49 protein-coding genes and 2 pseudogenes (2 of these 51 cut by a window edge) are annotated in these 57,671 nt (G+C 39.2%); 30 read left to right on the top strand and 21 right to left on the bottom strand.

What is annotated here, in order from left to right:
• Together DR017_RS04700 and gyrB are read right to left on the bottom strand one after the other, a co-directional pair.
• A protein-coding gene (locus DR017_RS04700; RefSeq protein ID WP_002681705.1) for a translocation/assembly module TamB domain-containing protein crosses the window boundary here: on the bottom strand, nt 1-3,657 show its 5' portion. It extends 681 nt beyond the left edge of the window; only the first 3,657 of its 4,338 coding nucleotides appear in the window; it begins with the start codon at nt 3,655-3,657; its stop codon lies beyond the left edge, outside the window.
• Nucleotides 3,658-3,774: 117 nt separating this feature from the next.
• A complete protein-coding gene (gene gyrB / locus DR017_RS04695; protein ID WP_002681726.1) occupies nt 3,775-5,751 on the bottom strand; it encodes a DNA topoisomerase (ATP-hydrolyzing) subunit B in 1,977 nt (658 codons plus the stop codon).
• Between the two features lie 165 nt (nt 5,752-5,916).
• Here gyrB and DR017_RS04690 point away from each other — a divergent pair, with 165 nt between their 5' ends.
• Together DR017_RS04690 and DR017_RS14540 are read left to right on the top strand one after the other, a co-directional pair.
• On the top strand, nt 5,917-6,285 hold the full coding sequence (locus DR017_RS04690) for a DUF1573 domain-containing protein (RefSeq protein WP_002681708.1): 369 nt from the start codon (nt 5,917-5,919) through the stop codon (nt 6,283-6,285).
• Nucleotides 6,286-6,855: 570 nt separating this feature from the next.
• Nucleotides 6,856-7,260 (top strand): annotated as a pseudogene (locus tag DR017_RS14540) (hypothetical protein); the annotation flags it as partial.
• A 66-nt stretch (nt 7,261-7,326) separates the two neighbouring features.
• On the opposite strand, the gene asnS reads toward DR017_RS14540, so the two are convergent.
• Both asnS and hemC read right to left on the bottom strand, forming a co-directional pair.
• Nucleotides 7,327-8,757, bottom strand: coding sequence for an asparagine--tRNA ligase (gene asnS, locus DR017_RS04680; RefSeq protein ID WP_002682083.1), 1,431 nt, complete (start codon nt 8,755-8,757; stop codon nt 7,327-7,329).
• A 13-nt stretch (nt 8,758-8,770) separates the two neighbouring features.
• Complete coding sequence (gene hemC, locus DR017_RS04675; protein ID WP_002682108.1) at nt 8,771-9,652, bottom strand: hydroxymethylbilane synthase; 882 nt, start codon at nt 9,650-9,652, stop codon at nt 8,771-8,773.
• A 291-nt stretch (nt 9,653-9,943) separates the two neighbouring features.
• On the opposite strand from hemC, the gene DR017_RS04670 reads away from it, so the two are divergent.
• The 15 genes from DR017_RS04670 (at nt 9,944) to DR017_RS04595 (ending at nt 23,285) form a co-directional block, all read left to right on the top strand.
• On the top strand, nt 9,944-11,275 hold the full coding sequence (locus DR017_RS04670) for a TolC family protein (RefSeq protein ID WP_002682096.1): 1,332 nt from the start codon (nt 9,944-9,946) through the stop codon (nt 11,273-11,275).
• Nucleotides 11,276-11,352: 77 nt separating this feature from the next.
• Nucleotides 11,353-12,582, top strand: coding sequence for an efflux RND transporter periplasmic adaptor subunit (locus DR017_RS04665; protein WP_002682101.1), 1,230 nt, complete (start codon nt 11,353-11,355; stop codon nt 12,580-12,582).
• On the top strand, nt 12,583-13,329 hold the full coding sequence (locus DR017_RS04660; protein WP_002682105.1) for an ABC transporter ATP-binding protein: 747 nt from the start codon (nt 12,583-12,585) through the stop codon (nt 13,327-13,329). It abuts the gene before it with no gap.
• A gap of 137 nt (nt 13,330-13,466) precedes the next feature.
• Nucleotides 13,467-13,991, top strand: coding sequence for a TetR/AcrR family transcriptional regulator (locus tag DR017_RS04655; protein ID WP_002682082.1), 525 nt, complete (start codon nt 13,467-13,469; stop codon nt 13,989-13,991).
• Between the two features lie 12 nt (nt 13,992-14,003).
• On the top strand, nt 14,004-14,843 hold the full coding sequence (locus tag DR017_RS04650; RefSeq protein WP_002682115.1) for a CPBP family glutamic-type intramembrane protease: 840 nt from the start codon (nt 14,004-14,006) through the stop codon (nt 14,841-14,843).
• Nucleotides 14,844-14,879: 36 nt separating this feature from the next.
• On the top strand, nt 14,880-15,863 hold the full coding sequence (locus tag DR017_RS04645) for an alpha/beta hydrolase (protein WP_002682114.1): 984 nt from the start codon (nt 14,880-14,882) through the stop codon (nt 15,861-15,863).
• A gap of 151 nt (nt 15,864-16,014) precedes the next feature.
• Entirely contained in the window at nt 16,015-16,878 is an 864-nt protein-coding gene (locus DR017_RS04640) for an SMI1/KNR4 family protein (RefSeq protein WP_002682088.1), read from the top strand.
• A gap of 91 nt (nt 16,879-16,969) precedes the next feature.
• Nucleotides 16,970-17,665: a hypothetical protein gene (locus DR017_RS04635; RefSeq protein WP_002682094.1), complete on the top strand. Its 696-nt coding sequence runs from the start codon at nt 16,970-16,972 to the stop codon at nt 17,663-17,665.
• Between the two features lie 294 nt (nt 17,666-17,959).
• Entirely contained in the window at nt 17,960-18,661 is a 702-nt protein-coding gene (locus DR017_RS04625) for a hypothetical protein (protein WP_002682104.1), read from the top strand.
• Between the two features lie 189 nt (nt 18,662-18,850).
• Nucleotides 18,851-19,114, top strand: a complete 264-nt coding sequence (locus DR017_RS04620; protein ID WP_002682110.1) for a hypothetical protein — start codon at nt 18,851-18,853, stop codon at nt 19,112-19,114.
• A 90-nt stretch (nt 19,115-19,204) separates the two neighbouring features.
• Nucleotides 19,205-19,900, top strand: a complete 696-nt coding sequence (locus DR017_RS04615; RefSeq protein ID WP_002682112.1) for an SH3 domain-containing protein — start codon at nt 19,205-19,207, stop codon at nt 19,898-19,900.
• A 155-nt stretch (nt 19,901-20,055) separates the two neighbouring features.
• Complete coding sequence (locus DR017_RS04610; RefSeq protein WP_002682093.1) at nt 20,056-20,775, top strand: SH3 domain-containing protein; 720 nt, start codon at nt 20,056-20,058, stop codon at nt 20,773-20,775.
• 32 nt (nt 20,776-20,807) lie between these two features.
• Entirely contained in the window at nt 20,808-22,028 is a 1,221-nt protein-coding gene (locus tag DR017_RS04605) for an ABC transporter permease (protein WP_002682085.1), read from the top strand.
• Nucleotides 22,029-22,065: 37 nt separating this feature from the next.
• Nucleotides 22,066-22,293, top strand: coding sequence for a hypothetical protein (locus tag DR017_RS04600; RefSeq protein WP_002682099.1), 228 nt, complete (start codon nt 22,066-22,068; stop codon nt 22,291-22,293).
• Nucleotides 22,290-23,285 carry a sensor histidine kinase gene (locus DR017_RS04595; protein ID WP_095909100.1) on the top strand — a complete coding sequence of 332 codons (996 nt, stop codon included), beginning with the start codon at nt 22,290-22,292 and terminating at the stop codon, nt 23,283-23,285. The genes DR017_RS04600 and DR017_RS04595 overlap by 4 nt, the downstream gene beginning before the upstream one ends.
• 64 nt (nt 23,286-23,349) lie before the next feature.
• Here DR017_RS04595 and DR017_RS04590 read toward each other — a convergent pair whose 3' ends face one another.
• The 8 genes from DR017_RS04590 to DR017_RS04555 all read right to left on the bottom strand — a co-directional run bounded on the left by DR017_RS04590 (nt 23,350) and on the right by DR017_RS04555 (nt 30,790).
• A complete protein-coding gene (locus DR017_RS04590) occupies nt 23,350-23,931 on the bottom strand; it encodes a hypothetical protein (RefSeq protein ID WP_002679881.1) in 582 nt (193 codons plus the stop codon).
• Nucleotides 23,932-23,933: 2 nt separating this feature from the next.
• A complete protein-coding gene (locus tag DR017_RS04585; RefSeq protein WP_002679840.1) occupies nt 23,934-24,557 on the bottom strand; it encodes a hypothetical protein in 624 nt (207 codons plus the stop codon).
• A gap of 79 nt (nt 24,558-24,636) precedes the next feature.
• Entirely contained in the window at nt 24,637-25,194 is a 558-nt protein-coding gene (locus tag DR017_RS04580) for a LemA family protein (RefSeq protein ID WP_002679893.1), read from the bottom strand.
• A 37-nt stretch (nt 25,195-25,231) separates the two neighbouring features.
• Complete coding sequence (locus DR017_RS04575) at nt 25,232-26,791, bottom strand: DUF3137 domain-containing protein (protein WP_002679916.1); 1,560 nt, start codon at nt 26,789-26,791, stop codon at nt 25,232-25,234.
• 5 nt (nt 26,792-26,796) lie between these two features.
• Complete coding sequence (locus tag DR017_RS04570) at nt 26,797-27,411, bottom strand: hypothetical protein (protein ID WP_002679922.1); 615 nt, start codon at nt 27,409-27,411, stop codon at nt 26,797-26,799.
• 19 nt (nt 27,412-27,430) lie between these two features.
• On the bottom strand, nt 27,431-27,898 hold the full coding sequence (locus DR017_RS04565) for a hypothetical protein (protein ID WP_002679891.1): 468 nt from the start codon (nt 27,896-27,898) through the stop codon (nt 27,431-27,433).
• A 289-nt stretch (nt 27,899-28,187) separates the two neighbouring features.
• The gene (locus DR017_RS04560; RefSeq protein WP_002679826.1) at nt 28,188-28,925 is read right to left on the bottom strand and encodes a LytR/AlgR family response regulator transcription factor; all 738 of its coding nucleotides are present in this window, start codon (nt 28,923-28,925) and stop codon (nt 28,188-28,190) included.
• 5 nt (nt 28,926-28,930) lie between these two features.
• Nucleotides 28,931-30,790, bottom strand: coding sequence for a sensor histidine kinase (locus tag DR017_RS04555; protein WP_002680005.1), 1,860 nt, complete (start codon nt 30,788-30,790; stop codon nt 28,931-28,933).
• Nucleotides 30,791-31,087: 297 nt separating this feature from the next.
• Here DR017_RS04555 and DR017_RS04550 point away from each other — a divergent pair, with 297 nt between their 5' ends.
• The gene (locus tag DR017_RS04550; protein ID WP_002679973.1) at nt 31,088-31,831 is read left to right on the top strand and encodes a murein L,D-transpeptidase catalytic domain family protein; all 744 of its coding nucleotides are present in this window, start codon (nt 31,088-31,090) and stop codon (nt 31,829-31,831) included.
• 110 nt (nt 31,832-31,941) lie between these two features.
• On the opposite strand, the gene hemA is transcribed toward DR017_RS04550, so the two are convergent.
• Nucleotides 31,942-33,192 (bottom strand): glutamyl-tRNA reductase, encoded by a 1,251-nt coding sequence (hemA, locus tag DR017_RS04545; protein ID WP_002679950.1) that lies wholly within the window; start codon nt 33,190-33,192, stop codon nt 31,942-31,944.
• A gap of 166 nt (nt 33,193-33,358) precedes the next feature.
• Complete coding sequence (locus DR017_RS04540) at nt 33,359-34,279, bottom strand: dimethylarginine dimethylaminohydrolase family protein (RefSeq protein ID WP_002679906.1); 921 nt, start codon at nt 34,277-34,279, stop codon at nt 33,359-33,361.
• 203 nt (nt 34,280-34,482) lie between these two features.
• On the opposite strand from DR017_RS04540, the gene DR017_RS04535 reads away from it, so the two are divergent.
• The 4 genes from DR017_RS04535 (at nt 34,483) to DR017_RS04520 (ending at nt 39,185) form a co-directional block, all read left to right on the top strand.
• Nucleotides 34,483-35,829: a cytochrome ubiquinol oxidase subunit I gene (locus tag DR017_RS04535; protein ID WP_040361346.1), complete on the top strand. Its 1,347-nt coding sequence runs from the start codon at nt 34,483-34,485 to the stop codon at nt 35,827-35,829.
• A 12-nt stretch (nt 35,830-35,841) separates the two neighbouring features.
• Nucleotides 35,842-36,876, top strand: a complete 1,035-nt coding sequence (gene cydB / locus DR017_RS04530) for a cytochrome d ubiquinol oxidase subunit II (protein ID WP_002679952.1) — start codon at nt 35,842-35,844, stop codon at nt 36,874-36,876.
• A gap of 116 nt (nt 36,877-36,992) precedes the next feature.
• Nucleotides 36,993-37,634 (top strand): outer membrane lipoprotein periplasmic chaperone LolA1, encoded by a 642-nt coding sequence (lolA1, locus tag DR017_RS04525; RefSeq protein ID WP_002680044.1) that lies wholly within the window; start codon nt 36,993-36,995, stop codon nt 37,632-37,634.
• Nucleotides 37,635-37,658: 24 nt separating this feature from the next.
• A complete protein-coding gene (locus DR017_RS04520) occupies nt 37,659-39,185 on the top strand; it encodes an LptF/LptG family permease (RefSeq protein WP_002679820.1) in 1,527 nt (508 codons plus the stop codon).
• A gap of 93 nt (nt 39,186-39,278) precedes the next feature.
• Here DR017_RS04520 and fmt read toward each other — a convergent pair whose 3' ends face one another.
• Entirely contained in the window at nt 39,279-40,199 is a 921-nt protein-coding gene (fmt, locus tag DR017_RS04515; protein ID WP_040361343.1) for a methionyl-tRNA formyltransferase, read from the bottom strand.
• 357 nt (nt 40,200-40,556) lie between these two features.
• On the opposite strand from fmt, the gene DR017_RS04510 reads away from it, so the two are divergent.
• The 6 genes and pseudogenes from DR017_RS04510 to xerD all read left to right on the top strand — a co-directional run bounded on the left by DR017_RS04510 (nt 40,557) and on the right by xerD (nt 43,968).
• Nucleotides 40,557-40,784 carry a hypothetical protein gene (locus DR017_RS04510; protein ID WP_002680003.1) on the top strand — a complete coding sequence of 76 codons (228 nt, stop codon included), beginning with the start codon at nt 40,557-40,559 and terminating at the stop codon, nt 40,782-40,784.
• Nucleotides 40,785-40,786: 2 nt separating this feature from the next.
• On the top strand, nt 40,787-41,071 hold the full coding sequence (locus DR017_RS04505) for a Txe/YoeB family addiction module toxin (RefSeq protein WP_002679918.1): 285 nt from the start codon (nt 40,787-40,789) through the stop codon (nt 41,069-41,071).
• A 157-nt stretch (nt 41,072-41,228) separates the two neighbouring features.
• Nucleotides 41,229-41,534: pseudogene (gene rplU / locus DR017_RS04500) on the top strand (50S ribosomal protein L21); the annotation flags it as partial.
• A gap of 34 nt (nt 41,535-41,568) precedes the next feature.
• On the top strand, nt 41,569-41,829 hold the full coding sequence (rpmA, locus tag DR017_RS04495; protein ID WP_002679833.1) for a 50S ribosomal protein L27: 261 nt from the start codon (nt 41,569-41,571) through the stop codon (nt 41,827-41,829).
• Between the two features lie 134 nt (nt 41,830-41,963).
• Nucleotides 41,964-43,046 carry a BT_3928 family protein gene (locus DR017_RS04490; protein ID WP_040361356.1) on the top strand — a complete coding sequence of 361 codons (1,083 nt, stop codon included), beginning with the start codon at nt 41,964-41,966 and terminating at the stop codon, nt 43,044-43,046.
• Between the two features lie 10 nt (nt 43,047-43,056).
• Nucleotides 43,057-43,968: a site-specific tyrosine recombinase XerD gene (gene xerD / locus DR017_RS04485; RefSeq protein WP_002680013.1), complete on the top strand. Its 912-nt coding sequence runs from the start codon at nt 43,057-43,059 to the stop codon at nt 43,966-43,968.
• Between the two features lie 63 nt (nt 43,969-44,031).
• Here xerD and DR017_RS04480 read toward each other — a convergent pair whose 3' ends face one another.
• Nucleotides 44,032-44,430 carry a PUR family DNA/RNA-binding protein gene (locus DR017_RS04480; protein WP_002679964.1) on the bottom strand — a complete coding sequence of 133 codons (399 nt, stop codon included), beginning with the start codon at nt 44,428-44,430 and terminating at the stop codon, nt 44,032-44,034.
• 348 nt (nt 44,431-44,778) lie between these two features.
• On the opposite strand from DR017_RS04480, the gene DR017_RS04475 reads away from it, so the two are divergent.
• Both DR017_RS04475 and DR017_RS04470 read left to right on the top strand, forming a co-directional pair.
• Entirely contained in the window at nt 44,779-46,530 is a 1,752-nt protein-coding gene (locus tag DR017_RS04475) for an ABC transporter ATP-binding protein (protein WP_002679848.1), read from the top strand.
• A 60-nt stretch (nt 46,531-46,590) separates the two neighbouring features.
• Nucleotides 46,591-49,608 carry a DUF2135 domain-containing protein gene (locus DR017_RS04470; protein WP_002679862.1) on the top strand — a complete coding sequence of 1,006 codons (3,018 nt, stop codon included), beginning with the start codon at nt 46,591-46,593 and terminating at the stop codon, nt 49,606-49,608.
• Between the two features lie 77 nt (nt 49,609-49,685).
• On the opposite strand, the gene DR017_RS04465 is transcribed toward DR017_RS04470, so the two are convergent.
• The 5 genes from DR017_RS04465 to DR017_RS04445 all read right to left on the bottom strand — a co-directional run.
• A complete protein-coding gene (locus tag DR017_RS04465) occupies nt 49,686-50,855 on the bottom strand; it encodes an OmpA family protein (RefSeq protein WP_040361355.1) in 1,170 nt (389 codons plus the stop codon).
• 180 nt (nt 50,856-51,035) lie between these two features.
• Complete coding sequence (locus DR017_RS04460) at nt 51,036-54,197, bottom strand: efflux RND transporter permease subunit (RefSeq protein ID WP_002679985.1); 3,162 nt, start codon at nt 54,195-54,197, stop codon at nt 51,036-51,038.
• A 53-nt stretch (nt 54,198-54,250) separates the two neighbouring features.
• Nucleotides 54,251-55,648 carry an efflux transporter outer membrane subunit gene (locus DR017_RS04455; RefSeq protein ID WP_002679923.1) on the bottom strand — a complete coding sequence of 466 codons (1,398 nt, stop codon included), beginning with the start codon at nt 55,646-55,648 and terminating at the stop codon, nt 54,251-54,253.
• Between the two features lie 146 nt (nt 55,649-55,794).
• Entirely contained in the window at nt 55,795-56,712 is a 918-nt protein-coding gene (locus DR017_RS04450; RefSeq protein ID WP_002679962.1) for a carboxypeptidase-like regulatory domain-containing protein, read from the bottom strand.
• 57 nt (nt 56,713-56,769) lie between these two features.
• Nucleotides 56,770-57,671, bottom strand: the 3' portion of a protein-coding gene (locus DR017_RS04445; RefSeq protein WP_002679954.1) for an efflux RND transporter periplasmic adaptor subunit. Its footprint extends 202 nt past the window's final position; only the last 902 of its 1,104 coding nucleotides appear in the window; its start codon lies off the right edge, out of view; the stop codon is at nt 56,770-56,772.

Here is a 57,671-nt window from a genome sequence, read left to right as displayed (position 1 = left end):
TAGTGTACTTGGGTTTGCACTGAGGGTATAAGCGGCTTTCAAGTCACGCAAGGTCGCTTTTAATGGGTCGCCACTCCAAGAAATAGAACCTCCTGGGAGTACTGTAAAGCGCTTATCGATAATGTTTTCGTATTTGAAATTGTAAAAGCCTGAATAGGTGATAAAGTCTCCCCACATATTGAACTTACCATTAGTATTGATTTCAATAAGGAGTGTACCAGCTCCACGCCCTACAAGGCTACTGCCAGTTTTCCTATCCATCACAATTTCTACTTCAGCAGTAGGGAGGATATCCAATTCAAAATTCAGTTCTAATCCTTTGATAGACTCTAAATCTCGGTTTACTTTCACCTTCTTATCTCCTTTTTCTATAAAGGTGATAAACGAGTCGTCGCCTACACTCTCACTATCGCTGAGCGGTATTTTGAAAGACGTACCTTCTTCGGTTTTTGCATTTACCTTAATGGCAATTTCATCTAAAGCTCCCTTAATCGTAGCAGTCCCTTTCATAAAGGCAGTTCCGTAGAAAAGCGCATCATCAGTATAAGGGGTATTGAGCACCATAAAACGCTTGCCAAGGGTTTGCAATTTCAGGTCTAAAAACCAATCTAACAAACGGTTATGACGAATTGAACCATTGAGGGTAGCTTGGGTTTTATAGGCTGTATCGGTGAGTAACCAATTGTCTATATCAAAAGTTTTGTTGTTCACCTTGATACGTGCCCCTTCTTGTATATCGGTATTGAGTTTGAGATAAGTAATCCCTACACCTGCCTTATGCAAGGTAAGCGTACCGTCCATCAGCGGGTCGATTACACTCCCATCTATTTTCACCTGCCCCGACATAGTACCGCGCAGGTCGTAGAAAATGCCTTCCAAAAAAGGATTGAAAGGAGAGAGTTCAAAATCTCTAAAGTAAGCTGTAAGGTCGAACAAGGTACCTTTTTTCTTGTCCAAATTGATTTTTCCGCGTGTAGCAAATCCTAAAGCCCTACCATTGGAGAAGAAAGCCCCTACATCAAATGATGACAAATCATTATTACCAAAGATGCCCACTTCTAAATCGCCATAGTCGTAGCCGTTCAGTTTGAAATACTGAATAAAGAGATCGGCTGAAGGGTAATACAAATTTCCTCGCTGGGTGAGTGACACATTGCCATTGAGCGTTCCCGTGAGGTTGAGTCCCTTCATTTCGGGAACAATCTTATCTAACGCCACATTATGCGCCACCAAGTGCAAATTCTTGTAATCTTTGGTTGTGATAAGTCCACTGAGGTTTATATACTGGTTTTGGTGTGCCATTTTGAAATTGCTCACCTTAATAGTATCGGCAGTACGATTGAGGACAATTTTATTGTACTCATTCATCGCATTCTCACGATTGATATACCACGCATTCCCTTTGAAATCTATGAGTGATTTAATACCAATGATAGACTCTTGTTTCTTATTAAGTGTATGATAGAAATTCAACTCGTAAGTATCTTTACCAGTATCCCCTCCTTTGAACTCGGTGCGGAAGAAAAGAGTATCCTTAATAGTAGTATTAATCAGGTTGAAATCCTGAATAGCATAGACACCAAAATCAGCTTTCTTCACTTCAAAATAAGTGTTGTAGAGCGGATTTTTATTGTCAATTTCAAGACTAAGACTATCAATTTGATTGTCGTAGGCATTGATGCTCGGCGATTTCATTTGGAATTTAAAACTTCCTTTATCAGCATCTATATTACCATTTACAAAAGTATTGCTGCCTATTTTCACTTTAGGCACGAACACTTCTACAATTTTGTTGTAGATATTGAAATGAAAATCTACATATTGGTTTTTCTCTATTTTATAAGGATTATAGTGGGTATAGATGCTTCCCACAGCATTTTGGAGTACTTTTTTGAGTTCAATTAATTTAAACTTCCCTTTTACATTCCCGCTGACAATATCAGGAGAATTAATTGTAATTTCTTTGATTCCATTGTTAAGAGTTGAAACTACTTCAAAATCTTTAAAAGAAAAATCGCCTGCTGAATTGATGTAGTTCGTATTTTTAAAGGCTATTTTACCTACAATATCATCTAATTGATTACCTGAAATATCTATTACCACCTTGCCACAGAACTGTGAAATGCTATCCATCTCCATAAAATGTAAAGCATGGAGGTCGGCTAAAGTGATATCGGCTTGGAAGTCGAATTTATTGTTTTTACCCGATAGGTCGGCAAGTCCGTTGAAACTCATTTTAAGATTGGGGTCGCGAGCATCTATTTTACCGCTAAACACCTGATTGCGAAACTCTCCATTGATACCTATGCGCTGATAGTTATAACCGTTATAGCCCACGGAATGAATGGTGCCATTGGCATAGAGTTTCATTGTAGCGAAATCTAATCCCTCACCACGCACCAACATATCGGTGCTGATAGCCCCTATACTAGGGTCGTCTAAAATTTTGCCTAAATGAAATTGATTGGTAGTGAGTGTTCCTTTGAAAGCAGTTTTATCGGTATGGGTAAGGTCGTCTAAAGAGCCATCGATATGTGCCTCTCCGTCATTAGTTTTCAGCAGTACATTTGTTTGCAAAGAAGTAGTTCGGTAAGCAAAATCACCTTCTAATGAAAACATTCCCAGCCTTTGTAGTTCCTCTGGGATATTTTTCCCTAGAACATCAGGCATTAAGTAAGCCAAATCGTTATAGACACTCTCGGCATACACTCCTTTGCCAATAACAACAATATTAGCATTTTCTGAAAGCAGATTTTGAAAAGCCAAATCACCTTCTATAAGTGTGTTTTGATAGGTTATTTTACCTTGAGGAATCACAAAATCGTTTAGTGTTCCCTTCATTGTTACCCCTTCTAACACTATATCTCTACCGTCATTAAAACCATTGTAGAAAGCGTTCAAATCGGTAGTATTTATCTTAGCTTTAGGCAGATTGACATCAAAAACTACTTTGTTTACAAAATCACCAAAACTACCATTGTGAGGCAGCATTGTTATCGTACCTTGAATGTCCGTTTGTGGGGTTTGCAGTCGCAAATCCTTAGCCTGCATCAAACTATCAGTATAACTAAAATAGGTGTTTAGGTGAGTAACCTCCAATTTATCATCGAAACGGAAGTTGCCTTCTTTCATATCAAAGAAAACTTTACTCCCCAAGACTTTAAAATCATTTATTTCGGTGTTTAGCTTAGTAACCTTTAGTATAGAAGGGTCAGGATTATTTTCATCGGAGATATAACAATAGCTATCTTTGAGCTCTATACCTTTGGCTTTCATCACAAACTTACCCGTACTGGGTTCACCCGAATCGAATTTGTTTACAAATACATCGAGATTTGAAAGGGTATCGCCTTTGTGTGTTTTCATATTGAAAACGAGGCTATCTCCTTTCACTTTGCCAAAGTACAGATTACCGTCAATGAGTTGTTTGAAGTCTAAAATAGAAGTAGTGAGTTTTTTAGCTGAAATGAGTGTATCCTGTTTATGGTCGCGAATAAGAATGCGTTTCACATCTACATCACCATTGATTTTCAAGTGAATACGCTCGATATTTAAGTCGATACCAAATTCCTTATTCAGATAAGCCACTGCTTTTTTAGCGATGAAGGTTTGAGTGGCAGGCAAGGTCAAAAGAAGAGCCGTAACCCCTAGTAACACAAGGGTTATAAGGAAGAAACGGACGAGTATTTTTCGTAATTTTTTGATAGAATGAGTGTTTTAGTTGCTGTTTATAAAGTAGGGGCGTTTTGCAAAACGCCCCTATAAATAATCATATTACGCGTCAATTTTAGCATATTTAGCGTTTTTCTCGATAAACTCACGGCGAGGAGGCACTTCGTCTCCCATTAGCATAGAGAAAACGCGGTCGGCTTCAGTAGCGTTATCAATAGTTACTTGGCGGAGGGTGCGGTGTTGAGGATTCATAGTTGTATCCCACAACTGGTGGTCATTCATCTCACCCAAACCTTTGTAACGCTGAATGGTTACATTGCCCATTTCGGCAGAAAGCGCATCGCGTTGTTTGTCGTTCCAAGCATATTCTTCGCGTTTGCTACTTTTACTTTTCACCAAATATAGTGGTGGTGTAGCGATATATACGTGACCATTCTCGATGAGTTCACGCATATAACGGAAGAAGAATGTGAGGATAAGAGTTGTAATGTGAGAACCATCGACATCGGCATCACACATAATAATCACTTTATGATAACGCAGTTTACTCAAGTTAAGTGCTTTAGCATCTTCTTCAGTACCTACGGTTACCCCTAAAGCAGTATAGATATTCTTAATTTCGTCGCTATCGAACACTTTGTGTTGCATTGCTTTTTCGACATTGAGGATTTTACCTCTGAGGGGTAATATCGCTTGGTTATCCTTGTTACGCCCTTGTTTGGCAGTACCTCCCGCTGAGTCCCCCTCTACGAGGAAGAGTTCGCATTTTGTTGGGTCTTCTTCAGAGCAATCAGCAAGTTTACCAGGGAGACCGCCACCGCTCATCACACTTTTGCGCTGCACCATTTCACGAGCTTTACGCGCTGCCTGACGCGCTTGAGCTGCCAAAATGACTTTCTCTACAATAGTTTTGGCATCATTAGGATTTTCTTCAAGATAATCTTCGAGCATTTGCCCAACGGCTTGAGATACAGCCGAAGTAACTTCGCGGTTACCAAGTTTGGTTTTTGTTTGCCCTTCGAACTGAGGTTCAGCCACTTTCACCGAAATAACGGCTGTGAGCCCCTCACGGAAGTCATCACCTTCAATCTCTACAGGATTCTTTTTATCCTTACTCATTTTCTCGAGTAAGCCCGATTTATCAGCATAGGCTTTAAGGGTACGAGTGAGCCCCATACGGAAGCCTTGTAAGTGAGTTCCCCCTTCGGAAGTGTTGATATTATTGACGTAAGAGTGTAGGTTCTCGTTGTAAGAGTCGTTGTAAATCATAGCAACCTCTACTGGAATACCATTCTTTTCACCTTCCATAGCAATCACTCCGCCAATGATAGGCATACGGTTGCCATCAAGGAATTTTACAAACTCTTTCAATCCATTTTCTGAATAGAATTTCTCGGTAATAAAGTTACCTTTTTCGTCCTTATTACGGAGGTCGGTAAGGGTGATGGTAATACCTTTATTTAAGTAAGCCAATTCGCGGATACGAGCGGCAAGAGTATCGTACTTATATTCAGTAGTTTGTTCAAAAATTAACTCATCGGGGTGGAAAGTAACTTTAGTACCGCGTTTATCGGTATCGCCCACCTGCTTTACAGGATATAGAGCAACCCCGCGCTGATATTCTTGTTCCCATATTTTGCCATCGCGGTATACGGTAGCCTTTAAATGGTCGGAAAGGGCATTCACGCAAGAAACCCCCACACCGTGCAAACCACCAGACACTTTGTAAGAACCTTTATCGAATTTACCACCTGCACCGATTTTGGTCATTACCACTTGGAGGGCAGAGACACCTTCCTTTTTGTGTATATCAACGGGGATACCACGACCATTATCTTCTACTGTAATGGAATTATCTTCGTTGATAGTTACCGAAATTGTATCGCAATAACCGGCAAGAGCTTCATCGATAGAGTTATCAAGCACCTCATAAACAAGGTGGTGCAAACCGCGAGGTCCTACATCACCGATGTACATAGAGGGGCGCATACGCACGTGTTCCATCCCTTCGAGGGATTGGATATTATCCGCTGAATAGTCAGCAGGATTTAATTGTTCGTTATCTAATTCTTCTGCCATAATTTTATTATCGAATCAAGGGCGCAAAGATACAAATTAATTTATTATTATGCAAATAAGGAAAATAGAGTTTCGTATTTAGAAGATAGGAGGACGAAGTTTTTGGCACGGTTATTGTAACTATTTTATTCGTAAAACAAACTTATTTATTTTAATTTTTATACTATGAAAAAGTTTTTAACATTTGTATTTTTAGCATTTTTTGGTGTAATGGCTTATGCCCAAGACGCTGAGATTTCTTTCAAATCTGAAGAAATTGACTACGGTAACATCAAACAAGGTGCCGATGGCGTGCGTGTGTTCGAATTTACTAACACTGGTAAAGCACCGCTCGTAATTACTAACGTAGCTTCATCTTGCGGTTGCACTGTTCCTTCTTGGACAAACCAACCTGTAGCACCAGGAGCTAAAGGGAAAATTGAAGTAAAATACGACACTAATCGTGTTGGTCCCATCAGCAAAACGATTACTGTAACTTCTAACGCTAAAAAAGAACCTGTAAAAGGTTTGCGTATCAGAGGGAATGTTCAATAATCCATAACTATTTATATTTTAATTACTCCCTAAGTCGCCTACGACTCCTCATTAGTAGGCGACTTTTTTTATGTTAAACTTTTGTAAAAAAAGCATTTGTAAATATTTTTTATTTACTTTTGCACCGTAAAAAACTAAATAATAACAAATATGAAATTACGTACAATCACTTTATTTGCTGGGCTTTTTGTAGCTCAGGTATCTTTAGCTCAAGTAGAAGAGGTAGGCTCTGTAATCGACACCACTATTACTGCACCAGTAATAACTACTGTTGAGCAAGCAACTTCTGAAGCAGAACTTAAAACTCAAAAAGAACAACTAAAAGCAGAACAAAAATTGCAAAAAGAGCAAGAAAAAGCTATAAAAGCTGAAGAAAAAGCTGCTAAAGAAAAAGCCAAAGCTGAAGAAAAGGCTAGAAAAGAAGCTGAAAAAGCTAAAAAAGCTGAAGAAAAAGCCGCTAAAGAAAAAGCTAAAGCTGAAGAAAAAGCTAGAAAAGAAGCTGAAAAAGCTAGAAAAGCTGAAGAAAAAGCCGCTAAAGAAAAAGCTAAAGCTGAAGAAAAAGCTAGAAAAGCCGAAGAAAAAGCCGCTAAAGAAAAAGCTAAAGCTGAAGAAAAAGCTAGAAAAGAAGCTGAAAAAGCTAGAAAAGCCGAAGAAAAAGCCGCTAAAGAAAAAGCTAAAGCTGAAGAAAAAGCTGCTAAAGAAAGAGCTAAAGCTGAAAAAGCTGCTCTAAAAAGAAAAGAACAATTAAGCAAAGCTAATAGTGAAGTAAGTAAAGTAGAAGCTAAAATAGCTAAAGCTAAAGGTGATTTAGCTAAAGAGCAATCTAAATTTGACATAAAGAAAGCTAAAGGTACTCTTTCTCCTCAAGACGAAGCTAAACTAAAAGGTAAATTGCTTGACAAACAGCAAAAAATCAACAGTCTTGGTCTTGATCTTATCAAAGCTAAAGAAAAAGTAAACAAATACTCTATGTAAAATATTTTTTACTTAAAAAAAGAGGGTTATCGCAACGATAACCCTCTTTTTTATTATAATCATTTCTTAAAACTCAGCGCTTTGTGGAGTACGTGGATAAGGAATCACATCGCGAATGTTAGTCATTCCTGTAGCAAAGAGTACCAAACGTTCAAAACCAAGACCAAAACCACTGTGTACAGCTGTACCAAACTTGCGGAGGTCGAGATACCACCAGAGCGTTTGTTCATCCATATTGAGGTCGGCGATTTTTTGTTTGAGCACATCATAACGCTCTTCACGTTGCGAACCTCCAACAATTTCACCAATACCAGGGAAGAGGATATCCATAGCGCGTACTGTTTTACCATCGTCATTCAATCGCATATAGAACGCTTTGATATTCGCTGGATAATCGTAGAGAATTACAGGGCACTCGAAGTGTTTTTCTACTAAGTAACGCTCGTGTTCGCTTTGCAAATCTACTCCCCATTCGTTTACTGGATATTGGAATTTCTTCTTCTTGTTGTGGTTGCTATTTTTAAGAATATCAATTGCTTCAGTATAGCTCACGCGTTTAAACTCATTGTGAATTACAAACTCAAGTTTTTCAATAAGCGACATAGAGCTGCGCTCGTTTTGCGGTTTAGTTTTTTCTTCTTCTAAGAAACGTTTATCAAGAAACTCAAGGTCGTCACGACGCACTTCTAAAGTATATTTGAGCACGTATTTAATGAAATCTTCTGCCAAATCCATATTGTCGATAAGATCATAGAACGCCATTTCGGGTTCTATCATCCAGAATTCAGCTAAGTGACGTGAAGTATTAGAATTTTCGGCACGGAAAGTAGGTCCAAAAGTATAAATCTTGCCGAGCGCCATTGCAAAGGTTTCACCTTCTAACTGACCAGACACTGTGAGGTTTGTTTCACGACCAAAGAAATCTTTTTTATAATCTACTTCACCATTTTCGGTAAGTGGTGGATTTTTAGCATCCAAAGTAGTTACACGGAACATCTCACCAGCACCTTCGGCATCACTACCGGTGATAATAGGTGTATTTACATAGAAAAATCCGTTGTCCTGAAAGTATTTATGTATAGCAAATGCCAAAGTAGAACGCACGCGCATCACGGCACTAAAAGTATTAGAGCGCACACGCAAGTGAGCATTTTCGCGCAAGAATTCCAATGAGTGTTTTTTAGGCTGGATAGGATATTCTTCGGGATTGCTATCACCTAAAATCACTACCTCGGTAGCTTGTAACTCTACCGACTGACCTTTGCCTTGACTTTCTACTAATTTCCCTTTTACTTCAATAGCTGCCCCTGTGGTAATGCGTTTGAGTATATCGGGGTTTGTATTTTCAAAATCTACTACTACTTGGAGGTTATCGATAGTAGAGCCATCGTTGAGGGCTATAAATCGGTTGCTGCGAAAGGTACGCACCCAACCTTTGAGGGTAATTTCCTCGTGTATGCTTTTTCCGTTTTGTAATAATTGTTTGATATATAACATAATAATTAATTTATCAATTTTCAAATTTGGATTTTACTTTTTCGGCGAGTTGCTCACCCGTATGTTCGTTTATTTGAGTGAGAATTTCTTCTATTACAGCCGCTTTTTTACCATCTTCACTCCACAATCCGCCTTTAAAATACACTTTTTGTTGTCCGTCGTACTGAGCAAAAGCTCCGATAGGTGCTGTACAACCGCCTTCTAAAGCACGGAGGAAAGCGCGTTCCACTTGCGTTGCCACATAGGTATTACCATCGTGAATGCGCAAAAGCACACCTTGTAATGGCACGTTGTCCTCGTGTAGTGTGACCATTATAGCCCCTTGTGCGGGAGCAGGAAACATCCAATCGAGTCGCAGGTGATTTTCAGGTAGTTTGTTAATGCGTTCCAAGCCTGCTGCTGCAAAGATAGCCCCATTCCAAGGGTTATCGGCAAGTTTTTGCAAGCGAGTATTCACATTGCCACGCAAGTTTTCTATATTGTGATGTGGATAGCGGTGCAACCATTGTGCTTTGCGTCGCAAACTGCTGGTAGCGATAGTTGCTATTTCGACATCTAGAAACGAAAGATCGCCTTTGTAGACTAACACATCGTGAGGATTCCCCCGCTTGAGCACTGCTCCTACTACAATCCCATCGGGCAAAGCGGTAGGCACATCCTTCATACTATGTACTGCTATATCTATCTCACCGTTGAGCAGGGCAATATCCAAAGCTTTAGTGAAGATACCTATAACTCCCATTTCGTAGAGTGGTTTGCTGAGTTCTATATCGCCGTGAGACTTAGTACTAACTATTTCAGTGGAGTATCCTAAAGCTTCTAATTGGTGTTGTACGGTTTTAGCTTGCCAAAGAGCCAACTCACTATCACGCGTACCTATACGAATTGTTTTCATTACATATTTCTTTATCGGGGGCAAAGGTAGCAATAATTTGTCAATTAGCCAATTTGATAATTAGCAAATTACATAAGAGATTTTTTCGAGATAGAGAGATTTCCCCTTTTCGTCGACAAAATTAACCTTTTCGTCGATAAAGTTTGTTTTCCCCTACCTTTACAAGTTATCTTTGCATCAGCTAAATGATAAAAAATGGTTATTAAATTGTAAAGAAGAGGGTGATAATTTTCATTGTACTATCCTAATATCTTTTTCACCTTCTTCTTTCATCTAAAAAAACTAAAGCCTATGAAAAGAATTTTATACATATCTCTCTTGCTATCTCCTTTATGGACTATAGCACAATCCAAACAATGGTCACTAACCGATTGTATCAACTACGCCGTGCAGCACAACATCTCTGTGAAGAAAACAGAACTCAACCAGCAAACGGCTGAAATCAACCTCAATCAGGCAAAGGATAACCGCTTGCCTACGGTGAGCGGGTCGGCATCGGCAAACCTCAACAACGGGTCGGCAATCAACCAGATTTCTAACGAACGGGTATCGCGCCGTACGTTCTCTAACAACTTTGGAGTATCAGCCTCTGTGCCTCTGTATCAAGGGAATAAAATCAATTTACAAATAGACCGCAGCAAGCTGTTGCTCGAGCAGAACGAACTCTATGTGCAAGAAGCGAAGAACAACATCACCCTGAGTGTGCTGGAAGCCTACTTGCAAGCACTTTACAGCTATGAAGGGATTGCAGTAGCCAAAAACACAGCGCTCTCCTCGGCTGAAGAACTCAAGCAAGCACAAACTAAGTTTGCCAATGGCTCGATAGCTAAACTCAGTTTGGCAGAAATAGAAACGCGTCACGCTAACAATGAATACGCTATCATTCAGGCGGAAAACCAGTATGCTAACCGTGTGCTAACGCTCAAACAACTTTTAGAGCTCCCTCCTAATAGCGACTTTGCTATTGCTCTCGACCTTCCTAACGATGAGGATGTAGCGATTATCCCTAATAAAGACGAGGTGTTTGCTCAAGCCAAAGAAACGCTCCCTAACCTAAAAATCTATCAATCACAGCAAAAAATAGCCGAAAAGGATATCAAAATAGCTAAAGCGGGTTATGCCCCTACCCTATCGCTACAAGCAGGTGTAAACACTGGTTATTCAAACCTCAACGATTTGAGTTATCGCACGCAATTGGACAGTAATTTTGGTCAGACGATAGGCGCTTCACTTAATATTCCTATCTTTTCACAAAACAAAAACAAGAACAATGTGAAACTCGCCAAGATTACCCAGCAACAAGCTATTTTGGAAGAACAACAAGCTGAAAAAGAATTGTATGCCAAGATAGAAACTGCTTGGCAGAACGCTACCACTCACCAAGCGCAACAAGCAGCCTCGCGTACGGCTCGCGATAATGCTAAATTAGCTTACGATTTAGCTGTGAAGAAACACGAGTTTGGTGGACTTACCAACACGGAACTTTTGGTGAGCCAAAATGCTTACCTCACTGCCGAACAAACGTATTTACAAAACAAATATATGTCGGCACTCTATGTACAGTTGCTGAAGTTTTATATGGGAGTCCTCCCCCTAACCCCCTCCCAAGGAGGGGGAATGTAGCGACGGTCATCTTTCTAAAAAATAATCTAAAGAACATTGTCTAACAACTAATGACTAATAACTAACGACTAGATACAATGAAAAAACACATCAAAAAAATTATTATTATTGCGCTATTAGCGGTAGTGGCTTTTGGGGTATATCACTTCTTTATGAAAGAAAAACCAACGCCTATTGTACTACAAACCGATGAAGTTACCCAAGGTGATGTTACTACCGAAGTAAGCGCTACAGGTAGCGTGCAGCCAGTAGATGAGGTGGAAGTAGGTACCCAAGTATCGGGGTTGGTGAGCAAAATCTATGTGGATTACAACAGCCAAGTAAAGAAAGGACAGCTATTAGCAGAACTCGACAAAACCAATCTACAAGAAATGGTTGTAAATGCTACTGCCAATTACCAATCAGCAGTTAACGAACTGAATTATTACCGCCAGAATTACGAGCGTCAGCAAAAAATGTACAATGCCCAAGTGATTAGTCAGCAGGATTATGAGCAAGCGTTGTATCAGTTTAACAATGCGAAGACCAATGTAGCACAACGCCTTACGACCCTCAATCAGGCGAAAACGAACTTAGGCTATGCCAATATCTATTCACCTATCGACGGGATTATCCTCAGCAAAGAGGTTGAAGAAGGACAAACTGTAGCCGCCTCAATGAGTGCGCCTACGCTCTTCAAAATAGCCAAAGACATCAAGCGTATGCAGGTGGAGGTGAATGTAGACGAAGCCGATATAGGACAAGTGAAAGTGGGGCAACGCGTGAGTTTTACCGTAGATGCTTACCCTCAAGAAGAATTTGTGGGACGCGTTACTCAAGTGCGTCTATCGCCTACCACTTCATCAAACGTGGTAACTTATACGGTGATAGTAGAGGCTGAAAACCCTGATGAAAAACTGAAACCAGGACTTACCGCAACCATTGCTATTTATACCAATGAACTGAAAGGCGTAACTATCGTGCCCGCTAAAGCTATCAACTTTACTCCTGATACCGATGTGTTACTACAATATTACGCTCAAAAAGGTATTACAGCTGAAGTTCCTAAAGTACAGCACGGCAAGGGCAAACAAAAATACGTATGGGTAGTAAACACCGATGGTAGTCTTGCCAAAAAAGCCATAACCATAGGTAGCAATGATGGTATCAACGTGCAAGTAGTAAGCGGACTCAACGTTGGTGAGAAAGTAGCCACTAACCTGCAAGGCGACCGCCCGCAAGTGGCTGGAGGCGACAGTAAGAACAGCGATAGTAGCAGTCCGTTTATGCCAAAACGCCCTAATAGAAACAATTCAAAAGCTAAATAGATGAAAAAAGCCATTATAGATATACGCGATATGAAGCGCAACTTCCAGATGGGCAACGAGACGGTACACGCCCTGAAAGGCATCAACCTGACCATCAGAGAAGGAGAGTTCGTAACCATTATGGGACCAAGTGGGTCGGGTAAATCAACTTTGCTCAACATATTGGGGTGCTTAGACCGCCCCTCTTCTGGCGATTACATTTTAGATGGTATCTCGGTGAAAGATATGAGCAAGAACGATTTGGCTCATATACGCAACACGAAAATAGGGTTTATCTTTCAGTCGTATAACCTATTAGCACGTACCTCAGCCATTGAGAATGTAGAACTCCCACTGATGTACAACCCTAAAGTATCAGCCAAAGAACGCCGTGAGCGCGCTATCGAAGCCCTTATCAGTGTGGGGTTAGAAAAGCGATTGAACCACTTGCCCAGTGAACTCTCAGGGGGACAGCAGCAGCGGGTAGCCATTGCGCGCTCCCTTGTAAACCACCCTGTTATCCTTCTCGCCGATGAGGCTACGGGGAATCTTGACACTAAAACCTCTTATGAGGTAATGGAGCTTTTCCAACGCCTCAACGACCAAGGTAGCACCATAGGCTTTGTAACCCACGAAGACGATATTGCCCAATTTAGCAAACGCACAGTTGTACTGAAAGATGGGCATATCATCAGTGATAAGGAAGTAACCGATAGACTAAACGCCAAAGAACAGTTGACACAATTACGAATGACGAAATACGAATGATGGTGCGAGCCGCATAGGCAAATGCGAGCCGCACAAGATGAATCTTTTTTCCCAAAAAATTTGCAGGTTTAAAAAATTGTACTACTTTTGCAAAAAAAATAACAGGTGTTATATTACAAGTGTTATACTAAATAATTATGCCGAAATCAACAACAATAACGCAAGAAGTAATTATAGAAACAGCTTTTGAGATGGTGAGAAAAGAGGGCTTTGCAGTGCTTTCAGCCCGAAATATTGCCAAGCAAATAGGTTGCTCCACTCAGCCCATCTATTGGTGCTATAAAAATATGGACGACCTTAAGGCTGAAATCTGTAAAAAAGCACTGCCCTTCCTACAAAGTGTAGTACTCAGTTACTCAAAAACAGGCAATACTCTTTTGGATTTAGGACTGGGGTATGTGCGGATGGCACACACCGAGTCCGCTCTATTCAAGGCTTTTTATATGGATAATGTTACCAATGTAAAACTTACTGACATTTTTCCGGAAAGTGAGCGAGTGGTTGAAATAATGAAAAATAGCGAAGAATGCAAAAATCTACCTGATGAAGAGCTGAAAAATGACATTGCTAAAGGTTGGATGTTGGCACATGGTATCGCTTCATTGGTCGCAGTGGGTATGCTTGTTTACGACGAAGATAAAATTTTAGAAATATTAAAATAAATCTGCCTTAATATGGGAACCAGTAAAAAAACACTTCGGAATGTAATCCTATTTAGCTTGGTAGCCATCTCTTGCGGATGGATAGGCGTTGGAGTAAACCAGTTGCTTGGCGAACCTTCTAATTTAGAGTCTTTAGGATCAGGGATTTTTATTGCTTCTCCTATTGTGTGTATGATTTTGCTCCGCCTTTTGGGTGGCGATGGTTGGAAAGATTTTCCTTTAAAACCTCGTTTCAAGCAAAACACTCACTGGTATATCTTTGCTATTGCAGTTTATCCCGTTGTTATTGGTATAACACTGTTTGTTGGCAAACTATTGGGTTGGGTAGATGTGAGTAAGTTTAGTCTTGCCGCCTATCTCCCTGTTTTTGCAGCTGCTTTCTTACCCGTTTTTATCAAAAATATCTTTGAAGAATCGTCTTTTCGGGGGTATCTCACCGTAAAAATGGAACAACTCACCAAAAATGAATGGTTGATTTATGTAGTGGTGGCATTCATATGCCAAATATGGCACCTCCCATACAATCTCATATTCTTAGACGATGCTTATCAAGCAACCTTTTTCCCTTATAGCAAAGTGTTATTTGTTTTGGTGAGCTTTGTGGTTATTGCTGTTTGGACAATAATGTACACCGAAATTTTCTTTCTATCGCGTTCACTTTTATTGGTAGTTTTGATGCACTCAATGAAAGACGCTCTTAACCCTCTCATTTCAGAAGGATTTACTATTATTTCAGCCGATAAAACACTTTTAGTATCTCCTCTTTTTGGTCTTATTCCAACATTGATGTACTTAGCTATAGGCTTGTATTTAAGAAGAATACGCAAAAGTAAAGAACGCCTTCATTCATAATGAATAGATTGTATAAACCAAAAAAATATTATCAATATGAACAAAAACACTGAAAACCCTGTAAACGCTGCTTCTTGGGATAAGATTTTCCCCAAAAGCGATAAAGTTGAACACAAAAAAGTATCGTTCAAAAACCGTTATGGTATCACCCTTATTGGTGACTTGTACTTCCCGAAAAACAGCGAAGATAAAAAACTTGCTGCCCTTGCTGTTTGCGGTGGGTTTGGAGCTGTAAAAGAACAAGCCTCTGGATTTTACGCCCAAACGATGGCAGAAAGAGGCTTTGTAACCTTAGCCTTTGACCCTTCCTATACGGGAGAGAGTGGTGGGGAGCCTCGTAATGTAGCATCACCCGATATCAATACCGAAGATTTTTCGGCAGCGGTAGATTGCTTAGGCATTCAACCTTTTGTAGATAGAGAAAAAATAGGAATTATAGGTATCTGTGGTTGGGGTGGTTTTGCACTGAATGCTACTGCTATCGATACACGTATTAAGGCAGTGGCAACGATGGTAATGTACGATATGTCACGTGTGTTTAGCAAAGGCTATTTTGATGCCAATACACCCGAAATGCGTTTAGAAATGAAGCGTTCGCTCAATGCTATCCGTTGGAAAGATGCCGAAACAGGAACTCCCTCCCCAGGTTACCCTATGCCCGATGCCCCTTCAGATAAAGTACCTGAATTCTTAAATGATTATATTGAGTTTTACAAAACACCACGAGGTTTCCACGAGCGTTCAGTTTCCAATTACGTTTGGACAGCCACTACGCTGCTTTCATTTATGAATTTCCCTCTGTTAGCCTATGCTAATGAAATTGAGGTACCAACCCTTATGATTGCGGGAGAAAATGCCCATTCTCGCTATATGAGCGAAGATGCCTACAAGTTAATTGGAAGCGAGAAAAAAGAACTGCTAATTGTCCCTAATGCACGTCACACCGATTTTTACGACAATCAAGCTGGAGTAATTCCGTTTGATAAGTTGGAGGCGTTTTTTAGTGAGTATCTTCAATAAAATGAAGTATAAAAATAAGTCTCAAGCTAATGTCTTTTACATATAGTCTTCAACTCATTTCTCGTAACTCATCTTTAAAACTTTAGCTAAGTTGAGAAAAATCAGTATCTTTGCCGAAAAGTGCGAACAGTGTTCGCACAATTCAACATATATGAATATAGAAGAAATCAAAAAGAAAATACAAATCATCTTAGAACTTCCTCAGCTAAAACGATTTGGCGGTATATATATGAACCCCGTATTGGAAGAAGCCAAGGTAGCCAAAATAGAGAAAGAAAATCGTATCACTCTCCCTGCAGATTATCGTACTTTTATCACCCAAATCGCCAATGGCTGTGTGGGTCCCGATTACGGATTGCGTTCCCTTAAGGAAGCAACGGAAGATTTGATGTGGAAAGACCGGACTATAGACCTCTCTACGCCTTTCCCTTACACCGAGCGTTGGAATGAAGAGGAATGGCTTAATAGTATTGATTGGGATGGTGGTGAACGCCCCACCCAAGAGCAGCTGGAAGCCTATATGGATACAAAGCGCATCAGCGGTTGCTTGCAAATATGCCATATAGGGCACGGAGCTTCTTATCTTTTGGTGGTGAATGGTAAGGAAAAAGGCTATATATGGCTCGATAGTCGTCAGGATTATGGCGGACTGTCGCCTGAGCTTAACGAGAAGGGAGAAAAACTCACCTTTGAGATGTGGTATACCGAATGGCTGAATAACGTAGTAGCCCCAGAGAAAGTGTGGTTTGAGAAATCACTTCAGTTTATCAAAAAGGCTTTTCCGAAAATAGAGGAAACAGATTTTAGGCTAATGATTTATGTGCTTCACAAGCATTGTTCTGGTATGAACTTAGCAACTCTCATCGCTCAACTCTATGGACTGAACCCAATGGATATTTATTTTGGAAAGGAAAAGTTTATCCAAAGAGAGAAATACGATGAACAAACTATTGAGCAGTATGAAGCCCAATTGCGAGAAAGCGGTTTTTACGATTGGGCAGCAGAGGAAGAATAGAGAGTATTTGTAAAAACATCTCAATATAACTCATCTTTTATAGTTTAACTAAGTTGAAAAAATCAGTATATTTGCAAAAAAATTACTTTATATGAAACACTTATTTATTTTATTCCTGCTCCTTACGACCAACGCTTTTGCGCAAGGTCCTTTGGGAGATTATGCCGTAGTAAAAGACAAAGACGGCTATGTAAACATTCGCGCTAAAGAAAACGTAAAAAGCAAAATTGTAGGCACTTTGCCTAACAATACACTTGTGTATGGTTTCTTTGATAAAGAATTTAACCCTACTAACTGGATTGAAGTTGATAAAGGGTATGTGCATCAAAGTCGCTTGAAAAAAATATTTGACTTTCGTGCTATAGAAGGAAAAGTGCAAGGCAATAGTCTCGTCTTTGATGATAAGGACGTAAAAGTAACCATTACCAAACAGAAGTTCGACAAAACCAAGCACAAGATTACTAAGAAAGGCCAGGGAAGTTATGAACAATTAATCATTGATGGTAAAGAAATAATATATGGAGAATCCGGTTCACTAACTCAAGACCATTACAAAAGTATTACTGTAACTATGAAAGGTAAGAACGTACCTATCCCTAAAAGTGCTTATGATGATTTGCATGGAATTTTATATGACAGATATTTAAACAGATTTATATATTACGATGAGGAAGCTGAAGCACTTTATATTTATGCAGTTAATGGCGAAGCTGGTTTAGCTTACCAAGTGTGCTGGCAAATAGTAAAAGGTGAGTATAAAACCCGTATCATCGGAGAACCACTTTAATGATGTAACTAAAAATTACCAAATATATGACACCAACAAATAATAAACTTAAAGTACAAGATGTTGAAATAAATATCAGAGTGATTAATGAAGCTGATTATATAAGTTTAACTGATATGACTATAAATCAGGAATAGGGAAGTCGTTTGATAGAGAAATGGCTTACGAATAAGAATACGATTGAGTATTTAGGTGTTTGGGAGGAATTAAGCAATCCTAATTTTAATTCCCCCGAATTCGGGGGAATTAAAAAGTGCGAACACTGTTCGCACAATTTAATATTGTAAAACAGCTATGAAACAGTTACTTATTTTACTCTTTCTCCTTACGACCAATGCCTTTGCGCAAGGTCCTTTTGGAGATTATGCCGTAGTAAAAGACAAAGACGGTTATGTAAACATTCGCGCTAAAGAAAACGTAAAAAGCAAAATTGTAGGCACTTTGCCTAATAATACACTCATATACAATTTTTTAAATAATGAAGATATTCCTAATCCTTCTAATTGGGTATATGAAAAAAATGGTTATATACACAAAAGCCGCCTTAAAAAAGTAGAAGATTTTCCTTCTATTGGCAAAGGTAAAGAGCAAGGCAATAGTATTACTATTGCTGGTAAAGGTATCAGTGTAACCCTTACCAAACAGCCTTTTGATAAAACTAAACACAAGATTACCAAGAAAAAACACAAAGAGTATAGTGAGTATATCATTGACGGGAAACGGGTACAAGGATTAGATAATGATGAGTTCCTACCTAAAGACCATTACAAGAGTATTACTGTAACTATCAAAGGCAAAAACGTACCTATCCCTAAAAGTGCTTATGATGATTTGTATGAGATTGGTATTTGGGACACTAACAATTTTGCGTATTACGATGAGGAAGATGATATACTTTATATTATTGCACATAATGGAGATGGGTATCTTGTTTATGAAGTATGCTGGCAAATAGTAAAAGGCGAGTATAAAACCCGTATCATCGGAGAACCGTAGTTTAAGAGTTTGTAGTAATTTAAAAAAGTGCGAACACTGTTCGCACAATTCAGAATTGCAAAACTGAGATTTGGAAATTAGTGATTTCTAAATTGTAAAACACAGATAATTAATGTAAAATTACTTTAGGTAACATTTATAACAAATAAAATATAACTCAGAGGTTATTTCTTTTGGAAGAATAAAAAGATGCTTACCCTACACGACGAGAAAGGTTATAACACTCTTATCAATGGAGAAGGTTGTTTTTGTTTGGAACTAAAGGAAACTAATCTAAACTGTGGGGCAAAATACTTTGAGTTTGAGCAGGAGCCTTATGATAGTTTTTACAATGATTTTTATTGTATTTTTTCAAAGGTATATTATTACTACTTAGTGCTTCCAGAAGCCATTGATGAAAATGATTTTTCTTTGAAAGTTTTTAATACTTTACGGGAGATTTTAAAAAGTTAGTGATATGAATTTAATAGACCTTATTACCGACAACCACAATACTCCTTTGTGGTGTAGATTTTTGTATTGTAGAAAATAATTAGAAATTTTATGAAACACTTACTTATTTTATTCTTCCTCCTCACGACCAACGCTTTTGCCCAAGGTCCTTTTGGAGATTATGCCGTAGTAAAAGATAAAGACGGCTATGTAAACATTCGCGCCAAAGAAAATGTAAAAAGCAAAATTGTAGGTACGCTACCTGCTAATACCCTTGTGAATGTTTATTTTTGGGAAGATGAACCTACTCCTCCTAATTGGATTGCTGTAGATAAAGGCTATGTACATAAAAGTCGCCTAAAGAAGGTACAAGACTTTCCATCTATTGGCAGGGCTAAAGAGCAAGGCAATAGTATCACCATTACTGGTAAAGGCATCAGCGTAACCCTTATTAAACAGCCATTTGATAAAACCAAGCACAAGATTACTAAGAAAGACCTGGGAGGTTATGATCAATTAATCATTGATGGTAAAGAAATATATGGAGGAGACGATTCACTACCTCAAGACCATTACAAGAATATTACTGTAACTATCAATGGCAAAAACGTACCTATCCCTAAAAGTGCTTATGATGATTTGTATGAGATAGGGCTTTATACGGATAATAATTTTGCTTATTATGATAAGGAAGACGATATCCTTTATATCATTGCATACAATGGTGATGGTGCCAATGCTTATAAAGTGTGTTGGCAAATAGTAAAAGGTGAGTATAAAACCCGTATAGTGGGAGAACCACTTTAAAAAAGAAGCAGGATTGCCAACATTTACTATTAGCGTTTCAAATTGGGTAGAGAGTACATCTGAAATCTATTAAAAAACTTTCAAACGATACTTATATAAGTATGGAAAGCAACAAATAACTTGATAAATAGCTTGTTATCAATTACTTATTGAATATGAAACACTTACTTATTTTATTCTTCCTCCTTACGACCAACGCCTTTGCGCAAGGTCTTTTTGGAGATTATGCCGTAGTAAAAGACAAAAACGGCTATGTAAACATTCGCGCTAAAGAAAATGTAAAAAGCAAAATCGTAGGCACACTACCTGCAAATACCCTTGTGAATGTTTATTTTTGGGAAGATGAACCTACTCCCCCTAATTGGATTGCTGTAGATAAAGGCTATGTACATAAAAGTCGCCTAAAGATGATAAGCGAATTTCCTTCTATTGGCAAAGGTAAAGAGCAAGGCAATAGTATCACCATTGCTGGTAAAGGCATTAGCGTAACCCTTACAAGACAGCCATTTGATAAAACTAAACACAAGATTACCAAGAAAAAACACAAAGAGTATAGTGAGTATATCATTGATGGAAAACGGGTACAAGGACTATATAATGATGAGTTCCTACCTAAAGACCATTACAAGAGTATTACTGTAACTATCAATGGCAAAAACGTACCTATCCCTAAAAGTGCTTATGATGATTTGTATGAGATTGGCATTTGGGACACTAACAATTTTGCTTATTATGATAAGGAAGATGATATCCTTTATATCATTGCACACAATGGTGATGGTGCCAATGCTTACGAAGTGTGCTGGCAAATAGTAAAAGGTAAGTACAAAACCCGTATTATAGGAGAACCTCTTTGGCCTTACATAATTCCCTAATCTGCTAATTTTCTAATTTGCTAATTAACATTATGAATATACAAAACCTTTTTAAAATAGCGTGGCGTGCCCTTTTGCTTAACAAAACAAGGGCTATGCTTACAATGCTGGGCATCATCATTGGGGTGGGCTCAGTGATAACGATGCTTGCCATTGGCGAGGGCTCTAAAAAGAGCATCAAGGAGAATATCTCTAAAATGGGTACTAATATGCTCAATATCCGCCCAGGGGCGGGTATGATGGGCGGGGTGCGTATGAGTATGAGCGATATGCAATCGCTGAAAATGACGGATTACGAAGCCCTTAAAAAAGAAGGTAGCCTACTGAAATATGTGTCGCCCGTAGTAAGTGGCAACGGACAAAGTATAGCAGGGGGCAACAACTGGCCTACCTCTATCTACGGCGTGAATACCGAATACCTGCCCATACGCGAATGGAGTGTGGCTGAAGGGAGTATGTTTGGTGAAGATGAGATTACTAATTTTGCCAAAGTAGCCGTGATAGGGCAAACAGTGGCTAAGAACCTCTTCACTAATGGCGAAAACCCTATTGGGCAAACCATACGCTTTAAGAATATCCCTTTTAAAGTAATTGGTATCCTTACCAAAAAAGGTGAGAGCAACTTTGGTCAGGATCAAGACGATATGATTATCGCCCCTTATACTACAGTACAAAAGCGTATTTTGACGCAAACTTTCTTGCAGAGTATTGTGGCTTCTGTAATAGATGAAAGTCAGTCGGAGAATGCAGTAAACCAAGTGAAGAAAATTTTGGAGCGCACGCATAATCTTTCGGCTGCACAAGAGAATGATTTCAATGTGTTTTCGCAACAAGAACTCATCAGTACATTTAGCTCTACCAGCGAGATGCTCACTATTTTATTGGTAGCTATTGCCAGCATTTCGCTCATCGTGGGCGGTATAGGCATTATGAACATTATGTACGTATCAGTAAAAGAGCGCACTAAGGAAATAGGCTTGCGTATGGCTATTGGGGCTAAGGGTAAGGATATTTTGGCGCAGTTCCTCATCGAGTCGGTGCTTATTAGCATTATTGGGGGTGTATTAGGCGTAATTATTGGCTTATTAGCTACTGTAGGCGTATCGCTGTTCATAGGCTGGCCAGTGAGTATCACCTTGTATTCTATCGTAATATCCTTCTTAGTATGTACCATTACAGGGGTGTTCTTCGGTTGGTATCCTGCCCGCAAAGCAGCCGAGTTAGAACCTATTAGCGCCCTTAGATACGAATAGTGCGAGCCACATAGGTAATTAGAAATAATAAGAACTGATGAAAATAACTTTACCTCCTTATGCTACAACAGAAGACCTGCAAAAGTGTATGGTTATTGTTAGAGAAATATTAGATAGTAAAGCCATTACTATTAATGATGAGCAGTGCCAAGCTATAGCTTTAGAAGTTATGGGTATTTCTTATGCCAAAGGAGGAGACTATTCCTCTGAAATCATCAAGAGTTTTACAGAAAGTTATTTAAAAACATCAAAGTATAAAGAATGAAACTTTTAACACACATAGCTGCTTGGGCAGTGGTTTGTATTCTGCCTGCCCTTATCTTTATCTCCGAAGGCAATCAACGCTTTGAGGAGGCGCTTTACCGTTCGCTTATATCATTGCCTTTTTTGATGTTTTTGTTCTACATCAGTTTCTATTGGCTTATTGATAAACTATGGTTTAAAAAACGATATATACTTTTTATATGGGTAGCAGTGGCACTCATTTTATGTATTTCATACAGCAAATACGAGCTTTTTTCGTACTTTGCCCTTCACAAGAGTAAACACAAGATGCCTCCTTTCCACGCTTTTATGTATTTTGATTTTCTGTCGAATTTATTGCCAGTAGTTTTTGCAATGGCAATACGCTATGCACAACGCAATTTTTCTTTGGAAATCGCTCAAAAAGAAGTAAAAGCTCAGAAGCTACAAGCCGACCTTACTCAATTGAGATACCAACTTCAGCCGCATTTCTTTTTCAATGCGCTGAACAATATCTATTCGCTTATTGCTTTTGACCCTCAAAAGGCACAACAGAGTGTACACAGCCTTAGCAAGATGATGCGTCACTTTATGCAAAACAGTGACCAAAAGCAAATTAGCCTTGTAGAGGAAGTAGATTTCTTGCAACAGTACATCAACTTAATGCAGTTGCGCCTCACCGATAAAACTACGGTGCGAGTAGATTTCCCGAAGCAACTACCCCCACTCACCATAGCACCTTTGCTGTTTATCAGCTTGGTAGAAAACGCTTTTAAGCACGGGGTATCAGCGACGGAGGCAACAGAATTGTCGTTCAGTTTGAGAGTGGAAGGCAATAAGGTACTATTTAGAAGTGAAAACACGATTATCCCTACGAATGAAAGTTTGTATAATTCAGGGATTGGCATTGATAATTTGAAGAAACGACTCAGATTGCTTTACCCCGAAAAACACCAGTACACCGTTGAAGAAAGAGATGGGAAATACATTGCTCAACTGACAATTGAGAATTGACAATAAACAAAAAAAGCGACTCAGCGTGAAGCTGAATCGCTTTTTTTATGAGCTTTTTTAGGTACTAAATAGTCAAACCTTTGGTAGCTATTACATTCTCGCCATTGGCATCAGCTTTAAATTCAAAGCTGAGATGCCCTTTATCACCTTTGCGTTCTCCGTAATAGGAAGTAGCGGGGTGTATGGCATCTATTACAAAAGAAACTTCTATTGTACCATCTTCTTGAACTTCATAATTCAACTTATCCATACGGAAAGTATTGAACTTATTGTCTTTTTCTAGAATAAGGCTTTCAGCTTTCTTTATCAAATTAGGTACTATTGATAGATTGACCTCGCTCAAACTAAAAGTGCGACCTTGCTTAGAAGACAAGCCTGTTTCAGTTTCATTTACTTGGTCGTTATAGGTAACATAATTTGCATAGAAGTCTTTTTCACCTTTATTGAACCTCACTGTGATGATATCTATCACACCTCTGTTAGTTCCAAACGAAACTTCTGTAATATTGTTGTACTTAGCAAAGTTTTTTTGCAAAAGTTCTTGAGTTACTTTTAGTCCTTCGGGGCTGTTGAGGTTTGCTCCCTTATCGCCTGGCATACAAGCCACGAGTGTAAGAGCAAATAGTAAAGTGAATATCTTTTTCATAGTTAATCAGTTACTAAATCCCACTCACCATTTTCACCGCGGAAAATTCTCACTTCGTAGTAGTTAGTGATACGTTCTCTTCCTCGGCGATAAGAACTTTCACCTTTTTTAGTCATATCAATTTTGAAGACGGTTTTAAGTTTGCCGTTTTCTTTTTTCATAGAGATTTCGTTTATGTTGAAATCTTCATACTCGGCAGTTTCTTCTAAACCGCTAAAGAATTTGAGACCGTCTTGTGCTTCGGATAGAAGTTTATCGAAAGGAATTTCGGATACTTTGAAACGTTCTTTATCCTTGTTCAAGCCTGCATTAGCTCTAATACTTGCTGTTTGGTCGACTTCAGGGTCACCCAATTTAGAAGTGCTGTTGTAAGTTTGTTTCACATCTTTTTGAACAGCTGGATCGTAGTAGCTGGTTGCCACTTCATCGAATTTGCTATTCAAAGCTTCTTTAGTTTTGAGTTCTACCCAATTGAACTCTTTGTCGCCAAAAGGATCTTTGGTGAGTATCTCTTTGGCTTTGTCTATTCCTTCTTTACTGATGAGGTCATCTCCAAAAAGGGAACCTCCACAAGAGGTTATTACTAAGGCAACGATAGTGCCTACTAAAATACTAAGTTTTTTCATTGTATTACAATTTTTATTTGTTACTAATAATGGGCAAAAATAGTAATTATTTGTAAATAAACAAAATAATCCTCTATTTTTAATTAGAAAATAATCCAGCGACATCTACATTTTGTCGTTGGGCTTCGGTAGCGTATTGCCATTCGTATTTTTTAAAGCCAAAGAGAGAAGCTATTACATTGGATGGAAATACTACAATGCGGTCGTTGTAATCAGTAATGGAAGCACTGAGGTAACGACGACCCGCTGCCAATTGCTCTTCGCAATCACTGAGAGCGTGTTGCAGTTGCACAAACTGACTATTGGCTCTGAGTTCAGGATAAGCTTCGGCTTGTAGCATAATATTCCTGATAGTTGTGCTCGCTTCATCGGGTTGCAGATAAGGATTCTCGGCAAGTGTGGGTTGCACTGGACGGCGCAATTCGGTGATTTGCCTGAGAGTATCCTGCTCATAAGCCATATACTCTTTGGTAGTGGCAATGAGGTTAGGAATCAAATCAGAACGCTGTATAAACAAAGCGTCTAATGACGAAATGGCATTCTCTATCTGGTTGCTGCGTTTAGACAAACTGTTGAACGCTGCAATCACAAAAATTAATAGGAGTACTCCTACTGCGATTAAAATATAGGTTATCATAGGGCGGGGGTTAGGTTTCAGGGGTCAGGGGTTAGGGTTATCCCCTACCCCCTATTGTGTCAAGCATTTGCAATTGTTCTATAAGTTCACGGTATACACTTTCTACCATAGCGAGGTCTATCTTTTGGAAGAGCATCGCGGTAGGCGAATTATCGGTGCGCATTAGGGCATTGCCTTCGTTGGTAGCGATCACAATATTGTACTTGTTAATAGCGATATACACTTGTCCTTTGTGACGTTCGTTCAGTTTTTTAAGGCGTTGCATAAAGGCTGGAGTAAGCACATAGCGCGCTGTAATCTGGTCGTCGCAATACACTTCAAACTGTTTTTGAAACTCGGGGTCTTCTAAGCGTATTTTTTCTCCACCGCGGTTGAGGTAAGTAGCTATTTCATTGTCTTTAAGGTCGCTAAAGAAACCTTTCACGGGGTGGATTACAATAGGGTGTTCAAACTTTTTGGGAGAACGCGCTACAAAGTAATTCCCGTAGAAAACTACATCATCACCTTCTTTTTCGTTGCGGAAATTAGGGCGAAATGTAACACTGAGATTGCTCGATTGGAAAGGCATTCCGTTGTAATACCCTACGATTTGGTCACCTCCTTTAAGAGTATAACGTTCTGCTTTGAACAACAACGAATCTAAAAATTCGGCTATACCTATGTGTGCATTCTCGTAATAAGCAAACTGCGGACTGATATAATTCACTAATTTGCCAAAGATTTTCTTTTTCACTTGGGTATAATCACCAGCGCCAGAGAGTTGGTTTTGAGCATATCGTTTGGAGAGCATACCCCACACATAACTCCCTACAGTGATGATACCTATTACGATAAAGATATTCACAGGATTACTAAAACTCAATCTGCCTGAAGCGACTAAGAAACCTATCAAACCTATTAATCCAAAGGCAAAGGCGAATTGCACATAAGTCATTTTTTGGGTAGTGGTACGCCCTTTTTCCATAGCAGCGAGTTCAGCACCAAATTCGTTTTCAGCAAAAGTGCAAAACTCTTCAACAGGTTTGAGCACAATCGTTTCTTGAGGAGCTGTTGCTTGTGAAGAAGTTGTTTCATCGCTGTAAAGCTCTTGCATTACAGTGTTGTAAGTAGCTAAATTTTGCGGCTGGTTGAGCACGCGTTTCAGTTCGGGGGCTGCATATTTAGCAATAGGCAACTCAAAATTTTGCGTTCCTATAGATACGTATAAATAAGTAATAGGGTCTAACTGATACTTCACTTTTCCTAAAGGTACGGTAGTGAGGTAGGTCTCTATTTCATTCTGGATACGCACCTCCTGACCTTGTTGCAAAAGAGCGAAAAATTCATCTACTTTTTTAGCGCGGGTAAAGATAGTGCGAGTGCGCATTATAGGGTAGTAGAGCGAGAGCAAAATAGCAACGGGGAGGATATACTTGATATGAGGTGGAATGCTGTCGCTGCTGCTAAGTGCTTTGCTGATAAAAGGCAAAGCAAAAACAGCGAGTAGTGTTATTACAATCACCACCAATGCAATTACGAGAATAAGGTTGCGAAGTGCGATTTTCTTTTCGCGTTCACATTCCTTTAGTACGAGTTCTTGGGCTTCTGTTAAATTCATTTTTATTAGTTTTCAGACACTTCAAACTTACCACCTTCTTCAGTTTTTAAAAGATGGACTCTGTAGTAATAACTTTCTGATTCACCCTTTTTATTCATATCAATATAGATGGTATTCATTATATGATTGGGAAATTTGCTTCTTCTTTGTTTATCAATGATAATTTCGGAAACAGTAAAGTTATGAAAATCAGCAAAATCTTTGTTTTCTGCTAAAAATTTCTTTGCTTCTTGTATTTCAGTACCAATGCGAGCATAAGGTATATCCGCTGCTTTGAAGATAAACTCATCATCTCTGTCTTTTGGACGAGCTTGAGGTTCACCCACAGCTACTCCCTGAGCATCTACGTGTTGAGAGAAAAATTGTTTGTCACCTGGGTTAAAATAACCAACCGAAATATCCTTAAACACATCGTTCATAGGACCTTCACTCCCAAAATGTACTCTAGTAAACTCTTTATCAGCTAAAGGACTTTTCTCTAAAGCCGTTTTCAACACACCGATAATATCTTTATCGGCAAAAGTTATTTTTTTATCCTCTTTTTTAGAGTTGTCATTACCACCACAAGCGGTAATCAAAAGGGCTACTACTGTCCCTACTACGAATACGATTTTTTTCATACGATATTTATATTTAAAATTAATTGTTTTTCTTCCACAAGGCTGAAATGCCTACATTTTGGTCTTTTTGTTGTACAGGGTATTTGCTGTTGATAGCGTCGAGGATATCGGTATCAAAATCTTGGTTGCTACCGTATATAGTTCTGATAATCCATTGCCCTATCCAGCCTCCTTCAGAGTAAAGCATTTTGAGCCAACCTTTCATAGTACTGCGGTCAAAACCGAGGTAAGTATCCTCACGGCTCATATCATCGGTCATTGGAGCATATTTGGTGGTGATGAGCGTACGGTGATAAGCGTTTTTGGCTACAAAAATGCGATCTTCAGCATTACCAGTTCCCAGAAACTGAGCGGCTGCACTACCTTTTTTGAGAAATTTTACCTCATACTTGTTACTGAGCTTTTCTTTTAATAGCTCAAATAAGTCTTCTAAAGATACTTTTCCTTTGAGAAAAGTAATGGTGATGTTCTTGTCTAAGAGTCCCATAGATGTTACTTTTTTGATTTTTTGTTATTTGTTTATAAATTTCACGCGGCAAAGTTAAGAATTTACCCCCCCCATTTGTTAAAATAAAGTTAAACTTTTGTTAAACTTTTATTTCAAAGTTTATAGATAAGGGTTAGTTCCAAAATCTACAAAAGAAAAGAAACTAAAAAAGGAGGTATCTCTTGAGGCAAAAGTATGAGATATATAATTATAAAAAGAAGAATTTCAATATTCGCGGAAGTTGGGTAAATAAGTGCGGAAGAAGTTTGACAATTTGCCGATTTGCCAATTAGTTTTTCAACAAAAAATCTTGTACGTATTCGCGCTTGCGGTCGGATACGGGGAGCGTATGACCGGTAGTAAGTTCTAAAAGTCCATCTTTGTAGTACTTCTTTATATAGGTGCTATTCACCAAATACGACTGGTGGCAACGCACAAATTGCGTTTCGGGCAACAGCGATTCGTATTCTTTTAGCACTTTACTCACTACAATTTGCTGTTTATCGGCGAGGTAGAAGGTAGTATAGCCTTTATCGCTTTGGCAATACACAATATCTTGTACGGGTACTATTTGTATGCAATCAGAAGTTTTGAGAGCGAGTTTGGTCACTTCTTTCTTTTCGGTGTAATACTGCATTGCCAATTGCATTTGGTGTTGATTGAACTTGTACTGCTCTTGTTTTTGGTAACAGCGCAATAGGGTATCGTTTAGAGTAGTTTTGTCTATAGGTTTTAGCAGATAGGCAAAAGCGCCTAAATTTAGGGCTTCCATAGCAAACTGATTGAAGGCGGTGATAAAAATAATCTGCAAACTATCAGTTTTTATCCGTGAAAAAAGTGTAAAACTATTGCCATCAGCAAGCTGAATATCCGAAAGAATGAGTTCGGGTTGCAAAACAGGGATTTCTTTTTCGGCTTTAGCAATTTCGGAAGCATAGCCTACGATTTGCACAAACGGAAGAGCCTCTACTAAGGAGATGAGGTATTTTAAAATATTAGTTTCGTCTTCTAAAATATAAACTTTCATATCAGTTAAGAGGGTATTACTGGGATTACAATTGTTACTCGGTATCCCGTTTCGGGAGGGGACAAGGGGGCAGCTTCAAAATAAGCATTGCCTTTTTGTTGGGTGTTAAACAAAAGGTCTAAACGCTCTTGGGTAATCAGTTTAGAAAGCGATTTTTTATGAGGGTTAGGCACCCCTTTGCCATTGCCATTATCAATAAGGATAAGATGCAGTTTGTTGCCTTTTTCCTCTATGGTGAGCGTGAGCACTCCTTGGTAGTTGATATTTTTAAAGCCGTGTTCAATAGCATTTTCTACAAAAGGCTGAATGAGCATAGGCGGAATCAAGTAGGCTTCGGTATCCAAATCGGTTTCCACGTGAAAAGTAAAACGATTCTCATATCGCATTTGCTGAAGTTTTACATAAATTTCAATGGCTTCTATTTCCTCTTGTAAGGTGATCGTCTCTTCGCGGTTTAACTCCAATTGTTTTCTAATAAATTGAGAGAAAGCTACGAGGTAACTATTGGCACGCTCAGTTTGCTGATCGCCGACAAGTCCTTGCAGGTTAGCGATTGCGTTGTATATAAAATGCGGATTTAGTTGTAGTTGTCGGGTTTGTTGTTCCAAGAGCAATTGTTTGTTTTCAGCTTGGAGTTGTTTGTTTTTAGCTTTCAACAGCCTACGGTTGTAAAAGAGATAGAACAACACCAAAATTACCCCCAGAAAGAATACAATAGTTATAATGAGGAACTTCTGTTGAGAAATTCTCTTTTCGCTCAACTCGTTGTTTATTTTTAGAGTCCTGATTTGCAGGTCTTTTTTCTCGGTTTGGAACTGAGTGAGCAATTCGTTGTTTTTATCGGCTTGTATGGATTTTTCGCGAGCTGCGAAAAGGGTGAGTACAGTATCCAATGCGTAGTAAGCATTGCGGTAATCACCTTTCTTTTTATAAGCCTCGTTGAGAGCGCGATAGTAGTTAAAACTGTTCGCAGGATCAGCACCGATAGCGCGATTCATTGCAATTGCCTCGCGTGAGTAGTAGATAGCCGAATCATACTGTTTGTTTTGCAGAAAGGTACGCGACATATTGAGAAGCAACTGAGGGGAAAGATTACGGCGCTTTTTTGCCACTTGAAAACTCTGTTGCATTATCGCCAGTGACTGTGCGTTTTTGCCTGTAAGTTTGTAGTATTCGGCTTCAAACTGATGCAAGCGATTGAGAGCTTCAGGCTCGTTCAATTTTTTAGCTAAAGGAGCCGCTAATGCGTAGTATTTTTCAAAATCACTGATGTTTTTCTCGCTGAGGGCAATCATACAACAAATATCGTAATACCGTTGTCGCACGCGGGGGTACTGCTTGTAAGGGTGGTGATTTATATATTGTTGTACGTATTTTTTGCTTTCGGTATAATTGCCAAAACTCAACGCATTTAGGTAAGCATACTTAGCCAACTCATCGTATAATCTGTATACATTTCGGCAATGGTGTTGTTCTGCTATTTGGGTTTGTTGCAAGAGAGCTTTTACAGTTTGGTGAGGTGCTAACGATTTGTACTCATTTTTTGCTTGCAAACTCTCTACAAAGTGCAAAACTGCTAATTCATATTGATTATCTTTCAGTTGCACTGCATTTAAAGCATAAGTAATACTATCTTTTTTCTTTTCAGCTTTTAGCAAGCGCACTTTGGTAAGCCAATAAGCAGGAGAGTTACCCCCCTGCTGAGATGGAAATGTTTCAGCTATAAATTGTTTGATTGCTGCAGCTTGTTGGTTCTCTTTCACCGTATCAAGCGACATTATAAAGCGCACTGTTTCGGCATCTGCTTTTTGGGCTAAAGCAGTGCTAAAACAAAAGGAGAAAAGAGCGATAAGCAGTGTGCGCATAAAGTTGTTATTTTCAATCAGAAAGCAAAAGTAGTAATAATTTGTCAATTTGCCAATTTGCTAAAACCTAAAACCTAACCCCTAACCCCTGAAACCTAAAAAAACGGTATAATTATTGCGTCATAAAAACAACTTCCTCTTACAAATGCTTGTAAAACCTACCGCAAATCAGTTTACAACGTTAAATAATTGTTAAAGTTGTGTGTAAATATACACAATATGGGAAAAATATACTACTTTTGCACCCAGCAATGATTTCTTAGTATTATTTTTTTTAAAACACCCCTTAACAACACTATGAACAAAAGGTACTTTTTTTTATTTCTTATCTTTGTTTTGAGTACATTTTTGTACTTTGCGAATGCGCAAACACACTTGAGTAAGGAAAAGCAATTGGCTTTGAATAAAGCAGAACTAAACATCAAAGAATTGTATAGTGAGCTCAATGCCGCTCAGTACGACCTTAGCTTTGAGGCATTTCGTTATGCTTATATAGGCTATCAATCTCTCAAAAAACAACACCGCTTAAACGATAAAGAACTCTTCTCAATTATCGATTTCACAAAAGATTGTAACTCCAAGCGTTTTTATACTATCGATTTAGAAAAAATGAAAATCGTGTACTACACTTATGTAGCTCACGGCAAAAAAAGCGGCGAACGCGTAGCTACTTCTTTTTCGGATGTAGTAGAATCTAACAAAAGTAGTATTGGTTTTTACATCACTGGAGAAACTTATGAAGGTAGTAATGGCTATAGCCTAATGCTTCACGGCGATGAGAAAGGTTACAACAGCAATTTGGCAAAACGCGCTGTAGTAATTCACACTGCCGATTATGCTAACGAAAGCTATATCGCTCGCAACGGACGTATGGGCAGAAGTTTGGGTTGCCCCGTGTTGCCCCCTAATATCTACAAGCAAGTAATCAATACTATTAAAGATAAAACAATGATTTTTGCTTACTACAATGATGCTAAATACTTAAAAACTTCTAAATACTTAAATGTTTTAAAACTTATAGAAGACGACTCAGTGTTCTAAAAAAATTAAAGATGAATTTTGAAAAAACATTTGAACCTAAAAAGAGAGGCTGCCTATATAAGGCAGCCTCTCTTTGTTTATAATTCGCTATTATGTATATTTTCAAAATTTTAAGCACTCACTTCTAATTGGAAGACTTCTTGTAACCAACTGATGCTTTCATCGATAGACGATGTGTCTTTCAGGTGATTTACCAACTGAGTAGTAATTTTTTGAATGATGCGATTGCTAATGAGTTCAGCTTGTTCCTCGTTGAAATCGCTAATCTTCTTGCGATGAAAATCCATTTCAGCATTTTTAAGGCTTTCGAGTTTAGATTTCAGCGCTTTAATAGTAGGTGCAAATTTGCGATTGTCTACCCATTGGAAAAACTCTACTTTCACCTCTTCTATAATTGCCAAGGCTTGCGGAATAGCTTCTTTGCGACGTTCTAAGGCTTCATCTTTGCGTTTAGAAAGTTCATTCATATGCAAAAGGGTTACATTAGGGAGTTGCGCAACCTCTTCAGCTACATTTTTAGGGATAGAAAGGTCTAATATAAGAATAGGTTTATTAGGGTTGATAAATTCCTCGTGTACAGTAGGAGTAGCTGCTCCAGTAGCAACTACAAGTACATCGGCTTTGCTAATTTCAGTTTGCAAATCGGCAAAATCTTTTACCACTACGTTGAATTTTCCTGCTATCTGCTCAGCCTTCTCACGTGTGCGGTTGATAAGAGTAATATGTTTATTTTGGGTGTGCTTGATAAGGTTCTCACAAGTGTTACGACCTATCTTTCCTACTCCAAAGAGGAGGATATTTTTTTGTGATACTTCAGGCACATTTTGCATAATGTACTGTACCGCTGTAAACGATACTGAAGCAGCTCCTGAGGATAGGGCTGTTTCATTCTTGATGCGCTTGCTAGCATTGATTACACAATTCATCAATCGCTCTAAGAAAGCATTTGCCAATCCTTTGTCGCGTGAGAGCGCAAAGGCTTGTTTCATCTGCCCTATGATTTCAAAATCTCCTAATATTTGGCTATCTAGACCTGTACCTACTCTAAAAAGGTGTTCTACAGCTTCTTTGCTTTTGTTTACATAGCCTACTTTTTGGAAATCATCTACCGAGCCTTTAGCGTATTCACATAGCAATTGAATGAGTTGAAAAGGGTGTTCGGCATAGCCATAGAGTTCCGTGCGGTTACAAGTAGAAATAACTAAAAGCTCCTCAAAACCTTCTTCTTTAGCTTGAGTGAGCAATTGGTCTTTGTTTTCAGGGGTAAGACTAAACATCCCACGTATAGTCGCATCTGCTTTTTGGTAACTAAGCCCTATGCAGTAGAAAGATTTGTTCTTTGAGATAGAATGTTGTGTCATAGCTTGTTAGTGATTGATACTACTTACAGTTGTTTTTTCAGGGGCAAAAATAAGAAGTTCGCTGTAAATAAAACAAGATACAGCGAACTTTTATCATTAAAACACCTAAATATGTAAGCAGTCTAAATAATTTGGTGCGAGCCGCACGGGCTAATTTGCTAATTGGTTAATCGGTAGTACGGCAGAGTGGTAAGGTAGAGCATCGCAACAATCCTTCTTGTTTGGCAATTTCGGAATATGGAATTTCCTCTACAGTGAAGCCTTGTGAGCGCAACCATTGGTTTAGGCGAGTGAAATTCTTTTCGGAAACCACTACTTCTGGACTGATAGAAAACACATTACTGCACATATTGTACATTTCTTCTCGCTCTATATGGAAGAGGTTTTCTTTGCCAAAGAGGTCTACCAAATATTGATAATCAGCTTCGGATCGGAAGCCTCCTTTGTAGATAATCCCTTTGTCTTTTCCTACGGGCTGGAAGCAGCAATCGAGATGCAGGGCATTGTCGCGTGCTTCAGTTTTTGATTTGAGCAAATCAAACTCCTTCACTTTTTTATGAGGAAAAAGCTGCTGGATAAAGGCAACGCCTGCCATATTAGTACGCGCAGTTACTTGTTCTTTATAGTCAGCACCTTTATAAGTACCAATAAAAATATGGTCGTTCCAAGGCATTACATCGCCACCTTCTATATGTACATCGGCGGGAGGAGTAATTACTTTTTCAGGAGGTATTTGAGCGACAATGTATTCAATAGCCTGAAATTCAGCTTGTCTATCGGGCAAGATATTCGCTTTGATAAAAATATCTTCAATCACAAAACCAATATCGCGAGTGAATATTTGGTTGCAATCGGTAATAATTTCAGGGCGATATACTTTTACATTGTATTTTTCAAGTACTGCACGAAAAGCATCCATTTCGGCTACCATATCCTTTTCTATAGGATAGGTACCTGCTTTGATGTGCTCTGCCGACTTAGGGTCGTAGGCTTCTTCGAGTTTAGGAGTAGGTCCATTGCTGGTAGCCGTACCTAAAATTACGGCTTCTAACCTATTGGTTTCGTTGGTGATGTGTAATTTTATCATACTGATATTGTCTTGTTTTGGGCAAAGATACAAATAATTTATCAATTTGCAAATTTGTCGATTTGCTAATTTACTAATTTTCAAATTTGCTTATTTAATTAGAAACAATATAAATTATCACTATTTTTTTAGCTTTTCTTTGGGAATCTCAATCACTTAGTGTATTTTTGTCCCATCTTTTACTAATTAATTTACTCAATGATATGGAAACAGAAATTTTAGCACGTGTGCAGTTCGCACTAACGATTGCGTTCCATTACATCTATCCGCCTTTAAGTATAGGAATCGGACTATTAATGGTAGCCTTTAAAGGTATCTACCTACGCACTGGTAAAAAAGAGTACGACAGGCTCGCTCGCTTCTGGACGCGCATCTTCTCTCTTACCTTTGGTTTTGGTGTAGCTACAGGGATTGTGATGGAATTTGAATTTGGTACCAACTGGGCTACCTATTCGCGTTATGTAGGTGATATTTTTGGTAGTGCTTTGGCTGCTGAGGGTGTTTTTGCTTTTGCGCTTGAAAGTACTTGTCTTGGTATTGTACTTTTTGGCTGGAACAAAGTAAAACCTATATGGCACTTCTTGGCTACCCTTGGGGTGTGGTTAGGATCTATGTGTTCAGCTATTTGGATAGTAGTTGCAAACAGCTGGCAACAAACTCCTGCAGGTTATGTTGTACAAGGAGAAGGTATGCAAGCTAAAGCCGTAATCACCGATTTTTGGGCGATGGTGTTCAATCCTTCGAGCGTAGATCGTATATGGCACGTATGGCAAGGAGCTTTCTTAGCTGGTATCTTCTTAGTATTGAGCGTTCACGCTTGGTATTTACTCAAAGGTCGCCACGTAGAAATCTCTAAAAAAGCCTTTAGAGTAACCCTTATCATTGCTACTGTTGTATGCTTGTTGCAATTGGTTTCAGGACACAGCTCTGCCGATGGTGTAGCTAAAAATCAACCTGAGAAATTGGCAGCTATGGAAGGACACTTCAAAACAGGACCTGGTGATGCTTATATTGTAGGTTGGGTAGACCAAAAAAATGAGGAAACTCACGGATTGAGTATTCCTAAAGGACTTTCGTATATGGTGCATTTTGATGCTGATACTCCCGTAACAGGTCTCGACCAATATCCAGTGGAAGACCGACCAGGGCAAGTGAATGCTGTATTCCAATTCTATCATATAATGGTAGCTATTGGTATGTTCCTCATTGCACTCACTCTCTACGCTTCTTTCCTATTGTGGAGAGGCAAATTGTACAACAAACGCTGGCTCTTGCATATTTTCGTATGGAGTGTATTGTTGCCACAAATAGGTAATCAAGTAGGTTGGTTTGCAGCCGAAATGGGTCGCCAGCCTTGGATTGTGTACAAACTCTTGCGCACCAGCGATGCCCTTTCTAAATCGGTATCAGCTAACCAAATACTTTTTGCGATTATCTTATTTACCGTTATTTATATCATCCTCTTCGCTCTATTCATCTACTTGATGAACAAGAAAATCGTTCACGGTATAGATGAACACGAAGGACAAGAACAATTACAAACAGCATAACATTATACAGATATGGAAACATTTTTAGGAATCGACTACCCTACGTGGTGGTTCATCATTATAGGATTTTTGATTACAGGCTATGCTATTTTAGACGGCTTTGACTTCGGAGCAGGAGCTTGGCATTTGTTTTTCGATAAGAAAAAAGAACGCCGCGTAGCTCTAAACGCTATCGGACCAGTATGGGACGGTAATGAAGCGTGGTTAGTAATCGGGGGAGCAGGTATTTTTGCTGGTTTCCCACTAATGTATGCCGAATTGTTTTCGGCTATGAATACGCCTTTTATGCTTTTCCTCACCTTTATTATCTTTAGAGCTGTATCTATTGAAGTACGAGGCAAAGAGGACAGCGATCGTTGGCGCAATACTTGGGATATTGTATATAGCGTGTGTAGCATTGTATTGCCTGTACTCTTAGGTGTGGTAATTGCCAATGTACTACAAGGACTCCCATTAGACAAGAATTTCGTATACCAAGGAGGCGCTCTCTTTACATTCCTTACTCCTTATGCACTGCTTGTAGGTGTAATGACTTTGTTGCTTTTTATGGTACACGGAGGTTTGTATTTACTCATCAAAACTCACGGTGATATGCACCACCGTATTGAGAAACGCATCAATTACGCTTATCTCGCTTTTGTGGTAGTATTCACAGCTGTAGCGATTTACAGTATGCTCACACCGCATTTAGCTGAAAACATTGCTAATAGCACTGCGCTAAAAGTATTCCCTACTCTATTGCTTCTCAGCATCTTGAGCATAGCATTCTTTATGAAGAAAAAAGACCATAAAAAGGCTTTTGTAGGCACAATACTCACTATTGCTTTCTTTATGATAGTAGCCGCACTCAACTTGCACCCTACTTTCTTGAGAACTACTTTAGAAACAGGCAATAGCATCACAGTTTACAATGCTGCTGCTTCTCAAAAATCATTAGAGATTATGCTCACTATCACAGCGATAGGTGCACCTCTATTGCTTATCTACACTTATTTTGCTTACAAAGTATTCTGGGGCAAAGTAGAAATTGACGAAAATAGTTATTAATAAAATTCATAAAACAATCAACAAAAGCCAAATAGTAAAAAGGCTATTTGGCTTTTACTTTGATTGGCACGGAAATTGCTTGTAATCTTGAGCTAAAATCATTAAAAACACTGAAAATGAAAAGAATACTATTGATTATTATCGCTCTTTGTAGCGTAACCATACAAGCCCAACAGGTTGATAAAGCTAAAAAACTATTAGATGAAGTATATGCTAAAATGATAGCCTACAACAACATCTACATAGATTTTAGATACAACCTCGATAATGTTGCCGAAAACATCAATCAGGAGACTAAAGGTAATGTAACCATTGCCAAGGATAAGTACGTGCTAAACTATTTAGGAGCTACTAAAATGTATGACGGTAGCAAAACCTACACTATAGTTCCTGAAAACGAAGAAATTACTATAGAAAAAAACGCCACCGACGATAGTACTATCACCCCTTCTAAAATGCTTACCTTCTACAAAAAAGGTTATAAGTACAAATGGGATATACAACAAAATGTGCGCGGTCGCAAAATACAATACGTAGAATTGAAACCTCAAAAAGCTAATAGCGAGGTAAAACAAATTCTCTTAGGTATTGACATTCAAACCAAACACATCTACAACCTTATAGAAATAGGCAAAAACGGCACAAAAACCACTATTACAGTGAATACTTTCAAAACCAATCAGCCGTTATCGGCTAACATCTTTAAGTTTGACCGCGAAAAATATAAAAAAGACGGTTATACTATCACCGAAATGTAGTTGTTAGTCCGTTAGCTTAGTTGTATGAAAATCATTGACCGCTATATCATTACTCAGTTCCTCAAAAATTTCCTCGGGGCACTCTCTATTCTCATTCTCATCTTTGTATTCCACACTATTTTCACATACATCGATGAGCTGGCAGGACGTGGCTTGGAACTTTGGATTATATTCAAATTCCTCATTTATTTCATTCCGCAACTCATCCCTATCATTATGCCTCTGGCGGTGGTTATCGCCTCGATTATGACCTTTGGATCTTTTGCCGAAAGTTATGAGTTTGCCGCAATGAAAGCCTCGGGTATTTCACTGATGCGTGTAATGCGACCACTGATTATCTTAATGGCATTGTTGAGTATAGGCACTTTCTTCTTGGCTAACAATGTGATTCCGGTAGCCTATCGCGAGGTGTATACCCTCAGGTCGAACATTGCCAAAGTAAAACCTGCAATGGCAATAGCCGAAGGGGTATTCTCTAATATAGGAGAAGATATCAGTATTAAAGTAGGTAAAAAAAGTGGTGACAACGACCAATTTTTAGAGAGTGTGCTTATTCACAAAAAAACACCCGATAGAGTGAACCGCACGGTTATCAATGCTAAACGCGGTGAATTGAAAAGCGCTAAATCTAACCCTAACTTCCTACAACTCATCTTGGAGGACGGTACTTATTACGAAGATATCAAAACCAATACCTACGAAACACAACAGAAAATGCCTTTTGCCAAAGTGCATTTCAAAAAATACGTAATCAACCTCGACCTTTCTCACCTAAACAATGTAGATTTCAACGAAAAATCCGATGCTACTACTTATAGAATGATGAACGTAAATCAGTTAGATTATGCTATCGACTCACTTCGTTCGGATTTCAAACAAAACATCACCGATTATGGAAATAATATGTTCCGTCGTACAGGCTTTAGCACTGCCCCTCCTCCCCCACCAATACCTGCTGATAGTTTGCCACAAAAGAAAAAAGCTGCAGCACCTATAGAGGTAAAATCGGTTGCACAGCTGCTAAAAATGCTCAATAACAACGAGCAACAACGTGTGCTTGAGATGGCTATGAACAACAACCAAGCACAGTTAGACAATGTAGAGTTTCGCCAGAGTGACCTTGAGTATCGCTACAAACTGATGAACTTGCACATAATGAACTTGAGCGATAAGTTTGCGCTCACCATAGCTTGCTTTGTACTCTTTTTTGTAGCTGCTCCTTTAGGCGCTTTAATCCGTAAGGGAGGTATAGGCTTACCATTAGTTTTCGCGATGATATTGTTCTTATCCTATTATTTTATAGGAATGTTTATGAAGAACATAGCCGAGAACAACACTATCAACCCCGCTTTAGCTCCGTGGATTCCCGCCTTGATATTAATGCCTTTAGGCATTTATCTCACCGCAAGAATTGCCAAAGACAAAGAAGTTTTCCATTTCCCTCTCACACACAAGTTGATGGTATGGACAAAGGATAAAGTTAAAAAAGTGAAAAGTAATAAGAAGAAAATTATTAAATCTCCTCAACCTACTAAGCTGAATAACAAATAAAAACAATTGTAAATCAATAATAAAAAAGACTTTGCAGCATCAAAAATGCTACAAAGTCTTTTTTTAACAATATATTTTGTGTAAATTTGAGTTTTATTCAAAAGAAAAACCATTGAGCAAATCAGCAGTTTTCATACGTTTTTTGGCGGGGAGTTGCAATTCTAAGAGCTGGATAAAACCATCTTTCACTGCTACGCGCAGTTGTTTCTTTTCTGTGAAAAGTTTCCCGATAGGTTCATTATGAGTTGCAGGTTCAAACACAGCATCATACACTTTGGCAGCAAGCTTTTCTCCCTTATGAGGAAACTCCGCCCAAGCAGTAGGATACGGACTCATCCCTCTAATGAGGCGTTCGATAGTCATCCCGTACTCTTCCCAATTGATTTTACAAGTCTCTTTATATATTTTAGGAGCTTCGGTAAAAGTAATCTCCTTATCTTGCGGTTGTGTGGTGCAAGTACCATCGGCGATACTATCTACTGTTTTGAGCACCAAATCTGCCCCTTGCAGCATTAGTTTATCGTGGAGTGTGCCGGCTGTTTCGTGTGTATCGATAGGGGTAACAGCTTGAGCGATAATTGCCCCAGTATCAATTTTTTCATCTATAAAAAATGTCGTCACTCCCGTTTGTTTTTCGCCATTGATAATCGCCCAATTGATAGGAGCTGCACCTCGGTAGTTAGGCAAAAGTGAAGCGTGGAGGTTGAAAGTACCATATTTAGGTAATCGCCATACCACTTCAGGCAACATACGGAAAGCTACTACTATTTGTAAATCGGGTTGGAGGGCTTTAAGTTCACTAAGGAAATTCTCATCTTTGAGTTTCAAAGGTTGAAGTACAGGTATACCTTTGCTTTCGGCATAAACTTTCACTGGCGACTGATGCAATTTTTGTCCGCGACCAGAAGGTTTATCAGCAACAGTTACCACGCCTACTACGTTATAATTATTTTCTACTAAGGCTTTTAGGGACGCTAAAGCAAAATCGGGCGTTCCCATAAATACAATTCTCATTTTCTTCAATTAACAATTAACAATTGACAATTAACAAAGTCTTACCTTTTATCTCTCAGCTCTCAAATACTCATTTTCTTGTTTAAGCTGTGCAATGAGTTCATCTTTGGCTTTGATAAGTTGCTCGGTAATTTCGCGCAAAAGTATAAAATTTGACACTAATAGTAAAGTCTTTTGAAGTAAAAATTTTAATAGTTGTATCTAATTATGTAAAGCAATAAGTATTCACAAAGGCACAATACCCAAAAAATATTGCGCTTTTTTGGCAGTGAGCAAAAACAATGAGCTCACAAGAATGGAATAAATAAAATTGCGTAATGATAAATAATTATTACCTTTGCAAAAAATAAACATAATATGGACACAATTAAAATAAAATTCAATAATGCGACAGATTTTTATATATTTGAACCTCTTTTCAAACGGTTTAATGTAAAGATTTACAACGACACGAAAGACATTGAAGAAAAAGACGATTCTTTGATGACTAAGGAAGAGTATTTCGCAATGATTGACAGAGCAAGAGCTGGAAAAAAACACAAAATCAGTCGCGAAGAAATGAGAAAAATGCTTTTAGAAGGATAAAAATGGAAGATGAAACTTACAAATTAAAATACTCTGATGAGTATCTAAATCATCTAAAAAAGCATCTAAAATCTGGACAAAGAAAAGTACTCGCCAAAATTGATAGTTTACTTGATGAGATAGAAACTCACCCAACTACAGGAACAGGACAAGTTGAACCTCTAAAAGGGTATGGTGAACGCAATGTTTATTCTCGTAGAATCGACAAGAAACACAGATTAACTTATGAAGTTTTTGAAGAAGAAAGGTATATTGAAATTCTATCTGCATACGGACACTATGAGTAAACTATAGAAAAGAATATTCTTATTAAGAACAACACACCCCCCGATTATACCTGTCAAACAAATCTAAAAACCAAAAAATCCTCAAAAAATTTTGCCACGTAAAAAATAATTCGTACTTTTGCCGCCGATTTAAACAATAATTAAAAACGTTAAAGCTATGTATGCAATTGTAGAGATAGCAGGGCAACAATTTAAAGTAAGCAAAGACCAAAAAGTTTACGTGCACCGTTTGCCTAATGCAGAAGATGAAAAAGTAACTTTTTCTAACGTACTTCTCATTGATAACAACGGAGCTGTAACTGTAGGCGCCCCAGCTATAAACGGAGCTTCAGTAGAAGCTAAAGTTTTAAAACATTTGAAAGGAGACAAAGTGCTCATTTTCAAAAAGAAAAGACGTAAAGGTTACAAAGTGAAGAACGGACACCGTCAGTATCTCACCCAGATTGTAATCGAGAACATTGTTGTAAAATAATTGTTAAACTTAAAAATCTAAGAAAATGGCTCACAAGAAAGGTGTCGGTAGTTCAAAGAACGGTAGAGAATCACACTCTAAACGCTTAGGCGTGAAAATTTTCGGTGGACAAGTTGCCATCGCTGGAAACATTATCGTTAGACAACGTGGAACTCAACACAATGCTGGCGAGAACGTGTACATTGGTAAAGACCATACTTTGCACGCTAAAATAGATGGTATCGTAAAATTCGAGAAAAAGAAAAACGATAAATCTTATGTTTCTGTTATTCCATTAGAAGCATAATTGTAAAGTTTTAAATTAATTAAAAAATAAGAGTTATTCATTTTATGAGTAACTCTTATTTTTTTACCTAAAAGACAAGGAGTTTGGCAAAGTTTTTGAGGCAAAACGAGGCAAAAAAAAACAATTATCGCAATATGAAATATCTTGTGCAACTTTGCCGTATATTAGTAGGTGTTACTTTCATCATCAGTGGGATGATAAAACTCAACGACCCTATGGGTTTTTCTTTCAAATTAGAAGATTATTTCGCCCCTGGTGTACTCAATTTGCCTTTCCTCGTGCCTTATGCTTTAGCATTTGCTATCTTTGTGTGCATTTTTGAGGTAGTTTTGGGCGTAACTCTATTAGTAGGCTACAAAAAGAAACTCACACTGTGGCTTTTGCTCGCTATGTTAGTATTCTTTGGCTTCCTTACTTTCTATTCGGCGTATTTTAACAAGGTAACCGATTGCGGTTGTTTTGGCGATGCCATCAAATTTACTCCTTGGCAATCGTTTACTAAAGATTTAGTGCTTTTAGCACTCACTTTGGTCGTTTTCTTCGGTCAGAAATATATTCATCCACTTACAAAAGGCAAACTACCCTTGGTTGTAACTTGCTTATCTGTGCTTTTCTGCATCATCTTCGTTTATTACGTGTACAACCACTTGCCAGTGAAGGACTTCCGCGTGTACAAAATAGGTACTAATATCCCTAAAGGTATGGAATTACCTCCTAATGCTGTTACTTACTATTGGACTTTTAAAATAGATGGGCAAAACAAAGTGATTGAAACTAAAGACCCTTCCTTCCCTAAAATAGCGGGTGAGTACGTGAGTCTTACTTCTAAAACCGAAATGCCTCCTATCCACGACTTCTACATTCAGGATAAGGATAGAACCACCGATTATTTAGAGGAATTCATCAACAAAGACAAACTTTTGATGGTGATTTCCTATCGTCTTGACCGCGCTAACCAAGAGGCGTTTAAAGCTATTAAAACTGTTACCGATAAAGCAATGAAAAACGGCTATACAGTAATAGGTCTCACTTCACAAATGGAAAAAGCGCCTTATATCGTAAAGAAATACGAACTCAACTTCAACTTCTATTACAACGATGCCACTACGCTAAAAACGATGATTCGCTCTAACCCAGGGCTTATTACCCTCTCCAAAGGAACTATCATTGATAAAAAACACTATAACGACAGTGAAAAATTATCCATTGATAATTAACAATTAACAGGTGTGGCGTGAAACAAATATAGCTTTTCAGCATTATCTGCGACTGCAACGAGGCTTGTCGCAGAATACGGCCGTATCATACGGTTTGGATATTGAAAAACTTATCTGCTATTTAGAAAAATACAACATCACCGAAACTCCCAACAACATTGAGGAAGACACTTTGCGACAATTCGTGTACGAAGTAGCTAAAGATTTGAACGCACGTTCGCAAGCACGACTCATTTCGGCATTGAAGAGTTTTTTCAAATTTATGATGTACGAAAAAGGGCGTGAAGACTTCCCGATGAGCCTCATTGAAAGCCCCAAAATAGGCGTAAAACTCCCCGATACCCTTTCGCTACAAGAGATAGATGCGATGCTTGCTTCTATAGATTTAAGCACCGATGAAGGTCATCGCAACAAGGCGATGATAGAGATGCTCTACGCTTGCGGATTGCGTGTATCGGAACTCATTTCGCTTAGATTATCCGATTTGTTTTTTGATGAAGATTTTATCAGGGTGATGGGAAAAGGCAGCAAACAGCGGTTGGTACCTATTGAGGCTTACACTCAAAAGCAAGTGAAGCAATATATAGACAACCAGCGTCGACAGCTAAAAATAGCCAAAGGACACGAGGATTTTGTATTCTTAAACAGAAGGGGAAAACAGCTCACACGAGCGATGATTTTTACGATTGTAAGACAAGTAGCGGAAAATATAGGGTTACAGAAGACAATTAGCCCCCATACATTTAGGCATTCGTTTGCCACGCACCTACTGGAGAATGGTGCCAACTTGCGCGCTATACAAATGATGTTAGGTCACGAGAATATTACTACTACTGAAATATACGTACACGTTGAGAAGAGTTATTTGCGAGAAGCACTTATAAAGTACCACCCACGCCAGAAGATGAGCTTTACCCAATAGCCCATTACGTCATCACTCTTAATATTACAATGAGTGAAGCTCCACCTTGTTAGCGTTTTTTAGTTAGAGGTCTTCAAAATCAAGGTTGCGATAAGCACCATTCGTAACACCATTGGCAGCTCCATTAGTTCTTACGCCTTCCAATCGCTCGGCATATAGCTCTCTTTTAAAATCTTTTTGATGGCGTTCAGAGATTACTTCTTCTCCTTTTTCATCAAAAACATAAGCAGTCATTTCGTTTAAAATGTCCTTAAATAATTCAAAATCTTCTTTGTAGAGATAGATTTTGTGTTTTTTGTAGTGTACAGACCCATCGTCGTGCGTAAACTTCTTACTTTCAGTAATGGTCAAGTAATAATCATTAGCGCGTGTAGCCCTCACATCAAAGAAGTAAGTGCGCCTACCCGCCCTTAGGACTTTTGAGAAAATCTCCTCATTGTCCAAAAATTCTTTTTCTTCCATTGTACGTACGTGTTTTTATTATTCGAGTACAAAAGTCTATAAATAGAGAATACTACGCAAGTTTTTTAGCAATTATTTTATCTTTAAACCTATATTTTATTATAATTTTAACATATATACTGCTAATATAGCATTTAAACATAAAGTTATTAAAAAGGTTTCAGGTGTCAGGGGGTTGGGGACAGGTATCTGGGGGCTGGGGGCAAGTATCTGGGGGTTGGGGACAGGTTTCAGGGGGCTGGGGTTAGGTATCTGGGGGCAAGGAGTAAGCACTAACGACTAAAAACTAACGACTAACTACTAAACTTTAATAATTATTTTGTACTTTTGCAGTCTTAAAAGAAAACAATGTCTGAAAAAACATCACGCACTAAACATACATTTCATCAGTTATCGCGCTTTGTAAAACCTTATCGAGGCGTATTTATAGCAGTCGCACTCTTTGCGGTACTTTCTTCTATTTTTTCAACGGCTCAGCCTTACCTCATAAAAGTAGCAATAGACGATTATATCACCCTTAAAAACTACGAAGGGCTGTTGCGCATCACCTATATATTAGTAGCCTTGCTCTGCGCAGAAGTACTGATGCAATTCCTATTTTCTTATTATTCTAACTGGCTGGGGCAAACCGTTATACGCGATATACGCGAAAAACTCTTCGCTCACTTGTTACGCCTGAAGATGCGATATTTCGATAAATCGTCGATTGGTGTACTGGTAACCCGTGCGGTGAACGATATGGAACGCATAGGTGAGATTTTCAGTTCAGGACTTTTTGAGATGGCAAGCGATGTGCTCAAAATGTTGGTTATCACCATCGTAATGTTTGTAATCGATTGGAAATTAGCGCTCATCAGCTATGCTACTATGCCACTAATTCTCTATTTCACTCGTTGGTTTCAGCGTTCTATGAATGCTGCTTTTGTGGAAGTGCGCAAAGAAGTGGCTAACCTCAATGCCTTTGTGCAGGAGCGCATTTCGGGTATCAAAGTGGTACAGCTTTTTGCCCAAGAGCGCGAAGAATTAGAAAACTTCAAGAAAATCAACGAGAAGCACAAGCAAGCGTGGCTCAAAACAATATGGTATAACTCTATCTTCTTCCCTATTGGCGACTTGTGTGTATCGATTACCATTGCCCTTATCGTGTGGTTTGGCGGACGAAAAATCGTAGGCGATAATGTATACGATTTAGGGAATATCTTCTTGTTTATACAACTCTCACAACAGCTTTTCCGCCCTATTAGGCATATCGCCGATAAGTTCAACACCTTGCAGATGGGTATCATCGCTTCCGATCGTGTGTTTGCTATTTTGGAAACTGAAAACGACTCGGAAACTGAAGGACATAAGGAACTTACTGAAGTGAAAGGGGCTATCCAATTTAAAGATGTTCACTTTGAATATATAGCAGGCGAAGAAATTTTGCACGGCATCAGTTTTGAAGTCAAAGAAGGTGAAACCATTGCTATTGTGGGGGCTACAGGCGCTGGAAAAACTACAATTACCAATTTGCTAAACCGATTTTACGACCTTAGCTCTGGCGCAATTTACATCGATGGGGTAAATATAGAGGAATACACCCTCAGTTCATTGCGAAAACACATCGCTACTGTATTGCAAGATGTATTTTTGTTTGCCGATAGTGTGCTGAACAACATCACCTTGAAAAATCCCGCTATCACTGAGGAAGAAGTGATTGCAGCAGCTAAAAGCATAGGCGTTCACGATTTCTTGATGAGCTTGCCCGAAGGTTATCACTACAATGTGAAAGAGCGCGGTACAATGCTTTCGGCAGGACAACGCCAGCTCATTGCTTTCTTGCGCGCTTATGTACACAAACCACAGATTCTCATTTTAGACGAGGCAACTTCATCAGTCGATTCTCATTCTGAACAACTTATACAAGAGGCTACCGATAAAATGACCAAAGGGCGCACTTCTATTATCATCGCCCACCGCCTTACAACGGTGAAAAAAGCCGACAAAATTATTGTGTTAGACAAAGGAAGAATTGTAGAAACGGGCACTCACGAGGAGTTGCTACAAATAGAGAATGGTTACTACCACAATTTGTACGAAGTGCAGTTCTTAGACGAATAATTTTTTTTGGTATATTGTTTGATTTACAGCTAACAAGTTTCATCAAAACATTGTTTAGTAATGAAAATCAAACATTTTTTATCTTCAGTAGCTTTACTGCTTCCCTTAGTAATCACCGCACAGAAATCGGTGGTGCCCGAGGTGAAGGTAGTAAACGAACGCAATGCCAACCCGATGGTGTTGCAAGACCTCTCCATAGACATATTGGTCATAGGGCAAACAGCCGTTACTACTATGGAAATGACCTTCTACAACCCCAATACCCGCGTAATGGAAGGCGAGTTTCAGTTTCCTCTTGCCGACGGTCAGCAGGTGTCACGCTTTGCCTTGGATATCAACGGCAAAATGCGCGAAGGAGTGGTGGTAGACAAAGCCTTAGGGCGCAAAGCCTTTGAGGACATAGTGCGCAGGGGCATAGACCCTGGTTTGTTAGAAAAAACAGAGGGCAATAACTTCAAAGCCCGTGTGTATCCTATGCCTGCCAAAGGCACTCGGCGTGTGCTCATCGCCTTTGAACAAGAGCTACACGAGCGCGACGGACAGGATTATTACTTCTTGCCCATCACAGCTAATGTAACCCTTAAAAACTTCAAAGTACGCACCGAAGTAGTATCGCGCTTTGTAAAAGCTGATATTCAAAACAGCTTGCAATTAGACTTCAAGCAAGCGCGCAACAGCTATATCAGCGAGGTGAGCCAACAGAATTTTGCGCTCAACCAAAATATAGCACTCACTTTCCCAAAAATTGAGAAACCACAAACTATTAGCGCCACTAAAGGCAACAAAACCTATTGCTACGGCAATATCACTTTGGCTACTGCCCAACCCAAAAACAGACCTACCCCTAAGGAAATAGGGCTTTTATGGGATGCATCACACTCGGCAGCCAATCGCGATAGAGCAAAAGAATTTGCTTTCTTAGAAAGCTATTTCAAGGAAGTAAAAGATGTGAAAGTCATTCTTAGCAGTTTCAATATTCGCTCTGACAAACCCCTTACTTTTGAAGTGAAAAACGGCAATTGGCAAGTGCTGAAATCGCATTTAGAAAGTTTGCAATATGATGGTGCTACCGATGGCAATGCTATCAATTTCAGTCTCAAAGCCGATGAATTGCTCCTCTTTAGCGATGGCATTTTCAATTTTGGCAGTAAAGAATTTTCAGTAAAAGAAGTGGTAAAACAAGCTAAAACCCCTATAACGGTAGTCAATGCGTCGGCAGTTGCCAATACCCCAAAAATGCAATACCTCGCCAATGCTACGGGGGGTAGCTTTATAGATTTGACCACTCTCTCTACCGAGCAAGCACTAAAAGCAGCACAAACTGTACCTTTCCAACTACTGGATATAGAAGTGAAAAATGGCAAAGTAGCCAAAATTTTCCCACAGAAAGGCACAGCTATTAGCAAAGGTAATTTCACTCTTGCAGGAGAATTACAAACTAAAGAAGCTACTTTAGTACTCAGTTTTGGCTACCCTAAAAATGTAATACTACAAAAAGAAATACATTTGGCAGCCAACCCTGATGCTTCGGAAAGTGAGTTCGACCTTTTGCGCCGTATATGGGCAGAAAAACAAATTGCTCAATTAGAACGCGAAGGCGCTGAACAAAAACAAATAGATGCCGTAGGGCGTGAGTATGGCATTGTAACCGAAGGTAATTCACTTATCGTTTTAGAAACCGTAGAAGATTATGTGCGCTACCGCATTACACCTCCTGAAGAATTGGCTAAAGAGTACTATGCGATACTAGACTCTCAAGCAGAAGAGAAAAAAGAGAGGAAAAAGGAAATTTTAGAAGACCTTATTGAGCAATCAAATGAGCAAACAGAATGGTGGAAAACTGTATATCCTCTAAAAGATAAAAAAACTAAAAACAAAAAGCAGCTAAATGTGGTAGTAGATGAAACAACCGACAATCGTGCTGAAATAAAAGATGAGGTTATAGCTTCTGCTGAAATAGCTAAAATGGAAGCATCTGTGCCTCAAGCTGAAGTTCAAGCTCAAGCGCGAGGAATCAGTATGAGAGGGATAAGCTCTGTTTCAGAAGATACTGATAGCGCAGAACTCAATGAGGTAGTAGTAAGGGGTTACGCTCCAGTAATGAAAAGAAGTCTAACAGGTTCTGTTTCTGTTGTAGCTACAAATGATGTGAGGGTTGAAAATACTCCAATAGCAAATATAGAACTCAATGCTTATAACCCCGATACTCCTTATCTAAAAGTAATGGAATATACTGAAGAAGCTAAAGCCGTAGAAACCTATTACAAACTGAAAAAAGAATACGGCACAACACCTGCTTTCTATGCCGATGTAGCCGATTATTTCTTCAAGAAAGGCAATCGCGAGCAAGCTATTTTGGTAGTATCTAATTTAGCGGAACTCGGTTTGGACGACCCGCAACTACTTAGAGTATTAGGTTATAAACTCAGTCGTTATAATGCCAAAAAAGAAGCAGTACAAGTATTCCAAAAAATAGCAGTCATACGACCAGAAGAACCTCAATCTTTCCGCGATTTAGGCTTAGCTTTAGCCGATGACACTCAGTACAATGAAGCGGTGAAGAACCTTTACAAAGTAATTACTGAAGATTGGAATGACGACCGATTTGAAGATGTAAAGCTCATTACTCTGAATGACCTCAACAGTATCATAGCGCGCAATAAAAACGTAAAAACAAGCTATATCGACAAGCGTTTGCTCAAAAAAGAGCCTGTAGATGTGCGTGTAGTACTCTCTTGGGATACCAATGATTGCGATATGGACTTATGGGTAACCGACCCTAAAGGCGAGAAATGTTATTATCAAAACACACTCACTTATCTCGGTGGAAAAATATCAGACGACGTAACTGAAGGTTATGGACCTGAAGAGTTTATGATTAAAAAATCTATGAAAGGTCAATACAAAGTGCAGGTGAATTACTATGGTAGCAATTCCCAAAAGCAATTGATGCCCGTGAGTTTGCGAATTACTTTCTATACACACTTTGGCACACCGCAACAAAAACAAGAAGAAACAACGATACGTCTCAACGAAGAAAAAGATGTAATTGAAGTAGGTGCTTTTCAAGTAAAATAGATAACAAAAAAGCGGGGCTTAAAAGCCCCGCTTTTCTTTAGTAATTCTTATTTTTAAGTTTCAAATTATCTAAATAATTACTCAACAATATTAGCGATACTTACGCGGTTCCAATCTGGTTCGCTGAACATATCACCGATACCATTACCTTCAGCTTCGATTCTATCAGCTGAGATTTTGTAACGTTTAACTAAGAGAGTTTTAACAGCTTCAGCGCGAGCAGTAGCCAATTTTTTGTTTTTCTCTAAGTCACCTTCAGGAGAAGCATAACCTTTTATACTTACTTTAGCATTTCTATATTTGTTAAGGTAAGAAGCGATACGCTCTACGTTAGGCAATTGAGATGCATCAATAGTACTTTTAGCTACACGGAAAGTAACTACAGACTCTAAAGTTTTCTTGTTTTTAGTAACAACTTTCTCAACTACTTCAGGTTTTTTGTTACGAGCAGCTTCTAACTCATCTTGCAAGTTTTTGATTTGTTTTTGGTTATCAGCTAATTGTTTGTTTTTGCCGTTCAACTCATCGCGAAGTCTTGCTAACTCAGCGCTGTTATCAGGAGCTTGAGCAGCTGTAGTGAAGTGGTGAGCACCATTGCTACCTTTGAAACGGTAAACTACACCAGCAGTTACTTGAGTCCAAGAGTTTTTAAGGTTCAACTCATTTTGAGAGTTAGATTCAGCACGGTTTTCTACACCATCAACAAAGTAGATAAGTGCTGGGCTGATTTTGATACCCCAAGCTTTGCTTTGACCTAAGTTGAACAACAAGTTAGAACCAAATTGGCTTGTCATACCATTCAATACTTTAGGAGCTTTTCTGTTATCAGCACCTTGTGGGTATAAGTGACACCAGCCTAAACCAGCAAAACCTTCAACTTCAAAGAAACGAGGAGTTCCTTTGTAACCAGCGATAAGGTTGCTCAAGTTTACAGTACCTACCAAACTTACATTTGACATATCTACAAAGTTACCATACTCTGTAGCATTATCAAAATCTACTGGACGTACATACGCCATACCTTCAACGCCTAAACGGAACGCTGGAGAGATTTGTTTGCCTATCTCGGCTCCAAAAGTGGCACGGGTGTTTTTGATGAAGGCTTCACGGGTAGTCCAAGAGAATCCACCACCTTTAACACCTACTTGCCAGTTGTCAAAAAATTTGCTCTTACTTAGCATTTCTTGTGCGTTAGCACTTACGAAAGTTGCAACGATAGCTGCAACACTTAAAAGAGTTCTTTTCATAAAAATAAAATTAAAAAAAAACTTATTCACGATTAATATGGCGGCAAATGTATAGCTATTTTTTGTAACTACCTCATTTTTGAACAACAAAAATGCATTGCCTTTTCATTTTTAACTTTTCTTTTACAATTTATTTGGAAAAATCTTATAGTTCTGTTAAAAAATAAAATGTTTTTTAAATTAATATTCATCTGTTGGGGTTACAAATATCTCATCGGATTTGTGGCGATAACCGCTTATGCGCTCTTGCAAATCTTGGAAAATAACAAAGAGAACGGGTATGACTATCAATCCAAAGAAAGTACCTATCAGCTGTCCTACCGCAGCCCCTGTAGCTACTGAGCGGTTACCTTCAGCACCTACTCCTGAGGCAAATACCAATGGCATCAAACCTACAATGAAAGCGAAAGAGGTCATCAAGATAGGACGCAAACGCGCCATAGCAGCATTGATAGCTGCTTTAGATAGGCTTTCACCCATACGGCGGCGCTGTACAGCAAATTCTACAATCAGAATTGCGTTCTTCGCCAAGAGTCCCATTAGCATAATAAGAGAGATTTGGAAATAGATGTTGTTTTCCAAGCCGAAAAGCCATTGTCCTAAATAAGCCCCAAAGATACCAAAAGGCAATGAGAAGAGCACTGATAATGGCAATAGATAGCTCTCATATTGTGCTGAAAGGATAAAATAAGTAAACACCAAGCTGAGCAAGAAGATGAGTATGGTTTGTGTGCCTGCGGTTTGTTCTTCACGTGTTAAACCTGTATAATCTATACTATAATTAGCATTGAGGGTTTGGGCTGCTACCTCTTGTACTGCTTTTAGGGCATCCCCCGAACTATAATTAGGTTTGTTCTGAGCCGAAATAGATACCGAAGTAAATAGATTATAACGGCTGAGCGATTGAGGTCCAAAGGTACGTGTGAGCGTTACGAACTCGGTAATAGGCGCCATTGTGCCACTAGCTGTTTTTACGAACAAGTTGTTGAGACTATTGAGGTCTTTACGCGCTTCGGGCAACGATTGTACCATTACGCGGTATTGCTTTCCGTAGAGGGTAAAGTCGGTAGCGTAGAAACCTCCTATATAGTTCTGCAAGGTAGAGAGAATCGTGCTCACTGTAATACCTGATTGCATAGCGCGCTCTACATTGATATCCATTTGGTATTGTGGATAATTCACATTGAACGAAGTTTGCGCGAACTGTATTTCGGGGCGTTGCATCAAAGCACCTAAAAATTGTTGTGCATTTTTGTTCACCTCACTGATATCACTTCCGGATTTATCCAAGAGTACAAACGATACCCCACCCCCTATACCAAAACCAGGTACTGAAGACGGTTGGAAGAAAATCACATTAGCATCTTTAACATTAGCTACTGCACGAAAGGCATTGTTGATAATAGACTGGATATCTTGACCAGGGAGTTTAGAGCGCTGTTCAAAAGGTTTCAGTTTGAAGAAGCCCATACCATTGTTGCTACCTTCGCCCGAAATCATACCACGTCCCGTTACAAAGGTAACATTTTCCACCCCTGGGATATTGGAAAGACTTTCGTTTACCTCACGCATAATATTGGCGACACGTTCCATAGAGGCACCAGGAATCATCGATACATCCATCATCACAAACCCTTGATCTTCATTGGGCACAAAGCCCGATTTCATACTTTTATTGGCAAAATAAATACCACCTCCTGCCAAGAGTAAAAGCACTAAAGTTACCGATTTGTGGCGAAGGAAGAAAGTAAAAGTTTGTCCGTATTTATAAGTTGCGGCATTGAAAGCTACATTAAACTTGTGAAAGAACTTACCAAACCACGATTTTTCTTCGTACTGCTTATCACCGTGAGGTTTGAGAAAGAGCGAGCAAAGTACCGGACTGAGGGTGAGCGCATTGATTGCTGAAATCACGATAGCTACAATAAGGGTTACCCCAAACTGTTTGTAGAACACGCCCGTAGTACCGCCCATAAAGGTTACTGGCACAAACACCGCTGCCATTACCAAAGTGATAGAGATAATCGCTCCTGTAATCTCGTTCATAGCCGAAATGGTAGCAGGTTTTGCTTTTTCGTGCGTTTGCTCCATTTTGGCGTGCACCGCCTCGACGACGACTATCGCATCATCCACCACTATACCGATAGCCAATACCAAGGCAAAGAGGGTGAGCATATTGATAGAATAACCAAAGAGGTTCAAGAAGAAGAAAGTACCCACGATAGATACTGGTACCGCAATAGCAGGAATGAGCGTAGAGCGGAAGTCTTGCAAGAAGATATACACTACCAAGAACACCAACAAGAAAGCCTCTAAAAGGGTAGACACCACTTTAGAAATTGCAGCATCTAAGAAAGTATTGGCGTTATAGTTGATAGTATAAGTAATTCCTTCGGGGAAAGAAGGTTTTAGCTCCTCTAAAAGTTTTTCGATATTTTGGATAATCTCGTGAGCATTAGATCCTGGGGTTTGCGAAATACCCATAGCCACCGCAGGACGACCATTGCTTTCAGAAAATCCAGTATATCCCAGAGCGTCGAGTTCTACAGTAGCGACATCTTTGAGGCGAAGTACACGTCCGCCATCTAACGCTTTGAGTACTATATTCTCGTATTCAGACACTTGAGTGTATTTCCCTTTGTATTTAATCACATACTCATAGCTGCTACCGCTATTTTGCCCCAAAGTACCTGCAGCTGCTTCTTTACTTTGAGCTGAAATTGCAGCTGTTACCTCAGTAGGATTGAGACCGTAGGCTTGGAGTTTTTGCGGATTGATCCAAACGCGCATAGAATAAGTTTTTCCTCCAAAAGCACTCGCATCCCCTACCCCACTGATACGTTTGATTGCAGGTATCACATTGATGTTCAAATAGTTTTGCAAGAACACATCGTCTAACTCTTTATTATCTGAAAAGAAGGTAAGGAACATCAGGTTACCAGAGCTCTGTTTGCGTACCGTTACGCCCGATTGGGTTACCTCCGATGGCAAAATAGAGTTCGCACGCGACACCGCATTTTGTACGTTTACCGCCGCAATATCGCCATTGGTACCTTGTTTGAAATAGACTGTAATATTTGCGGAACCACTATTAGAAGCCGATGAGGTGATATAATCCATATTTTCCACCCCATTGATTTGTTCTTCCAGCGGAATTACCACTGCTTTAAGCACTGTTTCGGCATTAGCACCTGCATAGTTAGCCGATACCTGCACCGTTACAGGAGCAATGTCGGGGTATTGGGAAATAGGTAAGGATATAATCCCTAAAATCCCTAAAATAACTATCAGAATAGAAATTACCGTTGATAATACGGGTCTGTTTATAAAACTTTTTATCATAAGTTTAAGTTATAGATTCTTCTTTTTAATTTGCTAATTTACTAATTTGCCAATTATTTCCAGCCACCTCCAAGGGCTTTATACAGGGTGATGCCATACTGCATACGAGTGAATTGTGCATCGGCTACACTAAGTTCGGCATTGAGGCGGTTTACTTCGGCAGTGATGACCTCCAAATAATTCACCATACCACTATCGAATAATTGTTTAGAGAAATCAGTAGCTTTTTGATAGGCTTCCATTTCTTTAGTTTTGAGTTGGATAAACTCGTCTTGAGAGTTGAATTGGTGCATCGCATCGGAGACTTCCTTGCCAGCGGAAAGAATTGCCTTTTTGAAGTTGAGTAAAGCGGTTTCTTGAGCCGCTTTTTGCACTTCGTACTGAGTGCGTATTTGTCGGCGATTGAGGATAGGTTGCGCCAATCCCGCTATAAAGTTAGCAAACATCGATTTGGCTGAAAACCAAGTATCAAGCTCGGTACTGCTAATACCGCCACGAGCGCTGAGGGTGAGGGTAGGATAGAAAGCAGCACGGGCTACATTGGTGAGTTCAAAAGCGTTGCGCAAGTTCAGTTCGGCACGTGCCACATCAGGACGATTTTCGAGCAAACTTACGGCATATCCTTGACGAAATTCAGTAGGAAATTGTTGCTCGGCAAGGGTGCTTCGCTCTATGTAATGAGGCTCTTCGCCCAAGAGTACACAGATGGTATTCTCTAATGCCCACACGCTATTGTTGATTGTAATAAGTTGTGCTTGTGCGTTGTACACGAGTGCTTCAATTTGTTTGGTCGCTACTTCGGTAGTAGAACCTGCATTTTTGAGTTGTTTGGTAGTTTCCAAACTTTTGGTGCGGAACTCAATGGTTTGTTCGAGTACTTTTTTCTGTTCGTCGAGCATCAACAATTGGTAATAAGCTGTTGCTAAAGTTGCTACCACTTCGGACTGTACTGCTTTTTGAGCTTCGACAGTTGCCAAATAAGAGGCATAGGAGGCGCGTTTTTGGGCGGAGAGTTTGCCCCAAATATCGGCTTCCCACGAAGCACTACCCGTGATATCAAATAGGTTGTTGTAAGTACGTTCTCCTAAACCTCCAGCTGCATTGATAGAGTTGGTGCTGCGGGTGTAGTTTGCTCCTACCAAAAGGGTAGGGATAAAAGCAGCTTTACTTTGTTTGAGATAGGCTTGTGATGAAACTACACTTTGCATTGCTACACGTACATCAAGATTGTTAGAAAGCGCCTTGCTGATGTGCTGCTGGAGAGTGGCATCGGTGAAGATGTTGCGCCAAGATACATTGGCACTGCTAAGGCTATCCGTAGGGATATTATCCGTACGGAAAAGTTTTTCATTTACGACATTGGGACACTCGTAAGTTTTGCGACCTGCACAAGCGGTAAGGGTAAGGGCTATAGTTACTATAGCAACTGATTTATAGATGATTTTGTACATATTAGTTGTTAGGGGTTAGGGGTTCAGACGGGGTAGGTGTTAGGGGTTAGGTGTCAGGGGTTAGGGGGTTCAGACGGGGCAGACAAGTCAGACGGGTCTGATGAAAGTGTAAAAGAGAATAGAAATATAGTAAATTGGGTCGTCGCTTATTGTTTTTTCTGAGCTTTACGGGCTTGTCGTTTATCGTATTTCTTCTTAGCTTTTTCAGTAACTGCTACCAATACCCCATTGATAGCTCCAGAACAACAAATAGCTGTAGCTGCTGCTGGAGTAAGGTAATGAATCTCTTTTGAAATCTTTTGCCTGCTTGTTTTCTCTCGGAACTTCTTCTTGTCCATAGGCATACCATCCAATACAAAGAGAGGTGTAGCACAATAGTCCTCTGAAATTTGCGCTATTGCTCTGGGAGGAATCTGCTTTATCATCTCTTCTATATACGCTTTCTCTGCTTCTTTGTAAGTACCTTCAAATGACCCCTCAAAATTTATTTCTTGAGTTTTCTCTTCATCGGTAATCAGTTTACAAGAAGTACAACAATGCACCATCAGCATATCCCAGCGATCAGCTTTAATTGTGTAATTTCCTAAACTATCGGTATAAGTCTCAGTATTCCTATCTTTGTTATATACCCTAATATTAGCCAAAGGTTTGCCTTGTTTATCTGTAATTTTCCCTGAAACCACTATAAGGCGATAGGTTTGATAGAATTCCCAAATCTCTGCATAAAGTTGCTCTTCCTTGTTGAGCCGTCTATTGGGAGGATTATTAGCAAGTGCTTTTGCTTTCCGAAAAGTTTCCTTAGTGATAAGATATACCGCTCCATATTTTGCACTACTGCCAAAAAGATTTTTAGCTTCTTCTCTAAAAAGCACCAAGATTTCGGCTATATCTTTGGGTCGAAGTTTTTTAAACTTTAGACTCCATTTAGTAATTTTCTTCCCATCGATAATATAAAGAGGGGGCTCGTTAGGAATTCTTCCTATATCCTTTATGCCTCCGCCTTGGGATTCCTTAACTTGTGCTGTGAGAGGCAGAGAAAAGAGTAATAATAACAAATATTTCATAATAACGAGGGGCAAATGACGAGTTACGAATGACGAATGACGGGGGGCAACTTTTCACTAAAAGATGGGTTGTATTTTCTTTACAAGCTCTTCCATTGAAATAGGTTGGGGTTTGATCACGGTACCGGTATGTACTTTGTTGAGACCTTGAGCGAGGATGGTATCACCTTTTTTAAGTCCGCTTTCTACAACTGCATAGTTATCGGCGCGGTTTTTAAGTGTGATAACGGTTTGTCGCAAGGAGTCTTTTTCGGCTACACGGTATACAAATACTTTTCCTTGTTGCTCAAAAGTAGCTACCTCAGGAATTACCAGTGAGTTACTAAAATGTTGGGGTATTTTAATGGTTCCGCTATTGCCATTAGTGAGCAATTTGTTAGGATTAGGGAAAGTAGCGCGGAACTGTATGCTACCCGTAGAGGGGTCAATTTGTCCGGTTACCGCTTGAATTTTACCTTTCTCGGCATATTCTTTTCCGTTAGCTAATACCAAAGAAGCCTCAGGTAGGTTTTTGAGTTTCTCGGCAGTGGTTTTACCTTCGGTGTTAGCTAAAAAGTCGAGGTATTCTTTCTCGTTCATTGAAAAATAAGCATATACCTCTTTCACATCAGAAACAGTGGTAAGCACTGTATTATTGGCAGTTACTAAAGCGCCTTCGCGGAAGTTGATTGCTCCTACCACCCCATTTACAGGTGCTTTCACTACAGCAAAACCAATATTACTCGCCACCTCGTTGTAGGCAGCTTGAGCGTGTTGCAAGTTGGCTTTGGCAGTTGCTAATTGCACGGGACTCACAATATTTTTTTCTACCAATGGCACCAATTTATCTACCTCTACCTTAGCGACCTCTACCGCTGCTTTGGCTGAGGCTGCCGACTGGTTAAGCGTTTGAGTTTCTAACTGAAACAAGGGTTGCCCTTGGGTTACTACCTGACCTTCGTCTACTAATACCTTAGTGA

The organism is Capnocytophaga sputigena, from assembly GCF_900446695.1.
GTDB classification, from domain to species: Bacteria; Bacteroidota; Bacteroidia; order Flavobacteriales; family Flavobacteriaceae; genus Capnocytophaga; species Capnocytophaga sputigena.
The sequence above is the reverse complement of the archived record's forward strand: the minus strand, read 5'-3'. Positions and strand labels throughout refer to the sequence as shown.

What these genes read in the sequence shown, in the direction of transcription:
- gyrB (WP_002681726.1), bottom strand. Translation starts at nt 5,751, where the DNA reads ATGGCAGAAGAATTAGATAACGAACAATTAAATCCTGCTGACTATTCA.
- DR017_RS04690 (WP_002681708.1), top strand. Translation starts at nt 5,917, where the DNA reads ATGAAAAAGTTTTTAACATTTGTATTTTTAGCATTTTTTGGTGTAATG.
- asnS (WP_002682083.1), bottom strand. Translation starts at nt 8,757, where the DNA reads ATGTTATATATCAAACAATTATTACAAAACGGAAAAAGCATACACGAG.
- hemC (WP_002682108.1), bottom strand. Translation starts at nt 9,652, where the DNA reads ATGAAAACAATTCGTATAGGTACGCGTGATAGTGAGTTGGCTCTTTGG.
- DR017_RS04670 (WP_002682096.1), top strand. Translation starts at nt 9,944, where the DNA reads ATGAAAAGAATTTTATACATATCTCTCTTGCTATCTCCTTTATGGACT.
- DR017_RS04665 (WP_002682101.1), top strand. Translation starts at nt 11,353, where the DNA reads ATGAAAAAACACATCAAAAAAATTATTATTATTGCGCTATTAGCGGTA.
- DR017_RS04660 (WP_002682105.1), top strand. Translation starts at nt 12,583, where the DNA reads ATGAAAAAAGCCATTATAGATATACGCGATATGAAGCGCAACTTCCAG.
- DR017_RS04655 (WP_002682082.1), top strand. Translation starts at nt 13,467, where the DNA reads ATGCCGAAATCAACAACAATAACGCAAGAAGTAATTATAGAAACAGCT.
- DR017_RS04650 (WP_002682115.1), top strand. Translation starts at nt 14,004, where the DNA reads ATGGGAACCAGTAAAAAAACACTTCGGAATGTAATCCTATTTAGCTTG.
- DR017_RS04645 (WP_002682114.1), top strand. Translation starts at nt 14,880, where the DNA reads ATGAACAAAAACACTGAAAACCCTGTAAACGCTGCTTCTTGGGATAAG.
- DR017_RS04640 (WP_002682088.1), top strand. Translation starts at nt 16,015, where the DNA reads ATGAATATAGAAGAAATCAAAAAGAAAATACAAATCATCTTAGAACTT.
- DR017_RS04635 (WP_002682094.1), top strand. Translation starts at nt 16,970, where the DNA reads ATGAAACACTTATTTATTTTATTCCTGCTCCTTACGACCAACGCTTTT.
- DR017_RS04625 (WP_002682104.1), top strand. Translation starts at nt 17,960, where the DNA reads ATGAAACAGTTACTTATTTTACTCTTTCTCCTTACGACCAATGCCTTT.
- DR017_RS04620 (WP_002682110.1), top strand. Translation starts at nt 18,851, where the DNA reads ATGCTTACCCTACACGACGAGAAAGGTTATAACACTCTTATCAATGGA.
- DR017_RS04615 (WP_002682112.1), top strand. Translation starts at nt 19,205, where the DNA reads ATGAAACACTTACTTATTTTATTCTTCCTCCTCACGACCAACGCTTTT.
- DR017_RS04610 (WP_002682093.1), top strand. Translation starts at nt 20,056, where the DNA reads ATGAAACACTTACTTATTTTATTCTTCCTCCTTACGACCAACGCCTTT.
- DR017_RS04605 (WP_002682085.1), top strand. Translation starts at nt 20,808, where the DNA reads ATGAATATACAAAACCTTTTTAAAATAGCGTGGCGTGCCCTTTTGCTT.
- DR017_RS04600 (WP_002682099.1), top strand. Translation starts at nt 22,066, where the DNA reads ATGAAAATAACTTTACCTCCTTATGCTACAACAGAAGACCTGCAAAAG.
- DR017_RS04595 (WP_095909100.1), top strand. Translation starts at nt 22,290, where the DNA reads ATGAAACTTTTAACACACATAGCTGCTTGGGCAGTGGTTTGTATTCTG.
- DR017_RS04590 (WP_002679881.1), bottom strand. Translation starts at nt 23,931, where the DNA reads ATGAAAAAGATATTCACTTTACTATTTGCTCTTACACTCGTGGCTTGT.
- DR017_RS04585 (WP_002679840.1), bottom strand. Translation starts at nt 24,557, where the DNA reads ATGAAAAAACTTAGTATTTTAGTAGGCACTATCGTTGCCTTAGTAATA.
- DR017_RS04580 (WP_002679893.1), bottom strand. Translation starts at nt 25,194, where the DNA reads ATGATAACCTATATTTTAATCGCAGTAGGAGTACTCCTATTAATTTTT.
- DR017_RS04575 (WP_002679916.1), bottom strand. Translation starts at nt 26,791, where the DNA reads ATGAATTTAACAGAAGCCCAAGAACTCGTACTAAAGGAATGTGAACGC.
- DR017_RS04570 (WP_002679922.1), bottom strand. Translation starts at nt 27,411, where the DNA reads ATGAAAAAAATCGTATTCGTAGTAGGGACAGTAGTAGCCCTTTTGATT.
- DR017_RS04565 (WP_002679891.1), bottom strand. Translation starts at nt 27,898, where the DNA reads ATGGGACTCTTAGACAAGAACATCACCATTACTTTTCTCAAAGGAAAA.
- DR017_RS04560 (WP_002679826.1), bottom strand. Translation starts at nt 28,925, where the DNA reads ATGAAAGTTTATATTTTAGAAGACGAAACTAATATTTTAAAATACCTC.
- DR017_RS04555 (WP_002680005.1), bottom strand. Translation starts at nt 30,790, where the DNA reads ATGCGCACACTGCTTATCGCTCTTTTCTCCTTTTGTTTTAGCACTGCT.
- DR017_RS04550 (WP_002679973.1), top strand. Translation starts at nt 31,088, where the DNA reads ATGAACAAAAGGTACTTTTTTTTATTTCTTATCTTTGTTTTGAGTACA.
- hemA (WP_002679950.1), bottom strand. Translation starts at nt 33,192, where the DNA reads ATGACACAACATTCTATCTCAAAGAACAAATCTTTCTACTGCATAGGG.
- DR017_RS04540 (WP_002679906.1), bottom strand. Translation starts at nt 34,279, where the DNA reads ATGATAAAATTACACATCACCAACGAAACCAATAGGTTAGAAGCCGTA.
- DR017_RS04535 (WP_040361346.1), top strand. Translation starts at nt 34,483, where the DNA reads ATGGAAACAGAAATTTTAGCACGTGTGCAGTTCGCACTAACGATTGCG.
- cydB (WP_002679952.1), top strand. Translation starts at nt 35,842, where the DNA reads ATGGAAACATTTTTAGGAATCGACTACCCTACGTGGTGGTTCATCATT.
- lolA1 (WP_002680044.1), top strand. Translation starts at nt 36,993, where the DNA reads ATGAAAAGAATACTATTGATTATTATCGCTCTTTGTAGCGTAACCATA.
- DR017_RS04520 (WP_002679820.1), top strand. Translation starts at nt 37,659, where the DNA reads ATGAAAATCATTGACCGCTATATCATTACTCAGTTCCTCAAAAATTTC.
- fmt (WP_040361343.1), bottom strand. Translation starts at nt 40,199, where the DNA reads ATGAGAATTGTATTTATGGGAACGCCCGATTTTGCTTTAGCGTCCCTA.
- DR017_RS04510 (WP_002680003.1), top strand. Translation starts at nt 40,557, where the DNA reads ATGGACACAATTAAAATAAAATTCAATAATGCGACAGATTTTTATATA.
- DR017_RS04505 (WP_002679918.1), top strand. Translation starts at nt 40,787, where the DNA reads ATGGAAGATGAAACTTACAAATTAAAATACTCTGATGAGTATCTAAAT.
- rpmA (WP_002679833.1), top strand. Translation starts at nt 41,569, where the DNA reads ATGGCTCACAAGAAAGGTGTCGGTAGTTCAAAGAACGGTAGAGAATCA.
- DR017_RS04490 (WP_040361356.1), top strand. Translation starts at nt 41,964, where the DNA reads ATGAAATATCTTGTGCAACTTTGCCGTATATTAGTAGGTGTTACTTTC.
- DR017_RS04480 (WP_002679964.1), bottom strand. Translation starts at nt 44,430, where the DNA reads ATGGAAGAAAAAGAATTTTTGGACAATGAGGAGATTTTCTCAAAAGTC.
- DR017_RS04475 (WP_002679848.1), top strand. Translation starts at nt 44,779, where the DNA reads ATGTCTGAAAAAACATCACGCACTAAACATACATTTCATCAGTTATCG.
- DR017_RS04470 (WP_002679862.1), top strand. Translation starts at nt 46,591, where the DNA reads ATGAAAATCAAACATTTTTTATCTTCAGTAGCTTTACTGCTTCCCTTA.
- DR017_RS04465 (WP_040361355.1), bottom strand. Translation starts at nt 50,855, where the DNA reads ATGAAAAGAACTCTTTTAAGTGTTGCAGCTATCGTTGCAACTTTCGTA.
- DR017_RS04460 (WP_002679985.1), bottom strand. Translation starts at nt 54,197, where the DNA reads ATGATAAAAAGTTTTATAAACAGACCCGTATTATCAACGGTAATTTCT.
- DR017_RS04455 (WP_002679923.1), bottom strand. Translation starts at nt 55,648, where the DNA reads ATGTACAAAATCATCTATAAATCAGTTGCTATAGTAACTATAGCCCTT.
- DR017_RS04450 (WP_002679962.1), bottom strand. Translation starts at nt 56,712, where the DNA reads ATGAAATATTTGTTATTATTACTCTTTTCTCTGCCTCTCACAGCACAA.